We start from the raw sequence: 57,671 nt of genomic DNA, 5'->3' as shown, positions 1-57,671 counted from the left end.
ATAATTTATGCAGTGTTTTGACGGATGAGGATTGGTATGAGGCTGCACTTGAATCTCAGAAGAAGTGGGGAACACCTATTCATGTCCAGTTGGCAATCATGCATCAAGAGTCGAAGTTCATTCATAATAGCAAACCGCCTCGTAAGTGGTATTTGGGCTTTATTCCTGGGCCGAGACCTTCCACGGCTTATGGTTTTGCACAGGCTTTAGATACTACTTGGGATACTTACATTAAAGCGACCAGTAATTCAGGAGCTGACCGGGATGATTTTGATGATGCGATAGACTTCATTGGCTGGTACACGGCAACTAGTCATCGTAAGCTGGGTATTTCTAAATGGGATGCGAAGGAACAATATTTTGCTTACCATGAAGGGTGGGGCGGCTATCAACGTAAAACTTACCTAGCTAAGGGTTGGTTAAAAAAAGTTGCGGAAAAAGTCGGAAAGCGCTCGTTAACTTTTGCTAGCCAATATAAGCAATGTCGAAGAGAATTAGACAATAATCTTGGGTGGTTTTAGTAAGGTAGTTTAATTAATAATAATTGACGCATTTTTTTAGCTTATCGGTTAAAATGGCATCACTTTCCTTAGAACTTATTTAACATTATTTGAGGTTGGCTAATGTTAGGCAATACTACTTCCCTGAAAGACTTCGATCCTGAATTAATGGCTTCTATGGAAGCTGAGCAAAAGCGTCAAGAAGAGCATATTGAACTGATTGCATCTGAAAATTACACCAGTATGCGTGTTATGCAAGCTCAAGGATCAGTCCTGACTAACAAGTACGCTGAAGGTTATCCTGATAAGCGTTATTATGGCGGCTGTGAGTATGTTGATGTTGCTGAAAAGTTGGCCATTGAAAGACTCAAAGAATTGTTTGGCGCAGATTATGCAAACGTACAGCCTCACTCAGGTTCGCAAGCTAACAGTGCTGTCTACATGGCTTTATTGCAACCCGGTGATACCGTATTGGGAATGAGTTTGTCAGATGGTGGTCATTTAACGCATGGCTCTAAAGTAAACTTTTCTGGCAAGATTTATAATTCAGTTGAGTATGGTGTCGATGAGAATGGTTATATCGACATGGATAATGTTGAAGCTTTAGCGTTAGAGCATAAGCCTAAAATGATCATCGCAGGTTTCTCAGCTTATTCACGAGTAGTTGATTGGTCGAAGTTCAGAGAAATTGCGGATAAAATTGGCGCTTATCTATTTGTAGATATGGCGCATGTATCGGGTTTGATTGCCGCAGGTGAATACCCCAACCCGGTACCTTATGCTGATGTAGTAACTTCAACTACTCACAAAACTTTAGCAGGTCCTCGCGGCGGGATTATTCTAGCTAAATCTAACCCTGATTTAGAAAAGAAACTCAATTCAGCTGTATTTCCTGGTGGTCAAGGCGGCCCATTGATGCACATAATCGCAGCTAAAGCGGTAGCCTTTAAAGAAGCTTTAAGCGATGAGTTTAAGCAGATGCAAGTTCAGGTTAAGGCTAATGCTAAAGCGATGACCGAAGTCTTAATGGCTAGAGGCTATAAAATCGTGTCAGGCGGCACGGATAACCATTTATTCTTGATTGATTTAATTGATAAAGATATTACCGGTAAAGACGCTGAGGCAGCGTTGGGCGCAGCTAATATTACAGTGAATAAAAATACAGTACCGAATGAGCCTCGTTCACCGTTTGTAACCTCAGGTTTACGTATGGGTACACCAGCTATGACTACTCGAGGCTTTAAAGAAACTGAGTCAAAAGAGTTAGCTGGTTGGATATGCGACATTCTAGATGATATAGAAAACCAAGAAGTCATTAGTTCGGTGAAAGCAAAGGCGCTCGAATTAACGGCGCGTTTTCCAGTGTATAAGTAAGATAAGAAAACTTAGGAACCAGTATGCATTGTCCATTTTGTTCAAACACCGATACTAAGGTTATCGACTCGCGGTTAGTAGCTGACGGTTCTCAAGTTCGCCGTCGTCGTGAGTGTTTGTCTTGCCAGGAGCGTTATACGACGTTTGAGGCTGCGGAATTGGTTATGCCTAAAGTAGTAAAGTCTGATGGTACTCGTGAACCCTTTAATGAAGATAAGTTGCGTTCAGGTTTAACAAAAGCCGTAGAAAAGCGCCCTGTAAGTGTCGAGGCGTTAGAGGCGGCGGTAAGTAAGATTTTATCTTTTTTACGCGCAACCGGTGAACGCGAAGTTTCAGCCAAAGTAGTGGGTGAGCAAGTTATGGCTGCATTACGTGGTTTGGATAAAGTGGCTTATGTTCGTTTTGCCTCGGTCTATCGTGATTTCAAAGATGTGCAAGCTTTCCGCGAAGAAATTGATAAGTTAGAGAGCGACTAGTAAGTTTCGAAATGAATTTCTCTAAGCAAGACTCAATATATATGGCGCGAGCCATTGAGTTAGCCAAGAAAGGTTGGTTTACGACCAGAGCTAATCCGAGAGTGGGCTGTGTCATTGTAAAGAATGATCAGATTATTTCTGAAGGATGGCATGAAAAAGCAGGTTTAGATCATGCTGAAATCAATGCCATCAATAATGCATCGCAAGATTTAACAGGCGCTACCGTATACGTAACCTTAGAGCCTTGCTCACATTTTGGGAAAAAGCCTCCTTGCGCTTTGGCTTTGGCGAAAGCTGGGATTGTAAAAGTTATTTGCGCTATGCAAGACCCTAACCCACTTGTGGCAGGGAAGGGAATCGCACAATTGATCGAAGCTGGTATTCAGGTTGAAACTGGCTTGATGGAATTAGAAGCGACGCAACTGAACTCTGGATTTATAAATCGTATGACCTTGGGGCTGCCTAGAGTTGTTATAAAAAGTGCAATAAGCCTTGATGGGAAAATTGCGATGGCTTCCGGCGAGAGTCAATGGATTACAGGTGAGCAGGCGAGAGCCGATGTTCAACAGTTAAGAGCTGAGTCGTGCGCAATTATTACAGGTACTGGCACAGTTATAAATGATAATCCGTCTTTGAACGTGCGTGATACAAAGTTTTTGAATAAATCGTATTTTGAACAACCCCTCAGAGTAGTGATTGATTCACAAGGTTTGCTCGATGCGGATGCAAAAATTTTTCAGCAGCAGGGCGAAGTTTGGCTCGTAACGGGTAACTGGCAAAATAAAAACTATCCAGCGAACGTTAATCAAGAGATTGTTGATACTAATGAATTTGGGAACGTTGATTTATACCAATTGTTGCTGCAGTTAGCAGATAGAGGTATCAATCAAGTTTTGGTGGAAGCAGGTTCTGGCTTAGCAGCAGCATTTTTAGAGCGAGGATTGGCCGACGAATTGGTGGTTTATATGGCTCCAAAAATTTTGGGTTCTAGCGCTATGTCAGCTTATCAGTTGCCTTTCGATAAAATGTCCCAATCTATAGGTGTGGATTTAAAAGATGTTCGTCACTTTGGTGATGATCTAAAACTAAGTTATAGCGTAAAAAAATAATGTTTACAGGAATCATAGAAGCAACTGGAAAAATCACAGCTATTGAACCAAAAACATCTGGGTCAAATCAAGGCGATGCTATTTACCATTTCGATACAGGCAAGTTAGATTTGGCTGATGTGAAACTTGGCGACAGTATTGCCTGTAATGGTGTATGTTTGACCGTTATAGAAAAATTTGACGACGGATTTTCTGCGGACGTTTCAGTAGAGACGATTCGCGTCACACGCTTTGCTGATTATAAAGTAGGACAAGTGATTAATTTTGAGAAAGCTATGCTACCAACAACTCGTTTTGGCGGTCATATGGTTTCTGGTCATGTAGACGCGATAGGTGAAGTAATCAATGTTGAACCGGCGGCACGCTCTATTCAATATCAAATTAAAGCGCCGGAATCTGTGTTACGTTTCATTGCGATTAAAGGTTCGATTACAGTGGATGGTATTAGCTTGACCGTTAACAATCTTAAAGATGATTGTTTTTACTTAAACTTAGTTCCGCATACCTTACAAGAAACTGTCGCAGATTCTTATGAGGTTGGCACTAAAATAAATTTAGAAATTGACTTGGTTGCTCGTTATTTAGAGCGATTAATGATTAATTCGTAAGCCAAAGTAGGCATATTATGAAGCTTAATTCGATTGAAGAAATTATTGAAGATATCCGTAACGGAAAAATGGTCATCCTAATGGATGATGAAGATCGAGAAAATGAAGGCGATCTGGTAATGGCAGCTTCTCAAGTTAGGCCGGAAGATATTAACTTTATGGTGAGTCATGCCCGTGGCTTAGTCTGTATGCCTATGACCGAAGCGCGTTGCGAACAATTAAACTTACCGTTAATGTCCAATCAAAATGGCGCTAAGTTTAGCACTAATTTTACTGTTTCAATTGAAGCAGCTGAGGGAGTAACGACGGGTATCTCTGCGGCTGATAGAGCTAGAACCATTATTGCGGCAGTTAACCCAAAAGCTAAGCCCAATGATATTGTCCAACCTGGTCATATTTTCCCCATCATGGCGCAACCTGGTGGTGTGCTTAACCGAGCTGGGCATACTGAAGCTAGTTGCGATTTGGCTAGAATGGCAGGCTTTGAACCCGCTGCAGTTATCGTTGAAATCTTAAATGAAGATGGGACTATGGCTCGTCGTGCTGATTTAGAAATTTTTGCGCAAAAGCATGATTTAAAAATTGGTACCATCGCCGATTTAATTGAGTATCGTTCTACAAAAGAAAAGTCAGTTGAGAAAGTTTCAGAGTGTCATTGGCCAACTGAACATGGTGACTTTAGATTGCATACTTATAAAGATTCAATTGATGAACAAATTCATTTTGCGTTGGTTAAAGGCAATCCTAAGCAGCAAGATTCAGCTTTGGTTAGAGTTCACTTAGCTAATAACCTGGGTGATTTATTAGAAGCTCAGCGTGGCAAGAAATCTCATTGGACGCTGGCGAATGCTATTGAAAGAATTGCTGATGAAGGTGAGGGCGTTGTAGTCGTTTTAGCAAATAAAGAATCAAATGAAGAGTTACTAAATAAAATCAGAAAATTTGAACAGGAAGACAAGGGAGAGCCTTTGTCTCAAGAACAGCAGCGTCAGAAAAAACGCACCGTTGGTATAGGCTCGCAGATTTTAGCGGATCTTGGGGTCCATAAAATGCGTTTGTTAAGTTCTGGGTCCAAATATACTGGTTTAGCTGGTTATGGTTTAGAAATTGTGGAAAATATTTCGGAATAGAAACTAGGAATGCAAATAGAATGAGCAACTTTAAACTCGATTTTTCAGAAATCAACTATCAAGCTGGCCGCATTGCTATTGTGCACGCGCGCTTTAATGAGCCTTTGATTCATATGATGATTGAGGGTGCTCAGGCAAAACTTGCTGAGCTTTCAGTGCCTCAAGAGTCCATTGAACTGTTTAATGTGGCCGGCGCTTATGAACTTCCGCTAGCTGCACAGCAAGTAGCAAAGTCCGGTAAATTTGATGCAATAATTGCGATCGGTGTGGTGATTAAAGGTGATACGCCGCACTTCGACTTTGTTTCAACTGAATCGAGCGCTGGCTTGATGCGCGTTTCTTTAGATGAAGAGTTACCGATTATTTTTGGTATTCTAACAACAAATACCGAAGCACAGGCTGAAGAACGGGCTAATCCGCGTAAAATGAATAAAGGCGGCGAGGCAGCAGCTACAGCTATCGAAATGATTAATTTAAAACAATCTTTAAAAGGTTAAGGGCAAGAGGTTTTAGCATGAGTTTCAAACCATCAATGAGACGCAAAGCTCGTGAATATTCTGTACAGGCTATTTATCAATGGCAAATGTCTGGCAATCCTTTAAATGAGATTGAAGCACAATATTTAACCACTATGAACAGTAAGAAAGTAGATACTGAATACTTTCAAGAATTGTTTATGGGTGTCTTAACCGATTTAGAAAATATTGATAATAAGTTAGCGCCGGCATTAGAAAGAGATATTGAAGAAATAGATCCGATCGAAAGAGCTGTTATTAGATTATCAGCTTTTGAATTAATGAAGCGAATAGATATTCCTAAGAAAGTGGTCATCAATGAAGGTATTGAATTGGCCAAAACTTTTGGTGCAACTGATGGACACAAATTTGTAAATGGCGTTCTCGATAAAATAAGCAAAGTATTACGTCCACACGAATAAGCATTCTTTGATGGCTGAATTTAATATCATCCAGCAATATTTTAATTTTGAACAGAAAGCTTCTGAATCAATTGTTAAAGCTATTGGCGATGATTGTGCCATTTTAGAAATCCCTAAAAGTAAACAGCTAGTCACTAGTGTCGATACTCTTGTGGCTGGTGTTCACTTTTATGCAGATGTATCTCCGCGAGATTTAGCTTACAAAGCGTTAGCAGTTAACGTTAGTGATTTACTTGCTATGGGGGCCAATCCTCTAGCTTATACGCTGGCAATAACCTTACCTGAAAACGATAAGGCTTGGCTTGAAGCATTCTCCCAAAGTCTTAAAGATACTTCAGAGAAATTTTCTATAAACCTTATAGGTGGCGATACAACCCAAGGCCCATTAAGTATTTCTATTCAAGTCTTTGGTTTGGTAACAAAGCATAAAGCGGTGTTAAGATCCGGTGCTCAAGTTTATGATGATGTTTGGATTACTGGTACTTTAGGTAGCGCCAGGACTGCTTTAGATGTAAATCATAGGCAAGATCTAAATGAATTTGAATCATCTCTATGGAATAAACTAGTTAGACCAGAGATCCCTTATCACTTTGCTAAAAAGAAATTTTCGAAGTTTGCCAGTGCTGCTATTGATATTTCAGACGGCTTATATGCAGATTTGAGTCATATTCTGAATCAGAGTCAATTAGGGGCAGAAGTAATGATCGAAGCTCTGCCATTAGATGAAGCTTTGATTGAGGTTGCAGGTATCGAGCAAGCACGTCAATTTGCTTTGAATGGTGGTGATGACTATCAATTATGCTTTACTGCACATAAAGATTATCGCAATAAAATTCATAGGCACGCAGATAAAACTAACACTAGAGTAACGCGAATTGGCAAGATAACCGCAGAAAAGAACTCACTGAAAGTACTACTTAACAAAGATGATTACGAAATCAACCAAGCGAGTTGGCAACATTTCCTCACTACTAAATAATATATGTCTTTTAATAAAACCATTCTTACTGATCCTATACATTTTTTAGCCTTTGGTTTTGGCTCAGGGTTATTGCCCAAAGCTCCTGGAACTTGGGGAACCTTGATAGCTATTCCTATTTGGTTATTGTTATCGCAATTAAGCTTGGAGTATTACTTATTAGCGACAGCGCTACTTAGTGTTTTGGGAATATGGATTTGTGGAGCTAGCTCTGAAAAGCTAGGTGTCCACGATCATGGGGGTATAGTGTGGGATGAAATTTGTGGCTTTTTAGTTGCTATGATAGCCATTCCTGTTACTTGGTATTGGTTGTTGTTAGGTTTTATATTGTTTAGATTTTTTGACATTATGAAACCTTGGCCAATTAAAATTTTAGATAAAAAAGTAAAAGGCGGCTTTGGGATTATGATTGACGATATTATTGCTGGCGCTTTAGCTGCGGTGATATTGCAGTTAGCTTTATACTTTCTCAACTAATCAAAACAAGCTTAGTTTATTGAGTAACTTGTAAGATTTTTGCTTTAGTCAGTTCAATTCGTTCGAATAAATCTTTAGTATCACCATGCTCAATAAAGCGATCAGGTAAGCCTAAGTTTTTCACTCTAATTTGAATATTATTTTCTAGAATAAATTCATTCACCGCACTACCGGCGCCACCCATGATGGCATTCTCTTCTAGAGTAATAAATAAATCATGAGAGTCTGCTAACTCTTTTATCAAAGCTTCATCCAGCGGTTTTACAAAACGCATATCAGCAACGCTGGCATCGATTTCTTCCGCCGCTTCCATCGCTAGTGGCAACATAGATCCAAAAGAAAGGATCGCCACTTTTGCGCCGGTACGTTTCATCTCACCTTTGCCTAACGGGAAAGGGGTAAAAGTTTCTTGAGGTACAACACCGGTTCCTATTCCTCGAGGGTAACGAACAGCTGCAGGGCCTGCATACATATAGCCAGTATATAAGCATTGGCGGCATTCGTTTTCGTCGCTAGGCGCCATTATTACCATGTTCGGGATACAGCGTAAGAAGCTAATGTCGAAGGCCCCATTATGCGTCGCGCCATCACCGCCAACTAAACCTGCACGATCAATGGCGAATAGCACATCGAGATCTTGTAAGGCGACATCGTGTATTAATTGATCGTATCCACGTTGTAAAAATGTTGAGTAGATGGCACAAACGGGTTTTAACCCTTCGCACGCTAATCCAGCAGAAACGGTCACCGCATGTTGCTCAGCAATCCCCACATCAAAATATCGATTAGGGAACTCGCGTGAAAAACGGATCATATCTGAGCCTTCACGCATTGCTGGCGTAATACCTATTAAGCGTTCATCTTGCGCGGCCATATCACATAAGAAATCGCCAAAGATATTGGAATAGGTTTTTGGTTTTACCCCTTTAGGCAAGTCAGTGACTTTTGGATCAAAAATGGGCACGCCATGATAAGCAATAGGATCATTTTCTGCCGGCTCGTAGCCTTTGCCTTTTCGCGTAACAATGTGTAAAAACTGAGGGCCTTTAAGTGTTTTTATGGTTTCTAAGGTACTTAAGAGTGTAGGCAAGTCATGACCATCGATAGGACCAATATAATGAAAACCTAACTCTTCAAATAAGGTACCAGGCAGTAGCATACCGCGCATATGCTCTTCAGCACGTCCCACAAAGTCAGATAATGGCTTCATGCCATGCAACGCTTTTTTACCGGTTTCTCGGACACGTTGATAAAAACGCCCAGCCAATAATTTTGCTAAGTATTTATTTAAGGCCCCAACGTTTTCTGAAATAGACATTTCATTATCATTCAGAACCACCAACATGTTGGTGTCAGTGTCTGCAGCGTGATTCATGGCTTCAAATGCCATGCCGCCCGTTAAGGCTCCATCACCAATGACTGCAACACAATGACGTTCTTCGTCTTTTTGTTTAGCGGCCATGGCCATGCCTAGAGCTGCACTAATGGAGGTGCTGGAGTGGCCAACAGCAAAAGTATCGTATTCGGATTCAGTTCTTACAGGGAAAGGGTGTAAACCATCAGTTTGGCGGATGGTTGCTAATTGATCGCGACGTCCAGTAAGTACTTTGTGCGGATAAGCCTGATGGCCAACGTCCCAAACGATTCTGTCGTCCGGGGTATTAAAGATATAGTGTAAAGCGACAGTTAACTCTACCGTACCTAAACCGGCAGCGAAATGACCTCCGCAACCGCTGATAGTATCAATCAAGTATTGACGTAACTCGTCGGCTAAAAGCAATAACTGATCTTTCTCCAGTTCTCTAAGTTGAATTGGAGAGTCAATAGTTTGCAAAATTGGATAAGAGTTATCGCTCATAATCTAACTAATAATACCGTTTAGTGGCGGCGCTGGGTAATAAAGAGCGCTAGTTGCGCGAGGTTGGCGGTATTGTACGGCAACTTGTCCAAGGCTTGTAGCGCCAAGCTTAATAAATCTTGTAATTTTTGTTTAGAACCATCAATTCCAATTAATGCAGGATAAGTATTTTTATCTTTTTCTTGATCGGAGCCTTGCGGCTTGCCTAAAGTTTCTGTGTCAGACTCTATATCCAAGATATCGTCTTGCACTTGGAAAGCTAAGCCAATAGCGTCAGCATATTCTTCTAGCAGAACCTGCTCGAAAGGCTTGATTGAGCCAGCACAAAGAGCTCCAAGTAAGACGCTGGCCTTGATCAAGGCACCTGTTTTCATGCGATGCATATTCTCTAGTGTCGCCAAATCGATGGTTTTATTTGTGGATGCTAAATCAATCGCTTGACCGCCGCCCATACCCAGTGAACCACTTGCTTTAGCTAATAAAGATAGCATGCTTAGTTGTTGCGATTTGGCCGAGTTGGTAAATTTGGGGGCAGATAAAATTTCAAAGGCTAGAGTATGCAAAGCATCGCCCGCTAAAATAGCGGAGGCTTCGTCAAACTCTATATGACAAGTTGCTTTACCTCGCCTTAAATCATCATCATCCATCGCAGGCAAGTCATCATGTACCAATGAATAACAGTGAATAAGCTCTACAGCTAAAGCTGTTTGATCGAGATCTTCTAGTTTGGCATTAAAAGCTAAGCCGGTTAAGTAGACCAATAAAGGCCTAACTCGCTTACCACCGTTTAATGCTGAATAGCGCATGGCTAGGTGTAAGTTATGTGGCTCTATATTATCGCTTGGCAAAGAATCAGCAATAATGCTTTCAATCCTTGTTTGCCAATGGTTGATTTCCTCTGCAAAGCCATCGGTAGTCGGAATGGAAGTGTTCATAGACATGACTGGAGTGTTTACTACTTGCATTTATTCTTCGGCATCAAAAACTTCTTCTTTACCATTCATTAAAATAGTAACTTTTTGTTCTGCTTCGGCAAGGTGCTTTTGACATTGGCGTGATAGTTTCACGCCTTTTTCAAATATCTTTAAGGCTTCATCTAATGGCAAATCACCATCTTCTAACTGCTCAACAAGAGCTTCTAACTCTTCCAGTTGATTTTCAAAATTGTTTTTCTTTGCTGCTGCCAAAATAAGGTCTCAAAATTACTCTTAATGGTTATATTGTCGCTTATTCAAACCTAAAAAGGAAGAAATTGAGCATGCTTTGATAAATTTGCTAAAAGCATTCGCACTGACTTGTAAATACCGCTAAAATCCCCACTTATTCATACTAATGAGTGTGATTACTCCTTGAAGTGAGCAGCATGAGCGAAACCGTAAAATATACTGATTTTATTAGAAATATTATTGATAAAGACTTAGCCGAAGGAAAAAACGATGGCCGTGTCCATACCCGTTTTCCGCCTGAGCCAAATGGTTATTTACATGTGGGCCATGCTAAGTCGATTTGCCTAAATTTTGGTATAGCTGAAGCTTATCAAGAACATGGCGCAGTATGCAATTTGCGCTTTGATGATACCAATCCAGAAAAAGAATCAGAAGAATTCGCCAAAGCTATTCAAGAAGACGTGAAATGGTTGGGTTTTGAATGGCACCAAGATGTGCATAACGCATCGGATTATTTTGAAGACTTGTATGGCTTTGCTAAGCTACTCATTGAAAAAGGCTTGGCTTACATCGACGAGTCTTCGCCTGAAGCTATGAAAGAAGCTCGTGGTAACTTCCAAGTTGCAGGAACAGAAAGCCCTTATCGAAATAGACCCGTAGAAGAAAGTTTAGATTTGTTTGAGAGGATGCGCGCGGGGGAGTTCGAAGACGGTAAAATGGTGCTACGTGGTAAAATCGATATGGCTCATCCCAATATGTTGATGCGGGATCCGGTTTTGTATCGTATTAAACGTATGCATCATATTAAAACTGGCGATAAGTGGTGCATTTACCCAATGTACGATTTTACTCACTGTATTTCGGATGCTTTAGAGGAAATTACTCATTCACTCTGTACCCTTGAGTTTGAGGTTAATCGTCCTTTGTATGATTGGGTTTTAGATAACTTGGATATCCCTGCAAGGCCATATCAGTATGAATTTTCACGGCTAAACTTAGCTTACACCATTACTTCTAAGCGTAAATTGACCCAGTTGGTTGAGCAGAATTTAGTGGATGGCTGGGATGACCCTCGAATGCCAACTATTTCTGGTATGCGCCGTCGTGGTTATACTCCAATGTCCATTCGCAATTTCTGTAAAGCTGTTGGTATCTCAAAAGTAAATAGTGTTACCGACATGACTTTGCTGGAAGATAATGTTCGGCATGATTTGGATGCAACGGTCGAGCGTCGTATGGCAGTAATGGATCCTATCAAAGTAATCATTACTAATTATCCTGAAGATAAAGAAGAAATGCTAACAGGGAAAAATCATCCAAAAAATGATGAGATGGGAACCCGTACCTTAGCTTTTAGCCGCGAACTTTATATTGACCGTGCGGATTACCGCGAAGAAGCCAATAAAAAGTATAAGCGCATGGTTAAAGGTGGTGAAGTGCGCTTGCGAAATGCTTATGTGATTCGTGCCGACGAAGCAGTTTATGATGCAAATGGTGACATCACAGAACTACATTGTAGTTACGATCCTGACACTTTGGGTAAAAATCCAGAAGGACGCAAAGTGCGTGGTGTGATTCATTGGGTTTCAGCTAAGCACGCTAAACCAGCTTTAATTAGACAGTATGATCGTTTATTTAAAGTTGATAATCCGGGCGCTATGGATAACTTCTTAGAAGCTTTAAATGAAAATTCTTACAGCGAACAAACAGCAATGGTTGAAGCTAGTTTAGCGGATGCTAATCCAGAGGACAGGTTTCAGTTTGAAAGAGAGGGTTATTTCACGGCAGATCGTTTTGATCATGGTGAGAAACTCGTATTTAACCGTACCGTGACTCTACGAAACGCCTGGCAAGGTTAAAACAGCTTTAAGAATAGACGCCTTAACACCTAGAAAAAAGAAGCCAATCAATTGATTGGCTTTTTTAAATGTCTACTAAATAAGATATTATGACAAGATATCTACTAACTTAGTGAGCTAAAGTTGCAGAAAGTTCATTCTTTTTTTAATTATTTGCACTGATACGTTTGAAACTTAACATTTGTCAGCTACTCTAAGTCTATATCAGCAAAACAAGCTAAACATCGGACATTATTATGAAGTCGTTTCTAAAAGGGATCCTTTGGTTAATCACCAGTTTATTTATCATATTGGCAATATTAGTTGGCATCGCTTTTTATGTGTTTGATAGCGATAACTTGAAATCCCGTGCTATTAGCATGGTTAAAGAGCAAACGAGTGCAGACTTAACCATTGAAGAAGATCTATCCTTGAACTTCTTTCCTTGGTTAGAGGTTGAGACCGGAAAAATCAAATTATCAAATCCAGATGGATTCAACCGAGATAAAAATCTACTGTCTGTAAATGAATTAAAGGCCAGTATTAAATTAATGCCTTTATTAAAAGGGCAGATAGAAATAGGGGCGATTGAACTAACAGACTCTGAGCTAAATTTATTGAGAGACAAGCAGGGCCGCTCTAACCTTGATGTATTAATTACTAATAGTCAAAAGACTCAACCCTCTACGGAAAATAAAACTGTTGAGTCTGAAACAAGCTTAAGCGTGAGCCGTATCGGTTTAGATAGTTTTGTACTTAACCAATACAACCCGAATGGCAAGCTTACGCAAAGCTTCAGTTTGAATCAATTTGACCTCAATCAGTTTGCGTTTGATCAGTGGACTCCGATAAGTGCTAGTGGCGAATTTATCAGTGGTAGTGGTAAAACAGAAGCTAATTGGCAGCTGAACAGTGAAGTAAATGTGGCTACTGGCGGACAAGAAATTTCTCTGCGGCAGACTAGTGCTGTAATGGATAACATGGGCAATAAGTTGAACCGTTTAGAGCTTGCCGGTGATACCAAGGTTAGCCTAAACAATGAAAACAGTAAAATAAGTCATGAGGGTAGCCTACTGGCAGATGGCCAAAAATTTGTTATGGAGCTGAATGCGATTTTTAGTACCTTCAAAGATATCCAGCTGAACCTTAAGGCCGAAGATCTAAACCTAACTCCTTTGCTAGCTTCGGACAATAAAGGTGCAGGAGAAGGTTCTGCACCATTTGATGGCAAACCGATTGCCGACTTTTTAAAGCGTGCTCGAATCAAAGGGACTTTTGCTGCGGACACAATTACCTTTAATAAGACAAAACTCAGTAATGTACAAGCCAACCTTTCCAATAAAGGAACTACTTTATGGTTAAAACCTTTTAAAGCCAGCGCTTTTCAAGGAGGTATTAGCAGTGACGCAAGTATTAATTTTGCCAGCTCACCATTAGCATTAAGTATTTCACCTCGAATGCAAAAAATTCAAGTGGGTGATTTAATAAGTGAAATGTTTGAGCTGGAGAAATTAACGGGGTTGGGCGATTTGGATTTAGATCTATCGACTCGCGGAATCGAATTCAAACAAATGCTGAAAAACTTATCAGGTACTGGCGCTATTAATTTATCCGATGGTGCTTTGAGTGGTTGGGATTTGAATAAAATCATTGAGTCGGGTATCAATCTACAAACCCTTACCACTGCGAATTCTTTTAAAGGGAAAACTAGTTTTGCAGGTTTAAAAAGCGATTTGAAAGCCGATAAAGGCTTGATTCAACTTAATAATATCGCTTTAGTTACTCCATTATTTGATTTAGTGGGTGCTGCCAGCACTAATGCAAATAAAGAAAGCTTGGCTGGCAACTTTCAACTGGTATTAAAGGGTGCGCTTAAGGATCAGCTAGAGAAAAAATATCCACAATTAGCTGGGGTTGATTTGCCATTTGAGCTAAAAGGTACCTGGACAGAGCCTAGGCCTAGTATTGATTTTGAGAGTATGCTGAAAGCCAAGTATAAATCACAAATAGATAAAGAAATCGATGATAAAAAGAAAGAGCTTGAGGATGAGATCAAAAAGAAATTATTGGATAAATTGAAATTCGACTAAACCCTTTTTCATATCACTACATCTAATAAGAAACGAAACAAAAGTGAGAGATTTAAAATGAACAAATTAACTAAGTCAGTATTGGCGCTGGCGGCAACTACATTATCATTTGGTGTATTCGCCGATGTTGAGCGTGAGTTTTCAGAAACGTATAACTTTAGCAGTAATGGTACCGTTCGAGTGGAAAACATTAACGGTAACATTAAACTCGAAGGCTGGGATCGCGACCAAATCCAATTGGAATATACTGCCAGTGCAGATGACAAGGATGATTTAGAGCGTATAGAAGTTGAAATTGATGCTTCATCAAGTCATTTCTCGGTGGATGTAGAATTTAAGAAAAAATCGAGCTGGTTTGGCGGATGGAATGGTTCTTCAGGCGAAGTAGAGTTCCGTTTAAAAGTACCTCATGAAGTTGTTTTAAAGATGATAGATTCTGTTAACGGTAATGTAGCCATTAGCGATGTTTATGGCGACATTAAAGCAGAAACGGTCAATGGTAAGGTCAAAATTGAAAATGCTGGCTCAGACGTTTCTGTCGATACGGTCAATGGCGATGTTAAAATTGTCATGCAACAATTTAAAGGCGATCAACGTATTAAATCTGAGAGCGTTAACGGTGATATTGAAGTGTACTTGCCTGAAAATGAAGGTTTTAGGTTAGATGCTGAAACCTTAAATGGCGATTTATCCAATGACTTTGGTATTGAAGTTGAAGAAGGTAAGTATGTCGGAGCTGATATGGAAGGGCGCTATAAAAGCGGTAATGCTCGCTTATTGTTCGACACCGTTAATGGCGATATTGAAGTTAGAAAAGACTAACCAAACAAAATGAGCAAATAAAAAGGCTTCCAATTGGAAGCCTTTTTTACATCAGTTATTAAGTAGACTTTGTATTTCATTATTCGTCTAAATAGGTACGCAATTTTTCAGAGCGACTAGGGTGGCGCAGTTTGCGTAAGGCTTTTGCTTCAATCTGACGAATACGCTCACGAGTGACATCAAACTGCTTGCCTACTTCTTCTAAGGTATGGTCGGTGTTCATATCGATACCAAAACGCATGCGCAATACTTTTGCTTCACGAGCAGTTAGGCCACCTAAGATCTCGCCAGTGACTTCTCTCAAGCTTTCGCCTGTTGCGGCATCTACCGGAGAGTCGATAGTAGTATCTTCAATAAAGTCACCTAAATGCGAATCTTCATCATCACCGATAGGGGTTTCCATAGAAATAGGTTCTTTAGCAATTTTTAAGACTTTACGAATTTTATCTTCTGGCATTTCCATACGCTCTGCCAGCTCTTCAGGTTGTGCTTCACGGCCCATTTCTTGTAACATTTGACGCGAAATACGATTTAACTTATTGATAGTTTCAATCATATGCACTGGAATACGAATGGTACGCGCTTGGTCAGCGATGGAGCGAGTAATCGCCTGACGGATCCACCAAGTCGCATAAGTTGAGAACTTATAACCACGACGGTATTCGAACTTATCCACCGCTTTCATCAAACCAATATTACCTTCTTGGATTAAGTCTAAGAACTGTAAACCGCGGTTAGTGTATTTTTTTGCAATCGAAATCACTAATCTTAAGTTCGCCTCAACCATTTCTTTTTTAGCGCGACGAGCCTTAGCTTCGCCAATAGACATTTCACGATTGGCTTCTTTAATTTCAACTACGGTTAAATTACAGCTACTTTCAATCAGTTGTAATTTGCGTTGTGCTTTTTCAATATCTTCTTCGTACTCTTTTAATGCTTCAGAAAATTTTGACTTTTTGTTTAAGTGGCCTTGCAACCATTCAGGGTTAGTTTCAGCACCTGAGAAGGTTGTGATAAAGGTTTTACGCGGCATCTTCGAGCGATTGACCGCCATTTTCATAATGGCACGCTCTTGCTCACGAATACCTTCCATCTTTAAGCGAAGATTAATCACTAAGAAATCAAACATGCGCGGCGAGAGACGAATTTGCATAAATTGTTCATTCATAGCATCGATTTGTTTTATGCTAGATTTATGGCTACGACCATATTTAGCAACGGCTTTAGCAGTTTTATTATACTGCTTCTTTAATTCCTTAAAGCGTGCCGCAGCTTCTTCCGGATCTGGACCAGTATCTACTTCTGTTTCATCTTCATCATCGTCGTCATCGTCATCTGAATTCTCTGCTTCTGCTAGCTTCGCAGCTTCTGATTCTTCTTGAACGAACTCTTCTTCTTCACCATCACTAAAGCCAGTAATGATATCAGTCAATCGACCTTCTTCTGCTAAATAAGCATCGTATTCTTCAAGTAAAATACGAATGGTATCAGGGTATTTACCAATGGCAGTTAGAACTTGTTTCAAGCCTTCTTCAATACGCTTTGCGATATCGATTTCGCCTTCCCGCGTCAATAGCTCAACAGTCCCCATTTCACGCATATACATACGGACAGGATCGGTGGTGCGGCCAAATTCACTATCAACACTAGCTAGAGCTGCAGCAGCTTCTTCAGCGGCATCTTCATCGGTAACAGAATCGTCGTTTAATACTAATTCGTCAGCATCAGGTGTTGACTCAAAAACCTGTATCCCCATATCGTTGATCATACGGATGATACCTTCAATTTGCTCTGGATCGACAATGTCTGGCGGTAAGTGATCGTTTACTTCAGCATAAGTTAAATAACCTTGCTCTTTACCGCGAGCGATCAACAATTTAAGTTGCGATTGCTGTGATTGAGTCGAATTTTCTGCCATTGAGGTACCTACGATAATCCTAAAATTGTGGGATAATTATTGTTAAAAATAATTATAGCGCAAACCCCTAATTATACAGGTGTGCGTCGTTATTCTACAAGCGATAGTTTTCGCGCTAAACGCTAATTTTATTGTTTGGATAACAGCAATAATTGCTGATATTCAGCTTTTTCTGATGAACTTAGGCCTTGCTCCATCGACTTGTTTTGTAGTGTTGAGAGGCGATGATTTCTAGCTTCTTTAAGCAAGGTTTGTATACAATCTTGTAGTTCTTGGGCTTCATTACCGCGAATCTTTTCTTCACGTTCAGCAATTGCTAGTTGGCTCATACGTGCATATAAAGGCTTTTCTCGCCAATACTCGAGCAAAGCACCGCTACTTAAATTGGGATTTTTATGAATGATTTCAAGTATTTCGTGTAATATTTTTGGACCAGAACTATTCAAACTTAACAGCCAATCATAACCATTGATTGAAAGCCCTAGGGTTGGTTGTTGTAAGAGTAAAGTTATTGCTAATTGAACGCTCTTGTTTGATGCTTTATTTGGCTTATTAGCATCTTGGGGAATGCCAGAGTTGTGATTAGCTTGATAGGTAGGCTTTGTAGCGGTCTGTTTGCCAGTGATATTATTGGTTGAATTTGAAAGCAATGATTCAATTTTATCAATGGCTAAACCACTGGCCACAGCAATCGATTGGGTAAATAGCTCTCGATAGACTGGGTCAGTAATTTTTTCGATATAGGGTTTGGCTAAATGAACCAACTGGCCGCGCCCTGCGACAGAATCAAGATCCACTTGCGAGCTAAGATACTTGAGTAAAAAATCAAAAGTAGAGTGTGAGCGCTCTACTAATTGTTCAAATTTGTCTTTACCGACTTTTCTTACCATGGAATCGGGATCTTCGCCATCAGGTAAGAACATCAGTTTGATTTCACGCCCTTCCCGTAGTTGCGGTAAACCATGCTCTAAAGCTTTTAAGGCTGCGTTACGACCAGCTTTATCTCCGTCAAAACATAAGACTAGTTCACGACTGGTTCGAAACAGTTGTTGAATGTGAGTAGCAGTGGTGGCAGTTCCTAAAGTAGCGACTGCATTAGTGATTTCAAACTGTGCTAATGCAACCACATCCATATAGCCTTCAACAATTAAAATTCTGGCTAAATTCCTGTTTGCTTGACGAGCTTGATGTAACCCATAGAGCTCATTGGATTTATGAAAGATAGGTGTTTCAGGAGAGTTTAAATACTTGGGTTCACCATCGCCCATGACTCTGCCACCAAAGGCGATAACACGTCCGCGCTTGTCCTTAATTGGAAACATAATTCGGTCGCGAAATCGATCATAAACTCGACTGCTATCACCATCTTTTTGGATCAACATGCCACAATCAATAAGTTGTTGCTTGAGCTTTGGATTTTTAGCAAAACTACCGAATAATTTCTCTAAAGAGTCCCAAGCCTCAGGGACAAAGCCTAAACCAAAGTGTTTAGCAATCTCACCACTCAAACCCCTGTTTTTTAAGTAGTTTACAGCAGCTTTGCCATTCGCCGATCTTAGTTGTTGTTGATAAAAACTGGCTATTTTAGACATCAAGTCATATAGCGAATTGTCAATTTTTGGCCTGTTATCATTGCCTTCTTCGCGGGGTACTTCCAACCCTATACTTGAGGCTAATTCTTCTACTGCGTCGGGGAATTCTAAACGATCGTATTCCATCAAAAAGCTAATGGCGTTACCATTAATGCCACAGCCAAAGCAATGATAAAATTGCTTAGTTTGACTGACATTAAAGGAAGGGGTTTTTTCACCATGAAAAGGGCAGCATGCCTTATAATTTGCGCCGGCTTTTTTTAGCGGCACACGCGAATCAATCAAATCAATAATATCAATTCGATTAAGTAAGTCCTGAATAAAGTGCTGCGGGATTAACCCCATGAATAAAGCCTATTAGATGCTAACAACTTGCGAGTTGAAGTTATCATAGCAGAGTGTGCAATTAGAAAAAATGCTTATAAAGTTAAGCAGTTAATTATAGATATATTTTGTTGGAGAAGTCTTAAGAAAGACGAGCTTTGATTTTACCACTGACCGGGCCCATGTCGGCGCGACCTTGTAACTGTGGCTTAAGGATACCCATAACTTTACCCATATCGCGAATCGATTCTGCCCCAGATTTGGCTACAGCATCGTCAATCAATTGATCAATTTCGGTATCAGTTAATGGTTGAGGAAGAAAATCCTGAATTACAGCAATTTCTGCATGTTCCACATCCGCCAATTCTTGACGATCTGCTTCTTCATACATCTTTATTGACTCGCGACGCTGTTTCACCATTTTATCTAAAATGGCTAGAATCGCCGTATCATCTAGTTCAATGCGCTTATCAACTTCAATCTGCTTAATCGCAGCTAATGCCAAACGAATAGTGGTTAAACGCGCTTTATCTTTCGCACGCATAGCCTCTTTCATGGCATTGTTAATAGTCGCTTTTAAATCTGACACGGCAATTCCTGCTAACTAAGTGTTAAAGCTTAGTTATTAGTACAAGCGAATGCGACGAGCGTTTTCGCGAGCAACTTTTTTCGCAGCACGTTTAACCGCAGCAGCTTTTTCACGCTTACGAACAGATGTTGGCTTCTCGTAGTATTCACGCTTACGAACTTCCGCCAAAATACCTGCTTTTTCACATGAACGCTTGAAGCGACGCAACGCAACGTCAAATGGCTCGTTGTCTTTTACTCTTACGCTTGGCATTAAAAATCACCTAACCTTAAAATGTTTAAAATAAATATTAATTAAATCAATATGTTAACTCTTGAGCCTTAGTGGCTGCAGGGACTAAAATAGTACTCCTGACAACAAGAGGGCGGGAATTTTAGCTATTTTTCGATCAAAAAGCAAAGGATCTGGCATTTAAAGTTCCTGAATTTGCCATTAATTTCATATAATCCTAAATACTCGCTATATATCGCATTCTCCATTAAAATCCATACCAGTTTGGTATTAATGGCAACCTTATGAAAATCCTTGGAATTGAAACCTCTTGCGATGAAACTGGAATCGCTATTTATGATAGTGAAAAAGGTATCATTGCCGATGCTTTATATTCTCAAGTTGAATTACATGAAGAATATGGAGGCGTCGTTCCAGAGCTCGCCTCGCGCGATCATGTGCGTAAAGCCATACCCTTGATTAAGCAAGTTTTAACCGAAGCAAACTGTAGCAAAAAGGATATCGATGCGATTGCCTATACCAAAGGCCCAGGTTTAATAGGCGCTTTATTTGTTGGCGTTGGTGTTGGCCGAAGTCTTGCTTATGCCTGGGATATTCCAGCTATTGGTGTTCACCACATGGAAGGGCACTTGTTAGCGCCTTTGTTGGAAGACGATAAGCCAGAATACCCATTCGTCGCTTTGTTAGTTTCGGGAGGCCATACTTTATTAGTGGATGTAAAAAACTTAGGGGAATACACCATTCTTGGTGAATCGATCGACGATGCCGCAGGTGAGGCTTTTGATAAAACCGCAAAAATTATGGGTTTGGGTTATCCAGGTGGGCCCGCCATCGCAAATTTAGCTTTAAAAGGCCGTCCAGGAATTTATAAACTTCCGCGTCCTATGACCGATAGACCAGGACTTGAATTTAGCTTTTCAGGTTTAAAAACCGCGGTTGCTAATCTTTATATGAAATCCGACAAGTCAGAACAAGCGCTAGCCGATATTGCCTATGCGTTCCAAGAAGCTGTAGTCGATACTATTTTTATAAAATGTCGTCGCTCTTTAGTACAAACAGGGCATAAGCGACTGGTAGTTGCGGGCGGCGTTAGCGCTAATATTTCTTTGCGGGAAAAGCTTAGTGAACTGCTCGAATCTAAAGGCGGTAAAGCTTATTACCCAAGGCCAAAATTTTGCACGGATAATGGCGCTATGATTGCTTACGCTGGCTTTGCTCGCTATCAGGCAGTGTTAGAAGGGACTGGTGAGTTTGAAGAATCAGTCATCCGGGCGAAACCTAGATGGCCGATAGAAGAGCTATAAACTCAAGATTTAAAAGTAAGGTATTAGCTTTTTTCCTTTAGCGTAAATTTTAAGATTAAATATCCTGTAATTCCAGATAATAGCGATCCGATAATAATCCCTAATCGTTCATCAAATAGCAGGTTGACGCCCGTTTCCTCAAAAGCAAGCGAGCCAATAAATAAACTCATGGTAAAGCCAATACCGCAAAGCGCTGAAGTTCCTAATAGATGCGGAATTTGAATGCTATCGGGTAATCTAATGAGTTTAACTTTTATGGCTAACCAACAAAGTCCGAAGATGCCAACGATTTTGCCAACAAAAAGTCCTAGAATAATTCCTACCGGCACGCTGTGAGTAATTTGCTCTAAACCAACTCCTTTGAGATTTATCCCGGCATTGGCAAAAGCAAAGATCGGTAGAATGGCAAAAGCGACAATATGATGCAGATCTTTTTCTAAGCTTTTTAATGGCGAAACCGAAGGGTTTTTGTTGTTTCTAATGGGGATGAATATAGCGACTAACACGCCTGCCAAAGTGGCATGGACTCCAGATTTTAACGTGGCAACCCAGATCATTAAACCAATTAAAATATAAGGGCTCTTTTCCACCACATTAAAACGATTCATCAAAGCCAGCACAGGTAAACATGCTGCTACAAATATTAAAGCGGTGATAGATATTTTAGAGGTATAGAAAATAGCGATAATGATAATGGCGCCGATATCGTCAAAAATTGCCAATGAAGTTAAAAATATTTTTAGCGTTACCGGTACTCTAGAGCCAAGTAAGGATAAAACACCCAAAGCAAACGCTATATCAGTCGCAGCAGGAATTGCCCAACCTTTAATGGCAACCGGGTCATCATAATTAAAGTAGGCATAAATTAAAGCGGGTACCAACATGCCGCCAATAGCACCAACAGCCGGAAGCATGATGTTTTCTTTATTGGATAACTCTCCTTCAATCAATTCGCGCTTAAGCTCTAAACCGACCATAAAGAAAAATATGGCCATCAAGCCATCATTGATCCATAACAATAAAGGTTTAGCAATTTCCAGCGCTCCAACGCGAATTTCAACTGGCGTTGAGAGTAATAATTCGTAGTAGATGTTTAAAGGGGTGTTGGCAAAAATAATTGCTAAGATTGCTGCAATGATTAATAAGATACCACCGGCAGATTCTAGTTTCAGGAACTGGGTGATATAAGATTGTTGATTAGTCATAAATTTATTATTGAGTTTCCTAATCTAATTATAGTTTTAAAAAGTGAAAGCTGGGTGAATAAAAAATAGGTGGATCATTCTTGCCCTAAGTTTAAAGCTTGCACAATGACCACGATCAACAAAGGAATAAACATTAAGATAGCTAAATTTAATGGCGTTCCATCGTTTAATAATCCTAAAAGTACTCCTGCAAATGCGCCGCTTCCAAAGCGCAAAGTGCCTATAACGGCGGTAGCCGTGCCTGTTTGTTGCGGGAATTGCATGAGTATTAGAGCGTCAGAATTAACAGCAATCAGAGCTATTCCAAAAATAATAGGAAATAAGACAACAGCCGAGTAATACAGGCTGAGTTCCAGTTTGGTTATCAATAAAAAAGCCCCAGCGCTGATAACCGCAATCGTCATGCCGATTTTAAGCATGAATTGACTTCCTTTTTTGACCACCAGCCGAGTGTTAGTGATGTTTGCTAGCATTAAAGCTAAAACATTCACTCCGAACAAGATACTAAAATGGCCTTCGCTGACTTTGAAGTATTCGATATAGACAAAGGCTATTGAGGTGATGTAACAAAAAAAAGCAAATGAACAAAGCATCGAACTGATGATATTGACCAATGATTTTTTATGACTAAAAACTAAATGGTAATTACTAAAGAACTCATGCAGCCAGTTACGATCTCTTTTTAAAGGAATGCTGACTGGAAGTTTCCAGATCACAAGTATTAGGATTAGTAGAGCGTAAGCCGCCAAGCTATAAAAAATGGTGGGCCAAACGGAAACTTCTAAGATTAAACTGCCAATGGCGGGAGCTACTAATGGCGCCACCATCATGATCATGCTGACGTAAGATAGGCCTTTAGAAGTATGTTCACCATAGAGATCACGAATAATTCCGGCAACGACTACCGTTGCACCGCTACCAAAAACGGCCTGGACAAATCTTAAACTTAGAAAGCTATGTTCTTGCTCGGTGCTAGCTAACAGTATTGAACAAATAATAAACCCGATTAGTCCAGAGATGACTACTTTTCTTCGACCTATGCGATCCGACATGGGGCCAAACACTAACATTCCCAAAGCGTAGCCAGCTAGGTAAAGGCTTAGTGAAATTTGGATAGCATTATTGGAACTATTAAGATCTTTGGCTATGACTGGCATAGCGGGTAAATACATATCAATCGCTAATGGAGTAATGGCCACCATCGATGCTAATAGCGGCAATAACTTCAGCGGATTAAGAGAGCGACTGTTATTGGTCATTAATTGGGGCTTTATCGGTTAGTTTTTTTTCAGTACCTTGCCACAGGTTTTTGATATTGCTTCGGTGTCGCCATATCAGTATTAATGACATAGCAAACAAAGGGAAGAAGTATTTTTTATCGATATAAAAGCCAAAGGCGGATACCGCGATGCTAGTGACCAGAGATGCCAAAGACGAATAGCGGGTGAAAAAAGCGGTTATTGCCCAAGTGATAAAACCGTAGAGTAGTAATATAGGAGATAAGGCGACCAGCACTCCAAAGTAAGTGGCCATGCCTTTGCCACCTTTGAAGTTGAAATACAATGGATACAGGTGGCCAATAAAAGCCATAAAACCCACCCAGCCGAGATCACGGGTATGTAACTCTAAAGCGTAGCCAATGAGGATAGGGATAATGGCCTTTATGATGTCGCCGAGCAAAGTCAAAGTTGCGGCTTTTTTTCCACCGAGGCGCAAGACATTGGTGGCGCCTGGGTTATGAGAGCCCACTTCGCGCGGATCGGGTAATTTCATCATGCGACAAACTATAACAGCGCTAGAAATTGAGCCTGTTAAATATGCTAATAACCAAAGTGAAATAACTGGGATATCCACCAAGAGCTGTCTGCCGCCGAAAGGATAAATATTTGAAATCTCTTTATAACAAATTCACCAGGATTTGCTATCCTATTCAGCAAGTTTTAGGAAAATAACGAGAAATAAGTGGATATTACTTTTATAGAAGATTTAAAAGTCGATACGGTAATTGGAATTTATGATTGGGAGCGTCAAATCCGTCAAACCATTAGCATCGATTTGGAAATGGGTTGTGACATCTCACAAGCAGCTATCGAAGATACGATTGATCATTGTCTTGATTACAAGTCGGTGGCGAAAAGAGTTATTGGCTTTGTTGAAGCTGCTGAGTACCAAACCGTCGAGACGTTAGCAGAAAAAATTGCAGCGATTATACGCGATGAATTCCAGGTGCCGTGGCTACGATTGAAATTAAGCAAACCTGGGGCGGTTCGTGGTTCAAAAAATGTTGGCGTTTTAATTGAACGCGGACAAAAAACCGCTTAAGTCGAGCGTTAGTTTCAATGGCAACTATCTATATTAGTATTGGCTCAAATCAGGATGCTGAAAATCAGATCCGATATGGCATTAAAAGGCTGCAAGAAAAATTTTCCAAGTTACAGCTATCCAGCGTCTATGAATCAGAAGCGGTGGGTTTTGACGGTGATAACTTTCTAAATTTAGTGGCAAAAGCAAATACCCAGCTAACGATATCTCAAGTGGATCAAGCTTTCAAAAGAATTGAAGCCTCGGCTGGTCGTCGACGAGACGTGCCTAAGTTTAGCGATAGAACTTTGGATATTGATCTGCTGCTATACGATGACTTAGTGTGTGAGAAACCAGTTCAATTACCAAGGTTTGAAGTGAACAAGCATGCATTTGTTCTATTGCCTTTAGCTGAAATAGCTCCAGAGTTGAGACATCCGGTAAGCCAAAAAAACTATTTAGAACTTTGGCAAGCATTTGATAAAAAAGAACAACAAAAGTTATGGCCGATCGAGTTTGATTGGCAATCATTGATTTAATAAGGGGAGTATTCAGTGACTGTAGCACTAGTGACTGGCGGCGCCATTAGAGTAGGGCGAGCAATTGCATTGAAATTAGCTAAAGAAGGCTATGATATAGCGTTACACTATAATGGCTCTGAGGCCGCCGCTAAAAGCGCCCAGTTAGAGATTGAAGCGCTTGGTGGTAATTCGTTGTTAATTCAGTCGGATTTACAGCAGCTTGCGAATCCCAAAGAGATCATAAATTTGGCTAGTGAGTTGGGTGAGTTACAAGTGTTGGTCAATAGCGCTGCCATTTTTCCTGAAAATGATAGCATTGAGCAGCCATTAAATGGTTTTAACCGAGTAATGGATATCAATTTAAAAGCTCCTCTTCTCTTAGCGCAAGCTTTTGCTCAATCAAAACCCAGCAACGGCCACATCATTAATATTTTAGATAATCGTATTAAAAACCCTGCTGGCGATCATTTAGTGTATCGATTATCCAAAGCAGCTTTATGGCATTTAACCGAGTGCTTAGCCAAAGAGCTGGCTCCGAAGATCCAAGTCAATGGTTTGGGGCTTGGCGCAATTATGGCCCCGCCGGGAGCATCAGAAGATCATTTTATGCGGATGGCAAACCAGATCCCTTTGAACAGAACTGGCTCGCCGGAAGCCATTGCTGATGCGGTAGCTTTTTTAGTAGCACAAAGCTTTATTACTGGCGCTATTATTCCTGTGGATGGTGGTGAGTTTCTTTAATGCTTGAAACGAAAATCTTGCCAACTTTTTGTCAGTCCCTAGAGAATTATCAAAGCTATATTCAGCAAGAGCTAGCTCGACAACAATTACCGCAAGCAGTGCCATTAGCGATAAAGACTAGTTTTGAATTGGCAAAAACGATTGCCAGTAAAATCATCAAGTCGGGCTCAATTGATTTTCAAGATTTTATGCAGATGGCGTTATATCAAACCGGGTTGGGCTACTATGCTTCAGGTAACCAGAAATTTGGCTCCGGCGGTGATTTTGTCACAGCTCCAGAAATCTCTGCATTATTTGCTCAATCCTTTGCTCAAGAATTCATGCAAGTTTTTCAGCAAACTCAATCAAACATTTTAGAATTGGGCGCGGGTAGCGGTATTTTTTGTGTGGATTGTTTGCGGCAACTTGAAAAGGAAAATCAATTACCGCAAAACTATTATATTCTCGAAGTTTCTGCGGAATTAAGAGCTAGACAAGTTGCGCTTATTCAAGAAAAGTTGCCGCATTTAATTGATAGAGTCACTTGGCTCGAAACATTACCTAGAAATTTTGAGGGAGTGATTTTTGCAAACGAAGTTGCAGATGCCATTCCTGTTGATTTAATGATTAATAATGGCTCAGATAAGAACTCTAGTGTAGAAAAAGCGCAAGTAACGGTAACTGACGATGGCTTTGCTTTTGAATGGCAGGATGATACATACTCATTACCGAAGGTTTGTGAGCACGGACATAAATTTGAGCATCGAGGACAGCTTTCAGGCTGGATTAAATCGTTAGTAGAAGCTTGTCAGCGAGCGGTTATCTTTATTGTGGATTATGGTCATTCTGAAGATGAGTTATTCAATAGCTCACGTGCTGGCGGTACATTGCAGCAATATTATCGCCATCATAAAACCGATAATCCATTGCATTTGCTGGGTTTGCAAGACATTACTAGCTCGGTTAATTTTACTCAAGCAGCCTTGGCCGCCGATGGAGTAAAAGCTAACCTGCTGGGCTATAGCACCCAATCGATGTATTTATTAGCGGCTGGAATTGAGGGTTTAGCACAACAAATGATGGAGTCAGAAGTTACTTCTGATACAATGGCGAGCTTAAAAATAGGGCAGCAACTAAAGCAATTGTTACTGCCGGAAGAAATGGGCGAAACTTGCAAAGTCTTAGCCTTCTCAAAAGCGATTGATGCCGATCTTGATATTGACTTGAAAGGTTTTTCTCTAGACAACCAATTATACCGATTATGAAAAAACTTAGCTGGATATTATTAATCCTTTGTATCACGCTTACCCCTGATACAGCCTTTGCAGCAAAAGATGACTTGCCTTGGTGGGGGATCTTGTTATTGGTTTCATCGATATCTACAGCTATTTCTGTAGTGCTAGTTTGGCGTAATAAAAAGCTAGAGACTTTCACTGAAAAAGCTATGGGTTTTGGTGCTTGGTTTTGGTTTATTATCTTTTTGCAAGTTATGGTCTATGGCTTTTACATTGGGATAGAAAAGTATCTAAATTAATACTAACAACAATCGAGAATATGTATGGATTGGCTGCAAGCAATATTTTTAGCATTAGTTCAAGGCTTAACTGAATTTTTACCAGTTTCAAGTTCAGCCCATTTAATTTTGACCTCGAAAATTTTGGGTTGGCAAGATCAAGGATTGGCCTTCGATGTGGCAGTGCACGTGGGTACTTTGACTGCGGTATTGGTTTACTTTAGGAAAGAAGTGGCCGCCATGATTAGTGCATGGTTTGGTTCAACCTTTAAAGGCAACCATACGCCTAACTCGCGTTTAGCTTGGGCAGTAATTCTAGGCACTATACCCGTAGGCTTATTTGGTTTGTTTTTAGAAGCTTTTGATATAGTGGACAATTATTTACGCGCGATACCAGTAATTGCTACCACCACAATAGTCTTTGGTTTGCTATTAGCGGTTGCAGACAAAAGATATAAAAGTGCTAAAGCAGAAGAGTTAAAAGATGAATACCAATTGTCATGGAAAGACGTTTTTGTGATTGGTGGTGCGCAAGCTTTAGCGCTTATCCCTGGTACTTCACGCTCTGGTGTCACCATGACCGCTGCAGCTTTATTAGGTTTTACAAGAACTGCCGCAGCTCGCTATTCTTTTCTTTTATCCATTCCCGCCATTGTTTTACCTGGTGGTTTAAAAGGCTATCAATTGGTAAGCGAAGGTGCTCACTTTGATTGGAGCTTTTTAATTTTAGGCGTTGTGGTTTCAGCAGTAAGCGCTTTTGCCTGTATCCACTTATTCTTAAAGTGGCTTGAGCGAATTGGCTTTATGCCATTTGTTTGGTATCGAATAGCCTTAGGAATAGGTTTGTTTGGGTTGTTTTTCTTGTCTTAGGGCTCTTAATATTAGTGTTCACTACAAGCATCTGTTGAAAGCCAAACAATTGCATTAAATTGAGTATTAGCCGCACTTTTATTGACAGTGAATTTCTCAAAGCTCACAGATAATATTTGCTCGTTTCGCGCGCTAAGAGCTGAGTTTAATTTGCTGACTAAAGACGTAGATAATAGAGCTTTATTAAATGCTTGGTGGAGAGCTATTACTTTGGGGTTATGCATATTACCTGTAGAATCTAATGCTTCTGAATACAGCTTTGAATGATTTTTTAATAAAAAGGCATGCAGTTCACTTTGTAGTTCAATATCTTTATCTAATTGATAGCCTATGCGAAAGTGTTTTAAGCAAACTTTAGGAGAAATTGATATTAAAGCATCTTTTATGTTCATCGAGGAAGTTTGATTGGATTCGATGATTACTGCATACTCATTATTATGAGTATGAACATACCAACCTCTTTCTAAAGCATTTAAATTATTAGACACCATAAGAGTTAATAATGCGATGCAAAACTTCATACGTCAAAAGCCTGGAAGTTCAATTTTATGCTTTTAATTTGAGTAACTCTCTCTTTATCAATCTCTTCCCCAAGTTGCTTGCCAATATAGCCTTTATCGATTAACGCTTGAGTGTTTAGACTTTTAGTGACTTGATAACACTGCCTTAAAAATTCTCCTTGCGGGTAAGGCTTTTCTTCGTTGTTTAGACGACCATTAAAATCAGCTTCACAGCTGGTAATAAATTGTTTTAAGAAATCAGGATTGCGGTAAGCCTTCAGTCCTTTTAAGACTTTCAAAACGGTATTTGGTCGCAGTTCAAACATCTTATGACAATGCAGGTGATAGCGAGAAACTTGCGCCGCGAGCTTTTGATACTCTTTCGGTATTTTTAACCGTTTACAGACGTTTTCAATCACTGGCACCCCAGAAGCTTCATGACCTTTATGGTGCGGCCACTCTTCAGGTGGAGTTTCACCTTTTCCTAAGTCATGAAATAGGGCGGCAAAACGAACCACTGGATCTTGAGTTTTTTTCGCGGCTTGCTCAAGCACCATCATAGTGTGGATCCCTGTATCAATTTCGGGGTGCCACTTTTCAGGGTTGGGAATCCCCCATAATTTATCCAATTCTGGTATTAACACTTTTAAAGCACCGCACTCGCGTAACACTTCAAAGTAAATCCAAGGTGAATCAGTTTCTAAGGCTCTTTGAGTTTCTTGCCATACTCTTTCTGGCGTTAGTTCAGATACTTCTGATTCTGCCAGTCGTGTCATGAGCTCTAATGTTTCAGTAGCAACATTAAAGCCGAGATGATAAAAGCGGGCGGCAAAGCGGGCCACTCTTAATACACGTAAAGGATCTTCAGCAAAGGCCGGGGAGACATGCCTAAGTGTTTTAGACTGAATATCTTGTTGACCATTAAAAGGATCAATTAAAGTACCATCATCAGATCTGGCAATGGCGTTAATGGTTAAATCACGTCGAATAAGATCTTGCTCGATGGTAATTTCTGGCGAAAAATCGACGCTAAAGCCTTTATAGCCCTTGCCAGACTTCCTTTCAGTTCTGGCTAACGCATATTCTTCGCCAGTTTTTGGATGAAGAAAAACAGGGAAATCTTTACCGACTTCTTTAAAACCTTTGGCAAGCATTTCCTTTGGACTGGAACCGACTACTAGATAATCTTTATCTTTGACTGCTATGCCTAATAGCTCATCTCGAACAGCTCCGCCAACTAAGTAAAATTCCACAGTTACATCATCTTATCTAAGCAGCGCATGATATTGGTGGTGGTGACCATACATTTATAACTTTTAGCATCGTTACCGTTACTAGTTAAACATTTCTCTACGGTGAGCTCGGTGGCCATTTGACTATCTAACTCTTCCAATAAGGCTTGGGTCATTGGATTATTACCAGCAGTTGCGAGTAGCTCTTGTTTCAGTTGTGGAATGGCGTTACGGGTATTAGCTACAGAACGCTTACAGTCAGCTTCAGAAAGTCCATTTTTAGAGCGCTGCTTCGTGCTGATTCGACTATTAGACGTAGCTTGAGTAGTTGATTCATTTGTTGAGGAAATCTTGCTACCTGAATCATTTGAACGTGGTTTGCCAACAATCGTATTAAGCTCTTCAATGGTTTTAGATTCTGTTTTTACGGACTCATCTCTTGGTGGTTTATCTGAAAAGTGTATTTTACCATTCTTATCTTTCCACTTATAAATTTTACCGGCTTCGAGAGAAGTTGATAAAAAGCTGATACTAAGAATCGATAAAATCAACCAAAAGTGTTTCATGCTAGGCAGAGCTCCATGTGTTAGGGTTTTAATCTAGAGTTAAACTCTATATAGTCTTGCTTTGTATAGGTATATTATCAAAGCATCTTGAATAAACAAAACAACAATTGATGATCAAGATATGAGGTTGCATGTATAACGATTTTTTTGGGTTAAAAGAGAACCCGTTCACTATTTCTCCTGATCCGCGCTATCTTTTTATGAGCGAGAGGCATCGTGATGCCTTAGCGCATTTGCTCTATGGGATTGGCAAAGGCGGTGGCTTTGTTTTGCTTACAGGAGAAGTGGGAACCGGAAAAACGACGGTTTGCCGCTGCTTATTAGAGCAACTTCCAGATGATGTTCGTCTTGCTTATATCTTAAATCCAAAGCTGAATGCCATAGAACTGATGGCAACCATGTGCGATGAGCTGGGTATTCTATATGACAAAAATGAAGATAGTCTTAAAGTTTTCACGGATTTATTGACTAACTATTTAATTAAGTCGGAAGCCAAAGGCTTAAATACGGTATTAATGATCGATGAAGCACAAAACTTAAGCGTTGATGTGCTAGAGCAGATTCGTTTATTAACTAACTTGGAAACGAATAAGAAAAAATTCTTACAAATCATTTTAATTGGTCAGCCAGAGCTGCAAGAGTTGTTAGCGAAAAAAGAGTTACGTCAGCTAGCACAAAGAATTACTGCGCGTTATCACTTGCGACCTTTATCCTTAACTGAAACTAAAGCTTATTTAGAGCATCGCTTGCGAATTGCTGGAGTAAATCGCCCAGTGTTCACGAAAAAATCTGTACAAGCGATTCATAGAAATAGTCAAGGTGTACCGCGTTTAATTAATGTCATTAGTGATAGAGCTATGCTCGGCGCTTTTTCAGAAAGCCAACATCAGGTGAGCGACAAAATTGTTCAGAAAGCTGCACAAGAAGTTTTAGGTCAAAAAATTAAAAGTGCCAGCATAAGTTCAACTAAATCTTTTAGTGGCCTAGCTCCCAAGTGGTCTCCATTACGCTGGCTGGCCTTAGCTTCTGTTATAGCGTTAGCCTGGTTTAGCTTTAGTTACTATCAAACTAATCAAGAGAAAGAAAAAGCAGAGTTATTGGCGCAACAAGCTGCTGAAAAGCAACAGCTGCAACAGCAGCTTGCGGAAAAAGAGCAAGCATTGCAGGCGCAGCTTACCAAGTCTGCCCCCGAAAAATTAGCCAATGACTTTTGGAACCAACAAAGCTGGGATAGAACAGGATCATTAGCGACGCAAAATTTATTGGCATTATGGGGAATCGAATATATCCCTTTTCAATCCGGTGAGGCATGTGAGTTTGTAAAAAACTATACTCTTGAGTGTGATCAAGGATTTACTGGATGGGATTTTTTAGAAAAATTAAACCGACCTGTCAATTTAAAGTTCCAATCTGGAAACACAGGAACCTACTGGGGGGTTTTAACAGCGCTCAATAAAACAGATGCTCAATTACAATTTGGTACTAATCAGGTGACTATTGATAGGGCTAAGCTGAACCCAATTTGGACCGGTGAATATCAATTGTTTTGGAAAAAACCTAAGGGTATGAATGATGCTATTGCGCTTGGTGCGCGAGGATCTTCGCTAAATTGGCTGCTAGACTCTATTAAGAAAATTGAAGGCTCTTCACCTTTAACACGAAGTTATAATGCCAAGGTACAAGACTGGGTTGAGCAGTTCCAAAAGCAAAGCGGATTAGTTAGTGATGGTGTTGTCGGTAAACATACTGTCATGATGATTAATAATTTAACCGTTGATAATATTCCTATGCTTCAGTTGCCAGTTGATGAGTTAGGAGGGCGCTAATGTCTTATTTATTAGAAGCCCTAAAGAAAAAAGAATCTGAAAATGATAGCTCGATTCCTGATTTACAAAGTCAGCATTATCATGCAGATTTTGAACAAGATAGTTTTAATTATTGGAAATTAGCAGTAGTAATTTTGAGTGTTATTGTGTTGGCCATTATTGGCTATTTTATATATAACGCTACACAACAAGACTCTAATGCAATTGAAAATATTGCTCAGATACCGACCAGTTCAAGGCAACCCACACTGGCTAATCAAGAGCTGCCTAATTCTCAAATTAATAGTAATAAAACGACGATAGAAGTTGCTAATACTTCTGCCGTAAGCTCGAGCAATGGATTAACGGTAGAAACTAAACCAATACAGCTTAAAAAACCAGTGGTTACAAAAATAGAAAAACGTACTGTGAAGAATTCGAAAACAGAAGTTATTAATCAACGGAGCAAGGTAACTGATACCGCTAAAAATACGACAGCAAAGTCAAGACCAGTGATTGACCCATTAACTATAGAAAAACAGAACTATTCTAACTTGCCAGCATTGCGTTATAGTTCTCATGTCTATGCAGATAAGCCTGATGATAGATTTGTCATGTTAAACGGTAAAGCATTAGGGATAGGAGAGAAACTATCGAATGGAGTGAGGGTGATTGATATCTTAGAAGACAGTTTGCTAATAGCGTATCAGGGAAAGCAATATGAGATCGCTTCCCTGGCCGATGTGAATCAGAAATAATCTAAACTCTAATAAACCCAACGCGAATTTTTACGTACTGGCGCGTGAAGCCATAATGCAAGATACATATTAGCACTATATTTATCATCATACTCGTCTAAAACACCTTGCTCGATGAATTTGCGATGTAAGTCATCGATTACCTGAGGCACCTTCATATTGACATAATATCCAATGTTTTTATGGAATAGTTTTGCCATACCTTCTACTAGGTTTTTTCTATTTGGAAATGCTACCTGATGGATTTGACCATTTGAGCTGATAGTAATCATATCATCATCAATAGGGCGTACTGCATGTTGGCGAATACCTTCATTGATGTATTCAGCGTATTCAAAATTTGCTTTCACCGCCATCATCAAATCACGGTCACGCTTATCAATATAGGTTTTATCATTTTTTATGATAGGTGCATCGGGGGCGGTTACAAACTTGTCCATATCTGCAAAATTAATAACTTCATGACCGCCTAAAAACTGTTTAAACTTGATAAATTGGGTATTGTTCGAATTGGGCATGCATTTCCAGTAGGGGACATATTCATATTTGCCCAAGGTTTCTATTAAACCCATTTCAACCAATAACCGGATTGCTTTATGACGCGCATCGACTAATGAGCTAGAAGCAGCATAGCCAATACTATTGCCATCAATACTTAAACCGTAACTTCGATCTTTACCTTGCTGATGAAGCTTAATGGTATTAGTGGAGCTGCTATGATTAACAATGTCGCCTACAAAACCATGACTAGTATAAAAGTCCATAGTCATGCGGGCCGTGTTTTTGTCATCAAAACGACTAAAATCTATTTCAGTCTCCCCAGAGCCACCGCCAACTTCAAAAGAACCATCACGAGTTCTTCGTTGGTTTTTAATAAAGCGATCATACTCAGTTAATGCTCCATAAATCTGAATAGTATCTGCGCGATAATGACTCATGGCAAAATTATCAAAGTAAGGTGTTTTTTTACCCGGAGTTGCGCCGTATTGATAAGAGGTTACAATTTCTTCGTCTTTAGGGATATGCACTAAGCGAACAGGACCACCAATTTTAGAGGCAATACTTAACGCCATATCAGTAAAATTATTAGGGATTTCACTATTCGGGTATTGTACTGTTGAAATGGCTGTTTGGTCTTTGACTGATACCACAGCGATACGAAGAGGTTCAACACGACCATTACCTGATGCAAAGCGATACTCACTTAACATGTCGCCAAAACATCCTATGTAATCTGTCATCACTGTGCGAGTTGGACGTGGAAAGTCCAATGTTTCTGTGAAGTCTACCGAGCTTTTCTGTACTGCACAGCCACTAAAAAAGATGCTTGTTGCAGTAATTAATAATCCTTTTTTAAACATATTATCCATAATTGTTCACTAACCAGTTAAAATATAAAACTAACGCTTTATTGCGATCGGGTTACCTGAACCATCATTGATGATGGTTAACTCATCTGCGTCTACACCCGGAAGAATAAACACACTGCCACTAGCATTCGTGACCACGTAATCGTCTAGTTCGCCAAGCACATCCTTACCTTCGCGCATAGCTTTTTTTACTTGCCCGACTATATCTGCTCGAATATATTGCCAGTTCACAAGATCCGCGCCATAGCGATTATAAAAATTAACCGATGATTGGCTCAAGCCTTTTGCTTTGTAGCGGCTGGACTCTGCAAAAACAGACGATGGCGATAATAAAAATGCATGAAAAACAATCAGCAAGCCCATCGACCTCAACGTCAACTTGACGGTTCTTCTTCCATAAAGAGAAAAGTTATTGTGAATAGTCATATAAACCTCCTGATGTTTTTCATGCCTGGTAGTGACCAGTTATTGCCCTCAGAGTTAGAGGGCAACTAATTTTTAAAAAAGCGGATTCTTAGTAACCGTAACCTGAGTTAAGAACTACAGAGCCTGCTGAAGCTGCGCCAATTGCCATGGCGTCACGGCTTTTATTTTTCACCACAGTCTTTTTACGACAAGGGCATCCATTAACGATAACAGAACCTGCATGTGCTCTTTGACCTGACATATAAAGTAAAGAACCGTTAGCGCCATCCCATCCAACAGAGGCGCTTGCAGCTAAAACTTCGCCACCCGCAGCCACAGAATTTTTGGCATCATTGTTAATAATTAACTTGCCTCGGTGTCCTGCATCTGCAGTGAAACTTGCAACACTTAAAACTGATAAAGCAACTAAACTTGTAAATAATTTCATGAGAACTCTCCGTATTCTATTGATTAATATTGATAGCCAGAATTTAAAACTACTGAGCCAGCTGAAGCTGCACCAATAGCCATTGCATTGCGACTTTTGTTTTTAACAACTGTTTTCTTACGACAAGGACAACCGTTAACGATCACCGAACCAGCGTGAGCACGTTTGCCAGAAAAATACAGCAAAGAACCACTGCCACTTAGGCCATCGGTTTGACCTTGTTCTGCAATTAAATCGCCGCCAGCAGCGATTGCATCTTTTGAATCGTTATCGATGATAAGCTTTCCACGTTGACCAGCGTCTGCGGTAAAGCTAAGTGTAGAAAATACTGCGATTGCAGTTAAACTTGTTAAAAGTTTCATATTACCCTCCAAATGGGATGATTTAATTTCCTTATGTTTGCTAACAAGAAAACACCTTGCTGAGTCAAACGTTTCATCTTGAATTGCTGTTTCCAAAATTGAAATCAGCGTCCTTTTCACCACCAGGTATGATTCAGTTTTTCCTTAAAGCCAAATCACGGAAGAGACAATAACAATAAAGAAAATAAAAAAACACAGTCAAAAAAAATTACAAATGAGATAATGTCGACTTAAGGGTAGCAATATCAAGCATTTAAGAATTGTGGGGGAGAGACATGTCAAATTGTATCAATGAAAATTAAGATAAGTTGGAAGGAAAAAGAGGGTTTTTACACTTTCACACTGACAATAATGGTCATTTGGTCAGCTTTATTTACAATCTTGATTGTGAGATAGATCTCAGATAGGTGAACATTTGAATTAATTTAGAGAGGAAAAAGAGCCATCTCTAACTAAATCTCGCGGTAAATTGTTTTTAATTCGGTTTGAAACTTTCTTTCCCAAACCAATTGGTTGCTGATTAAACGTCACTAGGACCTCGGCTTGATAATTATCCAGTGAAGCATCAGGATAAATATCTCTGCCTAAGAAAAAATCGCAAGTTTCTTGTGCGTTTAATTCAAATTGGGCAGTTTTAAACTGATCCCCAAAAGCTATTGCAGCTTGGTGCTCTAGACGGTAGCCCTTTTTGTGCGACTCGGCTAACTTAACGCCCATTCGATCCATTTTTATCCTGCCAATTAAATCTTGAATGCCGCTTGGGAAATACCAGATCTCATTATTGCGTTGCCATATGCTGTTTGCTATATCAGAAATATTCCAACCAAAGTGCTCGCAATAGCTTTTAAAATTAGTCAGCTCTTTAACTGAAATTGGAGCGAATGGAAACTTTCGTTTTGAGACACTTTCTTTGTCTAATGGCTCAGTCATTACTTTGGTAAAGCACGCAACGAAAAAGCCTTCACTATCAAAAATATGAGGGAAAATATGCAGGTAGCCTTCCTTAGTGGTAGCTTTGCTGGCACCCGCAAAAAGGTTTTCTAAGTTAAATACTGTAACTTGTTCTGGAAACTGCTCGAGCAAATGTTGGCAAACTTTTTGGTTTTCTTCTTGCGATAAAGTACAGGTGGAATAGACTAAGGTGCCACCAGGTTTGAGAGCTTTAAAAGCCGAGCAGATCAATTCCCTTTGTATCTTAGACATAGCTAAAACAGAGTCTAGTGACCAAGCTTCAAGCGCATCAGGGTCTTTACGCACGGTGCCTTCTCCGCCACAAGGAGCATCCAGTAAGATCGCATCAAACTGCTCAGGGGTTTTATCGCCAAACACTCGACCGTCAGCGTGAGTAAGACAAACATTGGAAACGCCACAACGCTGCACATTGGAAAATAAACCCTTTAAACGTGACGAAGATAATTCATTGGCGATGATTAAACCTTTGTTATCCATCATGGCCGCTATTTGTGTGGTTTTAGAGCCAGGAGCAGCAGCCATATCTAAAACTTTTTGCGGATTAGGGTTGGCTGCAAATAAGGCTGTAACAGGAAGCATTGAGCTGGCTTCTTGGATATAAATTTGTCCTTGTTGATGACCAATGTAATTGCCTAACCCTGCTGGCAGTGCTTTGTGATCTTCGTCGATCCAATAACCATCTTTTGCCCACGGTACGGAATTAAGTTGATAACCTTGGTTTTGCCAATCTTGTGTTATTGATGAGGTTTCAAAATGAAGACTATTGACTCGAAAACTACGACGCAAAGGCTTTTTACAGTAACTAAGAAAAGATTCCAATTCATCAGGAGCTAATCCCTGTTGCGAAATGTGTTGAATAAAGTTCTCGGAAATCTTAGTCATAATTAAAAGTATTAGTCTTTGGATGATTCTATAAAAAAGGCGCTAGTGTTACCACTAACGCCAGTATAGATTGTTTCTTAGTTAATGGCTTTAATTCGTGTTATTCGTCATCGCCTAAAGATAACAAGGTTGCATTGCCACCAATGGCGGCAGTATTGTTGGTACGAGTATGTTCGGTCGCAAAACGATGCAAGTAGTGCGGACCACCAGCTTTAGGGCCAGTACCAGACAAGCCTTGACCACCAAATGGTTGTACACCAACCGTTGCACCAATCATGTTGCGATTAATATAAACGTTACCAACACGCACTCGCTTATCGATATAGGTGGCAGTTTTTTCATTACGCGAATGGATACCCAATGTTAAGCCATAACCGTAGTCGTTGATTTCAGCAATTACTTTATCAAGCTCTTTGGCTTTATAAGTCACAAGGTGCAATACTGGTCCGAACCACTCTTGAGTCAAATCATTGATAGAGTCAATTTTAAAAGCGCTTGGCGCAATAAAGTGACCGTCGGCTAAACCCTCTGGCATTGGGGTTTCAGCAATTAACTTACCAGCAGCTTTTAATTCATCCACATGGCTCATTAACTCTTCTTGTGCCGCTTGGTCAATGACTGGGCCTAAGTCGGTTTTTAGTAAGGTTGGATCACCGATTTTTAATTCCTGCATTGCACCTGATAAGACTTCAATAATTCTTGGCGCTATTTCTTCTTGTACATAAAGAAGTCTCAGTGCCGAGCAACGTTGACCAGCACTGGTAAAGGCAGACTGAACTACATCTGCAATTACTTGCTCCGGTAAAGCCGAACTATCGACAATCATGGCATTCTGACCGCCTGTTTCTGCGATTAATGGCGCAATAACACTATCTCGTGCTGCTAAAGTTCTATTAATAACGTGAGCAGTATCAGTTGAACCGGTAAAAGCCACACCTGCAATTCTTGGATCTGATAATACGGTTTTGCCGAAAGTTGAACCGCGACAAGGTACAAAGTGTAATACATTTTTTGGAATGCCAGCTTCGTGCATCAACTCAATGGCGCGGTGCGCCACTATGGTGGTTTGATCAGCAGGTTTTGCTAACACCGTATTGCCGGCTACTAGAGCAGCCACCACTTGGCCAGTGAATATAGCTAGCGGGAAGTTCCAAGGACTAATACAAGCAAAAACACCGCGACCTTGTAAATACAGATCGTTTGACTCACCTGTAGGTCCTGGCAAAGAGGTTTCTTGGCCAAAGTCTTGGCGCGCTCGATTCGCATAGTAACGACAAAAATCGACGGCTTCACGAACTTCATCAATACCATCTTGCATAGTTTTACCGCCGTCACGACTACAAAGCGCTATCAACTCGTGTTTGTTTTGCTCGAACAAATCAGCAATGGTATCAAGAATATCTGCACGTTTTTCAGCTGGCGTCATATCCCAAGCGATAAAGTTTTCTTTCGCAATGGTTAAAGCCTTTAATGCTTGCTCAGCATCACAACCATGCTTGGTGCCAATCAAGTGAGATTGGTCATAAGGGCAAAAAACTTTTTCTTCGCCGCTACTAATAGCTTTTCCACCAATTAACGGCTTAGCATGCCATTGCTTATCGAGGTGGGAGGCAACTTTAGCCATAAAGGGTTCAATTTCGCTATTAATGTGTAAGTTGGTTCCAGCAGAATTAGTGCGGGCTCTTTGACCTTCTTTGGCATAAATTTCTGGAGGCAATGGAATACGGCTATTATGCAAAGTTGGATAGGCTTTTAAGATAACTGAAGGGTGCTCTACTAAATCTATAATAGGAGTGTTTTTATCCACCAGCTGATGAACAAATGAAGTGTTAGCACCATTTTCTAATAAGCGACGAACCAAGTAAGGAAGTAGGTCTTTATGATTGCCGACAGGTGCATAAATTCTACAACGAAGGCCCTTATACTTTTCTAAAATTAGATCGTATAAAACTTCGCCCATGCCGTGTAGGCGTTGGAACTCAAAGTCGCGTCGGTCACCAGCCATATCCATAATACTAAATACAGTCTGGGCATTGTGCGTTGCAAACTGAGGATAAAAGCTAGACTCAGCGCTTAAAATAAACTTAGCGCAAGCCAGATAAGAAACATCCGTTGCCGCTTTACGTGTGTACACGGGATAGTTGCTAAAGCCGCCTTGTTGCGACCATTTCACTTCAGAATCCCAATAAGCGCCTTTTACTAGGCGGAGCGGGATACGACGACTGTGCTTTTGGGATAAAGCATCAAGCCAACCTAAAACTGGTAAAGCGCGCTTTGAATACGCCTGTACCACCATGCCAAAACCATCCCAGCCTCGGCAGATATCAGAATCAAAAACGGCTTCAAAAATTTCTAAAGATAGTTCTAAACGATCGGCTTCTTCAGCATCAATGGTAATTGCCACATCTAAATCACGAGCTAACTTAGCTAGAGTTTTTACAGTGGAAACCATTTCAGTAAGTACACGGTCTTTTTGCGCGACTTCATAGCGTGGGTGTAACGCAGAGAGCTTAATAGAAATACTTGGAGCTAATTCACCATCTTGTGTTTTTGCAGCGCCAATCTCGCTAATGGCCTTTGAATAAGCTTCAAAATATTTACGCGCGTCTTCGGCTGTGAACGCTGCTTCCCCTAACATATCAAAAGAGTGTGTGTAGCCTTTGGCCACACTTTTACTGCCGCGCTTCATCGCTTCTTCAATTGTACGCCCCAATACAAACTGACGCCCCATGATTTTCATGGCTTGATTCATTGCATTGCGAATAACTGGTTCACCGAATTTTGCAACCAAACCACCAAGCATGGTGTCGGGTTTGCCATCACCATCCTGATCTACATCAACAATTTTACCGGTGAGCATCAAGCCCCATGTAGAAGCGTTTACCAGCATCGATTCGCTTTCGCCAGAATGTTTTTTCCAATCGGCTTCGCTCAGTTTGTCGCGAATTAAAGAGTTGGCGACTTTTGAATCTGGGATGCGTAATAATGCTTCCGCCAAACACATCAGAATAACGCCTTCTTTGGTGCTTAAGCTGTATTGTTGTAAAAAAGCTTCAACCCCTTCTTTAGAGCGACCACTGGCACGAATTTCTTCAACCAGTTTTGAAGCCTTGGCAGTAATCTGATTGACGGTGTTTTGATCCGGGGTAGCTAATTCTAGTAGTTCTTCTAGATAGCTCGATTCATCAACCTGATAATTTTCAGTGATGATACTGTTCCATTGCTCCAAGCTTAGAGCTTCTTGATTAAGAATTTGACTCGCTTTAAACATAAATAAAACTCTTTAGTAAATACGTATTAACGCCAGCCAGAACTTTGGCGACGGCTATAAATAGTTCGGGTAATTAACCAGGCAATCAACATGCTGATGAATACGGTTAAGGCTCCGGCATAAAAAACATCTTTGCGAAAACGTGATTTTTGTAAGTCAGCTTTTTGTGACAGCTGATCTACATGGTTTTCAAGTTCCGACACTTTTAGTTGTAACTCTTCGTTTTGTTTGGTGATGGCATTTTTATTGTTTAAATCTTGCGTTAAGCGCACCACTTGGCTTTGTAACTTAGAGGTTTCGGTTTGCAAACTTTGGTATTGAGCAAGCACGGTGGTTTTATTGCTGACGTATTCTGTTTTTATCCAACCGGTAGTTTTGCCGTCGACCGTTCTCACTTCCGTCGTGTCGTTGTCAGCATCTTGCTGTAACACCGTAATAGGAGTACCAGCGCGTAAGCTGCCAATCACTCGATAGCGATTAGTTGGGCCGCTACGCATGGTAACGCCGATTTCATCTGATACAAAAGTGCCTGTAGTTTCGTCAGCCGCCGCAAGGGTAATATTGCTACTCAATAAAAGCGAACCGATGAAGATAAAAAATAGTAAAAAACGAGGCATATAGAAGTACCTTGTTGAGATAACTCAAATATAAATAAGGGCTAGATTATAGTGCAGCTCGGAAGTGGGGGGAAGAGGTGATCAGACTAGACTGACCACCTTTTGAACTAGTTGACGAATAATTATTCGTTTAACTCTTACCTTAACTAAATATTGCTTTGAATAGGTAGAAGAAAATAATCGACAAGAAGGCGCCCGCTGGAAGCGTTACGACCCAAGATACGAAGATATTTCTTACCACATTAAGATTAAGAGCTGCGATACCGCGAGCAATACCAACACCTAATACCGCACCCACAAGAGTTTGGGTGGTAGAGATAGGTAAGCCAGCGCCAGAGGCAATAATTACTGTCGAAGCGGCAGCTAACTCTGCAGCGAAACCACGGCTTGGTGTTAAGTGAGTGATTTTAGTACCAATAGTTTTCATCACTCGGCTACCCAATACAATCAAACCGATAACGATACCGATAGCACCGATTAATAGTACATAATTGGGTACACCGGACTTGGCGGTAATAGCACCTTCGTTTTGAATAATGCTGACAACTGCTGCCAAAGGTCCAATGGCGTTCGCAACATCATTCGAACCGTGAGCAAATGCCATACCACAAGCAGTAACGATCATTAATACGGCAAATACTTTTTCTACTGAAGCAAAGTTGTAATCTTTATCTCCAGAGACATCGAGTTTAATCCTGCTGATGACTGCGGCGCCAATGATGGCAATGATCATACCGACCAATACTGCGTAACCATAGGTTTCAGCCATAGACAGTTTGATGCCTTCGTCTTTGAATAAGTGCTTTAAGCCTTTCATAATCGTTACTAACGAAATAACAAAGCCAGCTAAGAACATATAAAAAGGCACATAGCGCTTAGCATTTTTGAAAGGGTCGTCGGTATTTAAAATCAGCTTTTGAACGCTCAGAACTAATAAGAAAGAAATGACACCAGCTAGCATTGGTGTGACCACCCAAGAACCAACGATAGAGCCCACTTTGCCCCAGCTTACCGCATCAACGCTAACGCCAACTGCGGCGAAACCAACGATGGCACCAACAATTGAGTGAGTGGTTGATACTGGCCAGCCCATACGAGAAGCGATTAATAACCAAATACCAGCAGCTAATAGTGCCGCCATCATACCGTACACCATCAGTTCTGGGGTTCCGGCGAAAAAGTCCGGGTCAATAATACCTTTACGAACGGTTTTGGTGACTTCGCCACCGGCTAAATAAGCACCGGCAAATTCGAAGATAGCAGCAACAATAATTGCCTGCTTTAAAGTTAACGCTTTAGCACCAACAGAAGTTCCCATGGCATTGGCAACGTCATTTGCACCAATACCGAAAGCCATTAAAAAGCCGAAAGCTACGGCAATCCATATAATGGTATCTGCATTTTGAATTAAAAAATCCATGATCTTCTCCTAGCGAGCAATGGTCATTTCAAGGCGAGAACCAACTTGCTGTGCGCAGTCAGCTAGGTCACCAATTTTTTGGACGACTTTGTACATAAACATAACTTTTACCGGAGGCAAGTCATCTTCTTGTTCAAAAATTAAATTAAGAACGGCTCTTTGTAAGTCATCAGTATCATTTTCAATTTGGTCGAGTTTTTCGATCATTTCTGAGACTAGAGTTGCTTCGCGTCCACCAAAACCAGTGGCTAATAGCTCATCTAATTCACTAATAGCTTTAAAGGCTTGTTTAGAGGCGGCGATACAACGATCAACTAGGTCTAATAAAGGCTTATGAACATTTTCAGGAAACTGCATTTTTCTAGCGAAAGCGAGGCCTGATATATCCCTAGCAATATTAGCGATCTTGTCTTGCTTGCTCAGTAATGCTAACAAGTCGGTACGAGCTACTGGCAAAAACAAGCCTTTTGGTAAGTGTGTTCTGAGCTGGTGCTTTAGCTCATCGGCTTCATTTTCAAGCTTACGAATGGCTTCTCTGGTGACTTCCGCTGCTTGCCAATCTTGTTTGAGCAATGCAGTGAAAAATTCGTTGAGTAAGGAAGCACTTTCATGAACTTTAGCCATATGATCCTGCATAGGAGCAATAGGCGAGGAAGCAAATAAATCTAAAATAGAATTAGCCATAATATCCCCAAGGTATAAAAGTAAACAAGTCAACCAATTAAGGTTGTAAATTAAAGCGCATATTCTATCGAGCCAGTGATATTTAAGCTACTGTTTTTGGGGCTAATTAAATTGGTAACTTATTGATTTGCAGGGTAAACTGCTGAAAAGACCGTGTTTGATATCAGTTTCAGGTAATCAATGTCAGTAGAATTAGAAATGAAGCTTGCGGCTAAATCTGAGCAACTAAGCGTTATAAAACAATGGTTTAGTGATGAGCTTGGGAAAACCGTTGAATGGCAGCAAAGTGATTTAATAAATACTTATTATGATACTGAAAGCCATAAGCTTAGAGAATTAAAAATAGGGTTAAGAGTTCGTCGCGCTGGCGAAACATATATTCAATCAGTTAAGTCTGAAGGTCGAGTAGTCGGGGGACTTTATCAGCGGAATGAGTCTGAAACTGAGATCTCCAATGCTAATCTTGATCTCAGTAAAGTTGAAGATCCCTATTTGCAGATACTGCTTGAAGAAGCGCAAGATGAAGATGGTAATTTAAGACCTTTGTTTAGAACCGACTTTAGCCGTCAGTTTGCACTGATTGAATTAGCAGACTCTCAAATAGAAATTGCTTTAGATTCAGGTGAAATCAGCCACAAATCGGAATCAAATACTATTTGTGAGGTTGAGTTAGAGCTTAAGTCTGGTCAGGCGAAAGATTTATTTGAACTAAGTAAAAAGCTCATTGAAAGTTTTGAATTGGTTTTGTCTGCTGAAAGTAAAGCTGAACGCGGCTATCGCTTAAGCTCAGAAAAAACGCCTTTCTTAAACCGATTGGATGTAGTGCCTTTAACGGCAAAGTCTCCAGCTGAAGGTGCTTTTGAAACTATTGCCCACTACGGTTTCGCCCATTGGCAACACTACATCAAAATGATTAAACGCGAATCGAATATCGAGTATTTTTTACAGCTCAATCGCGCTCTCATGTATATGCAGCATATGTATTCCGTGTTTGCGCCGTTGATACCTAGACATTCTTTGGCGGAGGTTAGGGCTGATTGGCGAGAAGTTACTCAGAATTTCAGTAAAGTTCAGTCTATAGCGTTGCGCTTAAATTGGTTGGCAAATGCTAAAACCTATGGCTTTGTTTATGACTCGCTAGAATCAAAAGAGCAAGAGCTGCAAGAGCACTTTGATAGAGAATCTAACGAGTTTAGGAATTACTTGGCTACTTCAAGTTACAATTTAAAACTATTACATTTTAGCCGCTGGTTATATTTAAAAGAATGGCGCGAAGAGATTAAAGAGCCGCTTAAAAATAAGCTTGAAAGAGAAATCTTTCCATTTGCGATTAAGCAGTTACAACATCAAATGCTGGATATCACCCGTCATTTAAAACCAAAAGAAGAGTTAGTTGACGAAGATTATGTTAACTATTTGCCAAAGCTTTATCGAACATTGGATATTGGTTTATTTTTTGGTAGTTTGTTTGACAGTAAAAAACGTGTCAAATTTCGCCAGAATTGGGTAGATTTAGTGGCAAATATCGAGCTGTTTAAACAGTTGGACTTTGTCAGAGAAACCCTTGCCAGTATTGAGCAGCAGGATGAAGTTTTAGAAAGTACTGAACACGAAATCTTGCAAACCTTAAAAACACTAAGGGTGGAAGCATTTGAGCAAAACCCGTATTGGAATTAAATAAATAGTAGGGTAGTAAAATACTAGATTCGCTCAAACGTCATAAAACAGCACTTCTGGAGTCGGCTCGTTGTAATATGAGCAGAGAGCAATACAGTTTCTCTGAGATTTTACAGGTGCAAGTTGTTTATTTGTTTATTCTAGCTGGAATGAGCTTGTCGATAACATTTTCCATCATCTACTATTATCTAGAAATGTACGCCACCATGCTGAGCCTGATAGTAAGTCTGTTTTCCGGTCTTGTATGTTTATGGTGGTTGAAGAATAAACGCCGCAGTGAAATCCCAGCCCATATCGCATTATTCTTTTTCTTATTTATTATCATTATCGCCAACATTGAATATGGCGGGTTCGATAATCGTAATGATGCCTGGTTTATGGTGGTGGTTTTAATCAGCGGACTGTTACTAACTAAGCACTATGTTTGGTTTTATGCTTTTGTGGCACTCTCGGTCAGCATTACTTTTTATCTCTTAAAAATGAATGGTATGGAGTTTCCAAAAACTCTAAGCTCAGAAAAAGTAGATTTATTAAATTTAACGAATCGATTAGGATCAATTTTTACTACAGTGTTTTTAATTATTCTTTTTCGTTATGAACGTAGCCAAAGAGAGCAAGATGTTATAGAGAATGAGGCGCAATTATTTCAGCTGGCTAATTATGATACTTTGACGTCCTTAAGTAACCGAGGCTTTTTCGCACAAAATTTTGATGCCAGAATTAATGATGAAGATACTGAAGAACAAGCATTACTATTTATTGATTTGGACTCATTTAAATTAATTAATGATAGCTTTGGTCATAACGTTGGTGATGAATTATTAAAGGTGGTTGCAGCTAGGTTTAAAACCCAACTAACCAGTCAAGATGTTATATGCAGGCATGGTGGTGATGAATTTTTAATCATGCCGAAGAGTAATTACAATAAATCTGATATAGAAAATATCTGTATTAATTTAATAAGTGTTTTAAAACAACCCTTTACTATCAATGATGATCAGTTGCATATTGGTTGTAGTATAGGGGTTGCTCACTACCCTGATCATGGTAACAACTATAATGAGTTATTAAGAGCTGCAGATATTGCGATGTATCGCTCTAAGTCGCAGGGTAAGGACCAATTTCAAATCTACAACCAAGGGCTGGCTCAAGAAATTCAAAATAAAAATCAACTGGCAATTGATCTGCGTCGAGCGATCGATACAGATGAACTTTACCTGGTCTATCAGCCAAAAGTCTGCCTTTCACATAAGACCATTGTAGGGTACGAAGCATTAGTGCGTTGGACCAATTCGAAAGGTCAATCTATAGAGCCTAGTGTTATTATTGCCATCGCTGAAGAGTTTTCTTTAGTCCATAAATTTGGTGAGTGGTTGTTTACTTCTATTGCTAAGCAGATTGCAGAATGGAAAAGAAACGACTTTTTACTAAAGCCAGTTGCAATTAATATATCACCGCATCAATTATTAAGAGCAGACTTTGTTACTGAGTTGGTAAGAATCACTAATTATTATAATGTGCCATCAGATTTAATTGATCTTGAGCTTACCGAAAGTGTTTTTATCGAGTCTGCTTCTGCAACATTGAAAAAATTAAATCGCCTCAGTGATTTAGGTTTTAGTTTAGTGATTGACGATTACGGAACCGGTTATGCTTCTTTAGGTTATCTAAAGCGTTTTCCAGTGACCGGAATGAAAATAGATAAAAGCTTTATCGATGATATCTTAGACAGTGAGCAAGACCAAAAAATTGTAGGCTCTACCATTGCTTTAGCTCATAAGCTAGGTTTAGAGATAATAGCTGAAGGTGTAGAAAACGACGAGCAACTCAAACTGCTACGAAAATTGGGCTGTGATGTCATTCAAGGCTATTACTTTTCTAAACCATTGTTAGCTTCTGAGGTATTTGCTAACTCGTCAGAAGAAAGCTAAAAGCACAGGGATATGGCTAAAGTTTAATGTTTTGAGCCATGAATTTTATTGGCAACATCTTGACTGTAGTTTTCTAAAATTCTGGGCAGCGGACAATCTAGAAACTCGCAGATCGCGCGAAATAACTCAATCTCTTCAACTTGTGCGATACCGTCGGCTTGGATTGCTTCTTCAAAAGCATTGAGTAGCGCTTTCTTTAATAACGGCGTTAATTTATTAAGGACTAAAAGCGATTTATGGAAGGATTCTGCTTCAAAATTATTTGGCAGCAACTCCATTTTTTTATCAGAAAAACTGACGATCAGTGTGTTAAATAATTGTTGCTTTTCGGCTTCACTATTTTGACTAGCATGGACAACCGCAGACAATATCAACTGAATTTCAGTTTGTGCTTTGCTAAAGCGCTTTATATAAATTTTGCTGCTAGCATTTGCAGGGGTCAGGCTTTTTCGAACCAGTGAATACAAAATATATTCGAACTGACTAACCTGTTTATCCATATGGATTAATTCTTTTAGTAAAGATAAAAAGTTTTTACGCTCTGTTTTTGAAAGCCGACGAATACTGGGTATTGCCATATCGAGTATCGCTAGGCGCAAATAGCGCTTATTAGAAGTCATATGGCTTGCGAGCTTTAACACTTCTTCTTTGCTGGATTCACCATATTTTTCAGCAATCAAGTTTAAGACTGATTCCTCGACTTGACCATTGTCGCTGACTAATAAAGCAAACACCAGATACATGGCATGGCTTGATGCGTGATGGTTATGCGCCGCTGTTCGCAATACTTCAGGCATCGCTAATAGCAATGCGTTTGCGGCATGTAAATGTAAGGTGGTAGGACTGCCAACTGTTTCTATTAAGCCGCCCATGCCCGCTAATACCCCTTCGCCACCAAAGGCCTCAAAACCTTTTTTCTGTTTAGCTTTTTCCCTGCGAGCTTGTTCATCAGCACTTCTTTCTGCTTTACGTTTAGCTTTATTTAATTGCTGATGTTGGAAGTCTTGCCAATCGGGCATGATGGCATCCAAGCGTTTATCGATGGGAGGATGCGTGGCTAAACTGGAAAAATTAAGCTTTATCGGCTCGGCGATACACATATGACTGGTTTCTTCGGCGTAGCGACTTTCAAGTAATGATGATTGCTGAGCAATTTTTATAAAGGCCCCGGCTAAACCTTGATTATCACGGGCATATTGTACCGCTGAAGCATCCGCTAAAAATTCACGCTGACGCGAAACTGCCGCTTTAATCATACGACCAAAAAACAAACCAATAGATCCTATGATATACATAGAAATACCCACGATCATAACGACCGCTATTAAATTCCCGCTATCCTTACTGTTTGAGCGACTGCCAGAATAACGTAAGCTACGCATAACGTAATAGCCGGCTTGACCTAAAATTAAAATCCCAGCAAGTACGCTGATTAAACGGACATTAATTTTCATATCCCCGTTAAAGATATGGCTAAATTCATGTGCCACAACACCTTGTAACTCTTGTCTTGATAGTTGCTCTAGAGCTCCGCGAGTAACTACCATGATGGTATCTGACGATTCTTGTCCTGCGACAAAGGCATTAATCGCTTCCTCTTCATCCATAACGTAAAGAGTAGGAACCGGCATACCAGAAGCGATGGACATTTCTTCAACAACATTAATAAGGCGGCGTTCTAACCGATCGTTGGAGTCGGGTAATACTTCCCTTGCTCCGACCATTCTTGCTAAAGATTTACCTCCCCCTCGAAGTTGGAACCAACGGAATAAACTGCCAAGTCCAATTAATCCGAGCGCAGCGCCAGAGGTAAAGAAAAAACCGGGTTGTTGAGGCCATTGGGAAAGTGATAAGGCTTCGTTACCACCCTGCGAAGCACTAAAACCACTTAATGCAAAGTAGGCGATAAGATTTAAAGCCGTCACGATTAAGATTACAGCTAAGACAAAATAAAAAATAAGCAGCTTGGTTTTTTTCCGAGCTGCTTCTTGGTGTTCAAAAAAGTCCATCTAAAATTACGTGAGTTGATTAATTATCGAATGAAACTTTAACCACTTTTTTAGCTTCCTCATCTTCTACTTCATACATTTCAGCTTTGGCATGACCGCCGAAGAAGTTAACGACAAGATTGTTAGGGAATTGTTCTTGGTAGACGTTATATTGCATCACCGCATCATTGTAGGCTTGGCGCGCAAAGGAAATTTTATTTTCCGTAGTCGCTAGCTCTTCCATTAGTTGTTCCATAGTCTGATTCGCTTTTAAATCAGGGTAGGCTTCCGCTAAAGCAAAAAGACGGCCAAGTGCGCCAGTCAGTTGCCCCTCGGCGGCCATTACATTTTTAATAGCATCGGGATCAGATGGATTGCTGGCAGCTGCTTGCCCTGCTGAAACTGCACTATTTCTAGCATTAATGACAGCTTCCAAGGTATCTTTTTCATGCGCCATATAGCCCTTGGCGGTTTCAACCAGATTTGGAATTAAGTCATAACGACGCTGCAATTGCACATCGATTTGCGCCCATGCATTAGCCACTCGTTCCTTTAAAGCAATTAATTTGTTGTATATAGCAACAAAGAAGAGGGCTATTGCGATTAGAATGCCCAGAAATACTAAAAATCCCATATTGATACTCCTTTTTTAGATAAATTATCCTATCAATGAATTAGTACTTGATTCAAATGTTAATTGTAAATATGTGTAATTCAATATTATCTCTTTTCATTATTTGGTCTTAGTTAAAGCTGTGTCATAATCAATAAAAAGTATGTAAGAAGGGTAGGTCTTTCTTTGCACAATCACCTAGTTCAAACTTTGCCGAGTGAGTTTAAAAGATTAGCCGAAGATCGCTATGCTCAATGGCACAGTAAGTTAGACAATAGCTCACAAACGGATAATCCAGAACAAGCTCTGAGTGATTTGCTTTGGAGTAAAGATTTACTGTTTGCTAGTGATTATGCTTTTGAGTGGGCACTTAAAGAGCCTGACTGGCTTATAAAGATAGATGCTGTTCTTAAAAAAGATTTTTCAGAGTTAACTCAAATCATTGAATCGATCTCTGCAAGCCCCATGCAAGACTTCAGTGAGTTTGAAGTAAAAAAGTGGCTGAGAAAACAACGCCACTTCTATTCGATCTGCTTTATAGCGTTACAAATTACTAAAACATTGTCGATACGAAACATTACCGCCTTACAGTCCTTATTGGCAAGACAGTTAATTAGTAGTGCCTATCGCTGGGTTAAACATAGCTTAAGTCAACAATATGGAGTAGCCAGCTCAGCTAATTATCCTCACCAAGATTTAGTGATTATGTTGATGGGTAAACTAGGCGGAGGCGAGCTCAATTTTTCTTCGGATATTGATTTGATTTTTTGCTATCCAGAAGAGGGCGAAACCTTATCATCAGCCACTGATGATAAGGTTAGACAAACCACTCGCGCCATCGATAATCAAAAGTATTTTAGACGATTGGCGCAAAAGCTGATTGCCTTACTCCATGAAAATACTGCAGACGGCTTTGTCTATCGTGTGGATATGCGCTTAAGACCCTACGGAGAAAGTGGCGCACTAACACTAAATTTTGATGCGATGGCCGACTATTATCTTGAGCAGGGACGCGAATGGGAACGTTTTGCCATGATTAAAGCTGATTATTTTTGTCTGGATATTGTGGCGAAAAAACACATCCAAGGCATTATTCAGCCTTTTAGTTTTAGGCGTTATATCGACTTTAGTGTTTTGGATTCTATTCGTCAGTTGAAGCAAAAAATAACGACAGAGCTGCAGTATCGTAATTTAGATCAAAATATCAAGCTTGGTCATGGTGGCATTCGAGAATTAGAGTTTATTGTGCAAAGTTTACAGCTTATTAGTGGCGGTCGACATCCCGAGTTGCAGCTTAAAAACTGGTGGCATAGCCTTGAAGTGTTAACCCAAAAAAGTTTGATATCTAATGAAGCCTCAAAACAATTATCGAAGGCCTATGAGTTTTTAAGAGAAGTAGAAAATATTTTACAGTTTAGGAAGGATAAACAAATACAAGACTTGCCTAGTGAGATAAAAGAGCAGCAACAGTTAGCACTGCTGATGGACTTCCCAGATTGGCAAAGCTTCCATACCGAAATAAACGTCCATAGAGATAAAGTGGCAGAGTTTTTTCAGCAAATGTTCCACGATGGAAACAATGCTGACCAACAAGACGACGAAGCAGAGCGCCTGAGTAAATACCTAAGCTTATCTAGCAGTCAGGAATTCATTTTTAATATGCCGACTGATTTTGATCAAGCGCTGCTTGAGCGGGCCATTAAATTTAAAAGAGACTTCGTTAATGATAAGTTGGGTCAGCGGGGGCAGAAAAAACTAAACCAGTTATTACCGTACCTGGTGTTGTATACGCAAAAAGGTTCAAACCCTAATGTCACTTTGGAACGCGGACTATCGCTGATACAGGCGATCGGAAAAAGAACCGCTTACTTTGAATTGCTAGCTGAAAATTTGCCGCTACTTGAGCATCTGATGATTTTAGTCAGCCGCTCTAACTGGTTAGTAGAACAGCTCAAACAATCTCCTTCATTGCTGGATGAGTTATTATTTCCGGCAAACTTCGGAAAAATTCTATCCATAGAGGATTTGGCTGACTTACTCAGGCAGAGTCTGCTGAGAGTCGAGCAAGATAATATTGAAGAAAGGCTATTAGCAATTGGCCGATTTAAAGTGGCTAGTCAGTTTAAAGTTGCCGCTGGCTTTTTAAATCACCGCTTCAATATATTAGATGTGACTCGACAATTAACGGACATCGCCGAGTTAGTATTAGATGCACTATTGGAATTGTGTTGGTATGAAATGGCGCAAAAGCATGGTGTGCCGGAAAATGCAAAAGTGGATAAAGTCAGTAACTTTCTGATTTTAGGTTATGGCAAACTAGGTAGCCATGAACTTGGTTTTGGCTCAGATCTGGATTTGGTTTTTTTATATCAATCCCATTCCGATGCGATTACTAATGGCAAAAAACCGATAGAAATTTCTCAGTTTTATACTCGCTTAACTCAGCGTTTAGTGCATTATTTAAATACACGTACTGCCGAAGGGAGCTTGTATGAAGTGGATACCAGGCTAAGGCCATCGGGGCGTTCAGGCTTACTGGTGAGTGAGTTTGAGGCTTTTGTCAGTTATCAAAAAGAACAAGCTTGGACTTGGGAAAAGCAAGCCTTAACACGTGCACGCTCGGTAGCTGGGGATAAGGCATTTGCCGAGAGATATAAAGCAGTAAGGCTAGATTTGTTGGCAACCGATGAAAAGTTAAAGCAAGACGTTGTTGAAATGCGCCAAAAGATGCGGACCAATCTTGATCGTAGCTCTGAACAGCTCTGGGATATAAAACAAGGTCATGGCGGCCTTGTCGATATTGAGTTCTTAGTTCAGTATTGGGTATTAAAGCAAAGCAAAAATATCACTGAGCTACCGAATATTTATAGTAATGCTTTTTGGCTTAAGTGGTTACAACAGCAGCAATGCCTTGAACAAGAAACTGCTCTACAATTGAGTCAGATTTATGAGCAATATCAGACTCTAATTAATCAGAAACGATTAGACACAGAGCCGGGTTTGATTCAATCTAAAACAGTTGAAATTTCGATTCGATGGGTCACTGAATTGTGGACTTCGACATTTACTTCGCAATAGGTACAATAGCTTTATCATTAAGAGGATAATCTATGTCAAAGTCCGTTAAAACTATAAGCCAAAAAGACTTACCGTTGAGTTGCCCAATGCCGGATGACCCGCTTTGGGATCAGCACCCTAGAGTTTATATTCCCCTAGATGATGAGGGCAAAGGGGCTTGTCCTTATTGTGGCAATCAATTTCAATTAGCTGACCCCGCAAAGGATTAACCATGGTTGAGAAGCCTATGTCAGAAACAGCCAGTTTAGAATCAAATGTCACTCCACAATGGCGGGTACTAAAGTTTGGTGGTTCGAGTGTATCGAGTATTGATGATTGGAAAAATATTCAGTCGATAGTCTCAACCCATCTTGATCAAGGCTTTAAGGTTGCCGTCATTCATTCAGCATTTAAAGATGTCACGAACCAACTAGAGCAACTTGCTCAGCATGCGGCTGCGGGACAAGAAAGCGAACTTTTACAATCGGTTATAGCGCGACATAAGCAGTTGGCGACAGAACTTTCAATTTCATCTGAGCTTCTTAAGCCTTGGTTTGAAAGTTTGCAAAATACAGTCGCTAACATCAAAGAAAAACAAACAGTTTCGCCTTGTGATAGAGCTGAGCTGGTAGCTCATGGTGAGTTATTATCATCGACTCTTGGTGAAGCTTATCTTGCTGAAAATCTTAACGTGAAAACTCAGTGGGTCGATGCGAGAGAGCATTTGACGGCAGTAGATGATGAGCCCAAAAATGTGAATGAATATTTTTTAAATGCGGTTTGCCGCCCTCGAGCCAACCACCAGCTAAGCCAACAATGGGCAGAACAAACGGATGTGATTTTAAGCCAAGGTTTTATCGCCAGTAATGCCAATGGGCAGACGGTATTATTAGGGCGCGAAGGCTCTGATACTTCTGCTGCTTATTTTTCGAGTTTGTTATCTGCGCAACTACTGCAAATCTGGACTGATGTTGATGGCATCTATTCTTGTGATCCGCGCAAAGTTAAAGCCGCGTTTAAACTCAAACAGCTCAGTTATAACGAGGCGTTCGATTTAGCTCAATCAGGTGCTAAAGTCTTGCACCCGCGTTGCTTAAGCGCTGTTGCCCCGCAGCGAATCCCAATAGAAGTTCGCAGCACCAAAAAACCTAAAGAAGAGGGCACTTTAGTTAATGACAGTTATGATGAGTCCAAGTGGGTAAAAGCCTTAGCCATTAGGCAGAATATTCCTGTGATTACTCTGCTCTTAGGAAGAAGAGGGCAACAGCCAGATACTCTGCAGAAAGTCTTTGCCATCATTAATGAGTTTGGCCTAACGAGTGAACTTTTAGCTTCGACTAAAGAATCGTTAGTGTTAGAAATCGATCATAGTAATAGCGTTTATACCGCAGAAATTCTGGATGAACTATCCGGTAAGCTAGCGGAGGTTTGCTTAAGTGTTTTATTGTCCCATAGCGCTATTATTACTTTAGTAGGCTGCCAAGCTAGTCAAGCCTTATGGCATCTGTTACAAATTGAAGAAGGGCACTTACCGGATCAGTGGCTATTACTAAGCCATACTTCTAGTGACCACCATTTATCTTTTTTAGTCAATGATGAGCAGGCAGAAACGATTTTAGAAGTATTGCATCAGGATCTGATCAAGGGTTAGGAGTTGAATGGCCAGCACAGCGGCGGCTTGTAAACCGTCGCACCTGATGCTCCTTGTTATGGGTTTTAATGACTCCCACACAATATGATGCTTTCATCATATATTTCCCATTTGTTGTTCTTTTTTTCTATATAAATTTGCGAGGAGTAACAAGCTCTATCAAAATGCTTATTTTTACTCTTTGAGCTTTTACAATATGCAAATTTGCCCTCTTCATTCTTATACCATAAATCATCGTAGCTGGAGGATGGTTTAAAATTTTCTTGCCCTACATCACGCTTTATTTCTTCCGTCAATTCACGCCTGTCAGAAATATAAGTCCAACTCTCCGAGGATTGCAAAGAACATCTATAAGAAACATCTGTTGTGGTTGAACAAGCAAATAGATTTAGAGTGATGATGATTAATATTATTCTACGCATAACGCCTTTGGCACAGGCGCTGCACTAGCGGCGTCCAGCCCGCAGGGCGAGTGTGCCCAAACTGGTTAAATGTATTAGCTGGGTATTTAATCATGACGGAACCCATTCCTTTAAATCGTAATTATAAGCCCAGAAATCTGCCTCAAATTCATCTAGCTCTGAAAGTAACTCTATTCTGAGTGCGGGCTTTCTGGTCATGTTTTCTGTTGCAATAGATTTTGCTTTAGCCACAGACTCACATTTTTTGCGCTCCGTACCAATATAAAGTATGCAATAACCTTCTTTCATAGCGTACATCTAACATAAGAATACCGGTATTCGATTGTAAGTTTTTGATTTGCTTATTAAAAAAATCAAAGTATTGAAAATGTCGCCAATACCATAGTAAAGGCGCTCATAAAGTGCATTATTGCTCGGGATACCGATCTTTTGGGTACTTTATGGCGAATGGCTTACAAGAGTTTCCAGTATGAATTTTTATTTGAATTTAAGAATAGTAGATGCTTTATATGAAGTCAAAGGCACTGATAGGCTTTGCCATAGAAGCTATAAAAATCGAGTCGTTCGGTTCTGTTGGGGTTGGTTCTGGTGATGAGGAGCGCGTTGGCGCCGAGTGCTAAGGCGTTATTGCGGATGTCATTGCGGGCGCCGGCAATTAACTCTTCGTCGGTTGTGAATAAGCCTGTGACGATATTACCTTGAGTACCGTAAACTTCGCCAAGAAACTTGCAGTTGCTAGGTTCATTATTGAGAAGCGTGATTTTGGCGGCCTCTACTTGAATTGATTTGCCAACGCAGGCAGATAGAATAAAAGCGGTAAACAGAGTAAGTAGAGTTTTTGTTTGCATAGTCGAGTGCTTGAATTAGTTCTATTCCCACTTCCGTGGGAATTACGGTTTTTATTTAATAAAAGTCTATTCCTTAATAATAAGGATTTTCTCCAGCCGCATGCTCGGTGACGTCTTGAACGCCGGACACTTCTGGAACTTTTTCGACTAAGGTTTTTTCAATACCTTCTTTTAAAGTCACATCCACCATGCCACAGCCTTGGCAACCACCGCCGAATTGAAGCACGGCTATACCATTGTCAGTCAGTTCCATCAAACTGACTTGGCCGCCATGATTGGCTAACTCAGGATTGATTTCTGACTCTAAAATGTATTTGATTCGATCTTCGGCTGGCGCATCGTCATCCACTTTACGTGCTTTAGCATTGGGCGCTTTTAAAGTTAATTGGCCGCCGGTTTGTTCTTTTTGGTAATCAATTTGTGCATCTTCCAAATAAGGCGCGCTATCAGCGTCAACAAAAGCAGAGAAACCTTCAAACTTCAGTTCAGTGTCATTTTCTTCGACCGCATCTGGCGGACAGTAAGACACGCCACACTCAGCATGGGAAGTACCAGGGTTAACTACAAAAACACGAATGCCCGTATCGACTTCTTCTTGTCCTGCAAGTAAACGGCGAAAATGTTCTTGTGCGCCTTCTGAGATGTTAATCATTTATAAAACTCATTGTTACAATATGCTTTGATTATACTCTATCTTTGGGCTTGCGGTGAAGTTTGCAAGCGTTAGAATGAGTTAATCGCCAATAATATGATAAATATATGAAAACCATAAAGAAACTAGGGTTATTATTCCTATCGCTAACGGTCTCCAGCGCTGTGGCTGCGAAAGATAAATTTGAGTATTTTTTTGACGAAACTATCCAATTCGACTCCAGTATCCACAAGCCCAGCGATACTTTGGGCTATGCCATTGCTGATTGGCACATTCGTCCAGACCAAAGCCTAGCGTTCTTTAAGGCATTAGATAAAAGTTCAGATAAAGTTAAGGTGACCCAAACCGGGCTTTCCCATGAGCAGCGTCCTTTAATCGCAGCATTTATTTCTTCACCTGAGAATCTTGCTAAATTAGGTACCATTAGCGCCGATCGGAAAAACTTAAATTTCCAAAACACACCCAATGTTGTCTATTTAGGTTATTCGGTGCATGGTAATGAAGCCAGTGGCGCTAACGCAGCGCCCTTAGTGGCTTATCGTTTGGCGGCTTCGCAAGAAAGATGGGTTCAAGAGTTATTGGCTAACAATATTGTGATTATCGATCCTATGTTAAACCCTGATGGACTGGATCGTTTTGCGAATTGGGTGAATCGCTACAAAGGTGCGCAACTGGTATCGGATTCAGACTCCATTGAACATAACGAAGCTTGGCCTGCAGGCAGAACCAATCATTATTGGTTTGATTTAAATCGCGACTGGTTATTACTGCAACATCCTGAAAGTCGTGCTCGGGTCGAGTTGTTTTATAACTGGCGACCGACTATTGTGGGCGATTTCCATGAGATGGGCACCAACAGCACCTATTTCTTCCAGCCAGGAGTACCGTCAAGGCAAAACCCTTTAACTTCAGATTTAAACTTTGAATTAACCAATGAAATAGCAAAATATCATGCCAAGGCTTTAGATAAGCTGAGTGTGCCTTATTACAGCAAAGAAAGTTTTGATGATTTTTATTATGGCAAAGGATCAACATTCCCAGATATTAATGGCGGTATTGGGATCTTATTTGAGCAAGCTAGCTCTCGA

General features: G+C 40.3%; 56 protein-coding genes (2 of these 56 cut by a window edge). 28 read left to right on the top strand and 28 right to left on the bottom strand.

Features of this window, described 5'->3' with window-relative positions; translation table 11 throughout:
• The 10 genes from GJS41_RS11040 to GJS41_RS10995 all read left to right on the top strand — a co-directional run.
• Nucleotides 1-521, top strand: the 3' portion of a protein-coding gene (locus GJS41_RS11040) for a hypothetical protein (RefSeq protein WP_154247409.1). It extends 64 nt beyond the left edge of the window; the window shows 521 of its 585 coding nt (coding positions 65-585); its start codon lies off the left edge, out of view; the stop codon is at nt 519-521.
• A gap of 102 nt (nt 522-623) precedes the next feature.
• Complete coding sequence (gene glyA / locus GJS41_RS11035) at nt 624-1,874, top strand: serine hydroxymethyltransferase (protein ID WP_154247408.1); 1,251 nt, start codon at nt 624-626, stop codon at nt 1,872-1,874.
• Nucleotides 1,875-1,897: 23 nt separating this feature from the next.
• Entirely contained in the window at nt 1,898-2,350 is a 453-nt protein-coding gene (gene nrdR / locus GJS41_RS11030) for a transcriptional regulator NrdR (RefSeq protein ID WP_154247407.1), read from the top strand.
• Nucleotides 2,351-2,361: 11 nt separating this feature from the next.
• Nucleotides 2,362-3,459 (top strand): bifunctional diaminohydroxyphosphoribosylaminopyrimidine deaminase/5-amino-6-(5-phosphoribosylamino)uracil reductase RibD, encoded by a 1,098-nt coding sequence (ribD, locus tag GJS41_RS11025; RefSeq protein ID WP_154247406.1) that lies wholly within the window; start codon nt 2,362-2,364, stop codon nt 3,457-3,459.
• Nucleotides 3,459-4,067 (top strand): riboflavin synthase, encoded by a 609-nt coding sequence (locus GJS41_RS11020; RefSeq protein ID WP_154247405.1) that lies wholly within the window; start codon nt 3,459-3,461, stop codon nt 4,065-4,067. The genes ribD and GJS41_RS11020 overlap by 1 nt, the downstream gene beginning before the upstream one ends.
• 17 nt (nt 4,068-4,084) lie before the next feature.
• Entirely contained in the window at nt 4,085-5,197 is a 1,113-nt protein-coding gene (gene ribBA, locus GJS41_RS11015; protein WP_154247404.1) for a bifunctional 3,4-dihydroxy-2-butanone-4-phosphate synthase/GTP cyclohydrolase II, read from the top strand.
• A 20-nt stretch (nt 5,198-5,217) separates the two neighbouring features.
• A complete protein-coding gene (ribH, locus tag GJS41_RS11010; protein WP_154247403.1) occupies nt 5,218-5,694 on the top strand; it encodes a 6,7-dimethyl-8-ribityllumazine synthase in 477 nt (158 codons plus the stop codon).
• A gap of 17 nt (nt 5,695-5,711) precedes the next feature.
• Nucleotides 5,712-6,134, top strand: a complete 423-nt coding sequence (gene nusB / locus GJS41_RS11005) for a transcription antitermination factor NusB (RefSeq protein ID WP_154247402.1) — start codon at nt 5,712-5,714, stop codon at nt 6,132-6,134.
• Between the two features lie 10 nt (nt 6,135-6,144).
• Complete coding sequence (gene thiL, locus GJS41_RS11000; protein WP_154247401.1) at nt 6,145-7,113, top strand: thiamine-phosphate kinase; 969 nt, start codon at nt 6,145-6,147, stop codon at nt 7,111-7,113.
• A 3-nt stretch (nt 7,114-7,116) separates the two neighbouring features.
• A complete protein-coding gene (locus GJS41_RS10995) occupies nt 7,117-7,590 on the top strand; it encodes a phosphatidylglycerophosphatase A (protein WP_154247400.1) in 474 nt (157 codons plus the stop codon).
• Nucleotides 7,591-7,606: 16 nt separating this feature from the next.
• Here the strand turns inward: GJS41_RS10995 and dxs are convergent, their stop codons facing one another.
• From dxs to GJS41_RS10980, 3 genes are read right to left on the bottom strand one after another with little or no spacing between them, the layout of a single operon-like run.
• On the bottom strand, nt 7,607-9,448 hold the full coding sequence (dxs, locus tag GJS41_RS10990; protein ID WP_154247399.1) for a 1-deoxy-D-xylulose-5-phosphate synthase: 1,842 nt from the start codon (nt 9,446-9,448) through the stop codon (nt 7,607-7,609).
• 20 nt (nt 9,449-9,468) lie between these two features.
• Entirely contained in the window at nt 9,469-10,389 is a 921-nt protein-coding gene (ispA, locus tag GJS41_RS10985; protein WP_195758386.1) for a (2E,6E)-farnesyl diphosphate synthase, read from the bottom strand.
• Nucleotides 10,390-10,413: 24 nt separating this feature from the next.
• Nucleotides 10,414-10,635, bottom strand: coding sequence for an exodeoxyribonuclease VII small subunit (locus GJS41_RS10980; RefSeq protein ID WP_154247398.1), 222 nt, complete (start codon nt 10,633-10,635; stop codon nt 10,414-10,416).
• Nucleotides 10,636-10,811: 176 nt separating this feature from the next.
• Here GJS41_RS10980 and GJS41_RS10975 point away from each other — a divergent pair, with 176 nt between their 5' ends.
• The 3 genes from GJS41_RS10975 to GJS41_RS10965 all read left to right on the top strand — a co-directional run bounded on the left by GJS41_RS10975 (nt 10,812) and on the right by GJS41_RS10965 (nt 15,364).
• Nucleotides 10,812-12,473, top strand: a complete 1,662-nt coding sequence (locus GJS41_RS10975; protein ID WP_154247397.1) for a glutamine--tRNA ligase/YqeY domain fusion protein — start codon at nt 10,812-10,814, stop codon at nt 12,471-12,473.
• A 236-nt stretch (nt 12,474-12,709) separates the two neighbouring features.
• Entirely contained in the window at nt 12,710-14,542 is a 1,833-nt protein-coding gene (locus tag GJS41_RS10970) for an AsmA family protein (protein WP_154247396.1), read from the top strand.
• Between the two features lie 57 nt (nt 14,543-14,599).
• Nucleotides 14,600-15,364, top strand: a complete 765-nt coding sequence (locus tag GJS41_RS10965; RefSeq protein ID WP_154247395.1) for a DUF4097 family beta strand repeat-containing protein — start codon at nt 14,600-14,602, stop codon at nt 15,362-15,364.
• A 79-nt stretch (nt 15,365-15,443) separates the two neighbouring features.
• Here the strand turns inward: GJS41_RS10965 and rpoD are convergent, their stop codons facing one another.
• The 4 genes from rpoD to rpsU all read right to left on the bottom strand — a co-directional run bounded on the left by rpoD (nt 15,444) and on the right by rpsU (nt 20,039).
• Nucleotides 15,444-17,282 (bottom strand): RNA polymerase sigma factor RpoD, encoded by a 1,839-nt coding sequence (gene rpoD, locus GJS41_RS10960; RefSeq protein WP_154247394.1) that lies wholly within the window; start codon nt 17,280-17,282, stop codon nt 15,444-15,446.
• 128 nt (nt 17,283-17,410) lie between these two features.
• Nucleotides 17,411-19,219: a DNA primase gene (gene dnaG, locus GJS41_RS10955; RefSeq protein WP_154247393.1), complete on the bottom strand. Its 1,809-nt coding sequence runs from the start codon at nt 19,217-19,219 to the stop codon at nt 17,411-17,413.
• 121 nt (nt 19,220-19,340) lie between these two features.
• Nucleotides 19,341-19,787, bottom strand: coding sequence for a GatB/YqeY domain-containing protein (locus tag GJS41_RS10950; protein ID WP_370515704.1), 447 nt, complete (start codon nt 19,785-19,787; stop codon nt 19,341-19,343).
• A gap of 36 nt (nt 19,788-19,823) precedes the next feature.
• Nucleotides 19,824-20,039, bottom strand: a complete 216-nt coding sequence (gene rpsU, locus GJS41_RS10945; RefSeq protein WP_110199417.1) for a 30S ribosomal protein S21 — start codon at nt 20,037-20,039, stop codon at nt 19,824-19,826.
• A 263-nt stretch (nt 20,040-20,302) separates the two neighbouring features.
• On the opposite strand from rpsU, the gene tsaD reads away from it, so the two are divergent.
• Complete coding sequence (tsaD, locus tag GJS41_RS10940) at nt 20,303-21,322, top strand: tRNA (adenosine(37)-N6)-threonylcarbamoyltransferase complex transferase subunit TsaD (protein WP_154247392.1); 1,020 nt, start codon at nt 20,303-20,305, stop codon at nt 21,320-21,322.
• 23 nt (nt 21,323-21,345) lie between these two features.
• Here tsaD and nhaA read toward each other — a convergent pair whose 3' ends face one another.
• The 3 genes from nhaA to plsY form a co-directional block, all read right to left on the bottom strand.
• Nucleotides 21,346-22,527, bottom strand: coding sequence for a Na+/H+ antiporter NhaA (nhaA, locus tag GJS41_RS10935; protein ID WP_154247391.1), 1,182 nt, complete (start codon nt 22,525-22,527; stop codon nt 21,346-21,348).
• Between the two features lie 74 nt (nt 22,528-22,601).
• Nucleotides 22,602-23,786: a multidrug effflux MFS transporter gene (locus GJS41_RS10930; protein WP_154247390.1), complete on the bottom strand. Its 1,185-nt coding sequence runs from the start codon at nt 23,784-23,786 to the stop codon at nt 22,602-22,604.
• The gene (plsY, locus tag GJS41_RS10925; RefSeq protein WP_370515703.1) at nt 23,776-24,381 is read right to left on the bottom strand and encodes a glycerol-3-phosphate 1-O-acyltransferase PlsY; all 606 of its coding nucleotides are present in this window, start codon (nt 24,379-24,381) and stop codon (nt 23,776-23,778) included. Before plsY ends, GJS41_RS10930 begins: the two co-directional genes overlap by 11 nt.
• A 108-nt stretch (nt 24,382-24,489) precedes the next feature.
• Between plsY and folB the strand changes: the two genes are divergently transcribed.
• From folB to GJS41_RS10895, 6 genes are read left to right on the top strand one after another with little or no spacing between them, the layout of a single operon-like run.
• Nucleotides 24,490-24,849, top strand: coding sequence for a dihydroneopterin aldolase (gene folB / locus GJS41_RS10920; protein ID WP_370515702.1), 360 nt, complete (start codon nt 24,490-24,492; stop codon nt 24,847-24,849).
• A gap of 17 nt (nt 24,850-24,866) precedes the next feature.
• Complete coding sequence (gene folK / locus GJS41_RS10915) at nt 24,867-25,367, top strand: 2-amino-4-hydroxy-6-hydroxymethyldihydropteridine diphosphokinase (protein WP_154247388.1); 501 nt, start codon at nt 24,867-24,869, stop codon at nt 25,365-25,367.
• Between the two features lie 15 nt (nt 25,368-25,382).
• Nucleotides 25,383-26,090 carry an SDR family oxidoreductase gene (locus GJS41_RS10910; RefSeq protein WP_370515701.1) on the top strand — a complete coding sequence of 236 codons (708 nt, stop codon included), beginning with the start codon at nt 25,383-25,385 and terminating at the stop codon, nt 26,088-26,090.
• The gene (locus GJS41_RS10905; protein WP_154247387.1) at nt 26,090-27,334 is read left to right on the top strand and encodes a class I SAM-dependent methyltransferase; all 1,245 of its coding nucleotides are present in this window, start codon (nt 26,090-26,092) and stop codon (nt 27,332-27,334) included. The genes GJS41_RS10910 and GJS41_RS10905 overlap by 1 nt, the downstream gene beginning before the upstream one ends.
• The gene (locus GJS41_RS10900; protein ID WP_154247386.1) at nt 27,331-27,603 is read left to right on the top strand and encodes a hypothetical protein; all 273 of its coding nucleotides are present in this window, start codon (nt 27,331-27,333) and stop codon (nt 27,601-27,603) included. The genes GJS41_RS10905 and GJS41_RS10900 overlap by 4 nt, the downstream gene beginning before the upstream one ends.
• Before the next feature lie 24 nt (nt 27,604-27,627).
• On the top strand, nt 27,628-28,452 hold the full coding sequence (locus GJS41_RS10895) for an undecaprenyl-diphosphate phosphatase (RefSeq protein ID WP_154247385.1): 825 nt from the start codon (nt 27,628-27,630) through the stop codon (nt 28,450-28,452).
• Nucleotides 28,453-28,463: 11 nt separating this feature from the next.
• Here the strand turns inward: GJS41_RS10895 and GJS41_RS10890 are convergent, their stop codons facing one another.
• From GJS41_RS10890 to GJS41_RS10880, 3 genes are read right to left on the bottom strand one after another with little or no spacing between them, the layout of a single operon-like run.
• Nucleotides 28,464-28,973, bottom strand: a complete 510-nt coding sequence (locus tag GJS41_RS10890) for a hypothetical protein (RefSeq protein ID WP_154247384.1) — start codon at nt 28,971-28,973, stop codon at nt 28,464-28,466.
• Nucleotides 28,970-30,205, bottom strand: coding sequence for a multifunctional CCA addition/repair protein (locus GJS41_RS10885; protein WP_370515700.1), 1,236 nt, complete (start codon nt 30,203-30,205; stop codon nt 28,970-28,972). Before GJS41_RS10885 ends, GJS41_RS10890 begins: the two co-directional genes overlap by 4 nt.
• Nucleotides 30,206-30,207: 2 nt before the next feature.
• The gene (locus tag GJS41_RS10880) at nt 30,208-30,750 is read right to left on the bottom strand and encodes a DUF4124 domain-containing protein (protein WP_154247383.1); all 543 of its coding nucleotides are present in this window, start codon (nt 30,748-30,750) and stop codon (nt 30,208-30,210) included.
• Between the two features lie 131 nt (nt 30,751-30,881).
• Between GJS41_RS10880 and GJS41_RS10875 the strand changes: the two genes are divergently transcribed.
• Both GJS41_RS10875 and GJS41_RS10870 read left to right on the top strand, forming a co-directional pair.
• Entirely contained in the window at nt 30,882-32,576 is a 1,695-nt protein-coding gene (locus GJS41_RS10875) for an AAA family ATPase (protein ID WP_154247382.1), read from the top strand.
• Nucleotides 32,576-33,313: a general secretion pathway protein GspB gene (locus GJS41_RS10870; protein ID WP_154247381.1), complete on the top strand. Its 738-nt coding sequence runs from the start codon at nt 32,576-32,578 to the stop codon at nt 33,311-33,313. Before GJS41_RS10875 ends, GJS41_RS10870 begins: the two co-directional genes overlap by 1 nt.
• Nucleotides 33,314-33,321: 8 nt before the next feature.
• Here the strand turns inward: GJS41_RS10870 and GJS41_RS10865 are convergent, their stop codons facing one another.
• From GJS41_RS10865 to GJS41_RS10825, 9 genes are all read right to left on the bottom strand, one after another.
• Nucleotides 33,322-34,683, bottom strand: a complete 1,362-nt coding sequence (locus GJS41_RS10865) for a hypothetical protein (protein ID WP_154247380.1) — start codon at nt 34,681-34,683, stop codon at nt 33,322-33,324.
• 30 nt (nt 34,684-34,713) lie between these two features.
• Nucleotides 34,714-35,046 carry a hypothetical protein gene (locus GJS41_RS10860; RefSeq protein ID WP_154247379.1) on the bottom strand — a complete coding sequence of 111 codons (333 nt, stop codon included), beginning with the start codon at nt 35,044-35,046 and terminating at the stop codon, nt 34,714-34,716.
• 151 nt (nt 35,047-35,197) lie between these two features.
• Nucleotides 35,198-35,536, bottom strand: coding sequence for a hypothetical protein (locus GJS41_RS10855; protein ID WP_154247378.1), 339 nt, complete (start codon nt 35,534-35,536; stop codon nt 35,198-35,200).
• 23 nt (nt 35,537-35,559) lie between these two features.
• On the bottom strand, nt 35,560-35,898 hold the full coding sequence (locus tag GJS41_RS10850; RefSeq protein ID WP_154247377.1) for a hypothetical protein: 339 nt from the start codon (nt 35,896-35,898) through the stop codon (nt 35,560-35,562).
• 420 nt (nt 35,899-36,318) lie between these two features.
• Nucleotides 36,319-37,752: a 16S rRNA (cytosine(1407)-C(5))-methyltransferase RsmF gene (rsmF, locus tag GJS41_RS10845; RefSeq protein ID WP_154247376.1), complete on the bottom strand. Its 1,434-nt coding sequence runs from the start codon at nt 37,750-37,752 to the stop codon at nt 36,319-36,321.
• 100 nt (nt 37,753-37,852) lie between these two features.
• A complete protein-coding gene (gene putA, locus GJS41_RS10840; protein ID WP_154247375.1) occupies nt 37,853-41,023 on the bottom strand; it encodes a bifunctional proline dehydrogenase/L-glutamate gamma-semialdehyde dehydrogenase PutA in 3,171 nt (1,056 codons plus the stop codon).
• A gap of 26 nt (nt 41,024-41,049) precedes the next feature.
• Nucleotides 41,050-41,640 (bottom strand): TIGR04211 family SH3 domain-containing protein, encoded by a 591-nt coding sequence (locus GJS41_RS10835; RefSeq protein WP_154247374.1) that lies wholly within the window; start codon nt 41,638-41,640, stop codon nt 41,050-41,052.
• A 142-nt stretch (nt 41,641-41,782) separates the two neighbouring features.
• Nucleotides 41,783-43,060, bottom strand: coding sequence for an inorganic phosphate transporter (locus tag GJS41_RS10830; RefSeq protein WP_154247373.1), 1,278 nt, complete (start codon nt 43,058-43,060; stop codon nt 41,783-41,785).
• Between the two features lie 9 nt (nt 43,061-43,069).
• Nucleotides 43,070-43,744: a TIGR00153 family protein gene (locus GJS41_RS10825; protein WP_154247372.1), complete on the bottom strand. Its 675-nt coding sequence runs from the start codon at nt 43,742-43,744 to the stop codon at nt 43,070-43,072.
• A 180-nt stretch (nt 43,745-43,924) separates the two neighbouring features.
• Between GJS41_RS10825 and GJS41_RS10820 the strand changes: the two genes are divergently transcribed.
• Both GJS41_RS10820 and GJS41_RS10815 read left to right on the top strand, forming a co-directional pair.
• Nucleotides 43,925-45,421 (top strand): CYTH and CHAD domain-containing protein, encoded by a 1,497-nt coding sequence (locus GJS41_RS10820; RefSeq protein ID WP_154247371.1) that lies wholly within the window; start codon nt 43,925-43,927, stop codon nt 45,419-45,421.
• A 77-nt stretch (nt 45,422-45,498) separates the two neighbouring features.
• Nucleotides 45,499-47,352, top strand: coding sequence for a bifunctional diguanylate cyclase/phosphodiesterase (locus tag GJS41_RS10815; RefSeq protein WP_154247370.1), 1,854 nt, complete (start codon nt 45,499-45,501; stop codon nt 47,350-47,352).
• Between the two features lie 23 nt (nt 47,353-47,375).
• On the opposite strand, the gene GJS41_RS10810 is transcribed toward GJS41_RS10815, so the two are convergent.
• Together GJS41_RS10810 and GJS41_RS10805 are read right to left on the bottom strand one after the other, a co-directional pair.
• A complete protein-coding gene (locus tag GJS41_RS10810) occupies nt 47,376-49,361 on the bottom strand; it encodes a M48 family metallopeptidase (protein WP_154247369.1) in 1,986 nt (661 codons plus the stop codon).
• 19 nt (nt 49,362-49,380) lie between these two features.
• Nucleotides 49,381-49,974 carry a LemA family protein gene (locus tag GJS41_RS10805; protein WP_154247368.1) on the bottom strand — a complete coding sequence of 198 codons (594 nt, stop codon included), beginning with the start codon at nt 49,972-49,974 and terminating at the stop codon, nt 49,381-49,383.
• Between the two features lie 165 nt (nt 49,975-50,139).
• Here GJS41_RS10805 and glnE point away from each other — a divergent pair, with 165 nt between their 5' ends.
• The 3 genes from glnE to GJS41_RS10790 are packed head-to-tail and all read left to right on the top strand — an operon-like array spanning nt 50,140 to nt 54,661.
• Nucleotides 50,140-53,031, top strand: a complete 2,892-nt coding sequence (gene glnE / locus GJS41_RS10800; RefSeq protein WP_154247367.1) for a bifunctional [glutamate--ammonia ligase]-adenylyl-L-tyrosine phosphorylase/[glutamate--ammonia-ligase] adenylyltransferase — start codon at nt 50,140-50,142, stop codon at nt 53,029-53,031.
• Between the two features lie 32 nt (nt 53,032-53,063).
• The gene (locus GJS41_RS10795) at nt 53,064-53,240 is read left to right on the top strand and encodes a zinc-finger domain-containing protein (RefSeq protein ID WP_154247366.1); all 177 of its coding nucleotides are present in this window, start codon (nt 53,064-53,066) and stop codon (nt 53,238-53,240) included.
• Nucleotides 53,241-53,242: 2 nt separating this feature from the next.
• Nucleotides 53,243-54,661, top strand: a complete 1,419-nt coding sequence (locus GJS41_RS10790) for an aspartate kinase (RefSeq protein WP_227551344.1) — start codon at nt 53,243-53,245, stop codon at nt 54,659-54,661.
• 65 nt (nt 54,662-54,726) lie between these two features.
• Here the strand turns inward: GJS41_RS10790 and GJS41_RS10785 are convergent, their stop codons facing one another.
• From GJS41_RS10785 to nfuA, 4 genes are all read right to left on the bottom strand, one after another.
• Complete coding sequence (locus GJS41_RS10785) at nt 54,727-55,083, bottom strand: hypothetical protein (protein ID WP_154247365.1); 357 nt, start codon at nt 55,081-55,083, stop codon at nt 54,727-54,729.
• Nucleotides 55,084-55,173: 90 nt separating this feature from the next.
• Nucleotides 55,174-55,371, bottom strand: coding sequence for a hypothetical protein (locus GJS41_RS10780; RefSeq protein WP_154247364.1), 198 nt, complete (start codon nt 55,369-55,371; stop codon nt 55,174-55,176).
• A gap of 227 nt (nt 55,372-55,598) precedes the next feature.
• Nucleotides 55,599-55,931 carry a DUF4156 domain-containing protein gene (locus GJS41_RS10775; RefSeq protein WP_154247363.1) on the bottom strand — a complete coding sequence of 111 codons (333 nt, stop codon included), beginning with the start codon at nt 55,929-55,931 and terminating at the stop codon, nt 55,599-55,601.
• A 73-nt stretch (nt 55,932-56,004) separates the two neighbouring features.
• The gene (nfuA, locus tag GJS41_RS10770; protein WP_154247362.1) at nt 56,005-56,583 is read right to left on the bottom strand and encodes a Fe-S biogenesis protein NfuA; all 579 of its coding nucleotides are present in this window, start codon (nt 56,581-56,583) and stop codon (nt 56,005-56,007) included.
• Between the two features lie 107 nt (nt 56,584-56,690).
• Between nfuA and GJS41_RS10765 the strand changes: the two genes are divergently transcribed.
• Nucleotides 56,691-57,671 carry the beginning of a M14 family metallopeptidase gene (locus GJS41_RS10765; protein ID WP_154247361.1) on the top strand. Its footprint extends 1,539 nt past the window's final position, so only the first 981 of its 2,520 coding nucleotides appear in the window; it begins with the start codon at nt 56,691-56,693; its stop codon lies off the right edge, out of view.

It is taken from the genome of Kangiella sp. HZ709 (assembly GCF_009674675.1).
Classification (GTDB): domain Bacteria; phylum Pseudomonadota; class Gammaproteobacteria; order Enterobacterales; family Kangiellaceae; genus Kangiella.
Note: the sequence above shows the minus strand (reverse complement) of the source record. Positions and strands in the feature narration are given on the sequence as shown.

What these genes read in the sequence shown, in the direction of transcription:
- GJS41_RS10805 (WP_154247368.1), bottom strand. Translation starts at nt 49,974, where the DNA reads ATGGGATTTTTAGTATTTCTGGGCATTCTAATCGCAATAGCCCTCTTC.
- GJS41_RS10810 (WP_154247369.1), bottom strand. Translation starts at nt 49,361, where the DNA reads ATGGACTTTTTTGAACACCAAGAAGCAGCTCGGAAAAAAACCAAGCTG.
- nhaA (WP_154247391.1), bottom strand. Translation starts at nt 22,527, where the DNA reads ATGACTAATCAACAATCTTATATCACCCAGTTCCTGAAACTAGAATCT.
- nusB (WP_154247402.1), top strand. Translation starts at nt 5,712, where the DNA reads ATGAGTTTCAAACCATCAATGAGACGCAAAGCTCGTGAATATTCTGTA.
- GJS41_RS10790 (WP_227551344.1), top strand. Translation starts at nt 53,243, where the DNA reads ATGGTTGAGAAGCCTATGTCAGAAACAGCCAGTTTAGAATCAAATGTC.
- putA (WP_154247375.1), bottom strand. Translation starts at nt 41,023, where the DNA reads ATGTTTAAAGCGAGTCAAATTCTTAATCAAGAAGCTCTAAGCTTGGAG.
- GJS41_RS11020 (WP_154247405.1), top strand. Translation starts at nt 3,459, where the DNA reads ATGTTTACAGGAATCATAGAAGCAACTGGAAAAATCACAGCTATTGAA.
- GJS41_RS10860 (WP_154247379.1), bottom strand. Translation starts at nt 35,046, where the DNA reads ATGGGCTTGCTGATTGTTTTTCATGCATTTTTATTATCGCCATCGTCT.
- GJS41_RS10865 (WP_154247380.1), bottom strand. Translation starts at nt 34,683, where the DNA reads ATGGATAATATGTTTAAAAAAGGATTATTAATTACTGCAACAAGCATC.
- GJS41_RS10875 (WP_154247382.1), top strand. Translation starts at nt 30,882, where the DNA reads ATGTATAACGATTTTTTTGGGTTAAAAGAGAACCCGTTCACTATTTCT.
- GJS41_RS10795 (WP_154247366.1), top strand. Translation starts at nt 53,064, where the DNA reads ATGTCAAAGTCCGTTAAAACTATAAGCCAAAAAGACTTACCGTTGAGT.
- GJS41_RS10970 (WP_154247396.1), top strand. Translation starts at nt 12,710, where the DNA reads ATGAAGTCGTTTCTAAAAGGGATCCTTTGGTTAATCACCAGTTTATTT.
- ribBA (WP_154247404.1), top strand. Translation starts at nt 4,085, where the DNA reads ATGAAGCTTAATTCGATTGAAGAAATTATTGAAGATATCCGTAACGGA.
- rpoD (WP_154247394.1), bottom strand. Translation starts at nt 17,282, where the DNA reads ATGGCAGAAAATTCGACTCAATCACAGCAATCGCAACTTAAATTGTTG.
- thiL (WP_154247401.1), top strand. Translation starts at nt 6,145, where the DNA reads ATGGCTGAATTTAATATCATCCAGCAATATTTTAATTTTGAACAGAAA.
- GJS41_RS10775 (WP_154247363.1), bottom strand. Translation starts at nt 55,931, where the DNA reads ATGCAAACAAAAACTCTACTTACTCTGTTTACCGCTTTTATTCTATCT.
- folK (WP_154247388.1), top strand. Translation starts at nt 24,867, where the DNA reads ATGGCAACTATCTATATTAGTATTGGCTCAAATCAGGATGCTGAAAAT.
- GJS41_RS10835 (WP_154247374.1), bottom strand. Translation starts at nt 41,640, where the DNA reads ATGCCTCGTTTTTTACTATTTTTTATCTTCATCGGTTCGCTTTTATTG.
- GJS41_RS10905 (WP_154247387.1), top strand. Translation starts at nt 26,090, where the DNA reads ATGCTTGAAACGAAAATCTTGCCAACTTTTTGTCAGTCCCTAGAGAAT.
- nfuA (WP_154247362.1), bottom strand. Translation starts at nt 56,583, where the DNA reads ATGATTAACATCTCAGAAGGCGCACAAGAACATTTTCGCCGTTTACTT.
- GJS41_RS10830 (WP_154247373.1), bottom strand. Translation starts at nt 43,060, where the DNA reads ATGGATTTTTTAATTCAAAATGCAGATACCATTATATGGATTGCCGTA.
- ispA (WP_195758386.1), bottom strand. Translation starts at nt 10,389, where the DNA reads ATGTCTATGAACACTTCCATTCCGACTACCGATGGCTTTGCAGAGGAA.
- GJS41_RS10815 (WP_154247370.1), top strand. Translation starts at nt 45,499, where the DNA reads ATGAGCAGAGAGCAATACAGTTTCTCTGAGATTTTACAGGTGCAAGTT.
- GJS41_RS10850 (WP_154247377.1), bottom strand. Translation starts at nt 35,898, where the DNA reads ATGAAACTTTTAACAAGTTTAACTGCAATCGCAGTATTTTCTACACTT.
- GJS41_RS10780 (WP_154247364.1), bottom strand. Translation starts at nt 55,371, where the DNA reads ATGAAAGAAGGTTATTGCATACTTTATATTGGTACGGAGCGCAAAAAA.
- dnaG (WP_154247393.1), bottom strand. Translation starts at nt 19,219, where the DNA reads ATGGGGTTAATCCCGCAGCACTTTATTCAGGACTTACTTAATCGAATT.
- GJS41_RS10825 (WP_154247372.1), bottom strand. Translation starts at nt 43,744, where the DNA reads ATGGCTAATTCTATTTTAGATTTATTTGCTTCCTCGCCTATTGCTCCT.
- GJS41_RS10785 (WP_154247365.1), bottom strand. Translation starts at nt 55,083, where the DNA reads ATGCGTAGAATAATATTAATCATCATCACTCTAAATCTATTTGCTTGT.
- GJS41_RS10975 (WP_154247397.1), top strand. Translation starts at nt 10,812, where the DNA reads ATGAGCGAAACCGTAAAATATACTGATTTTATTAGAAATATTATTGAT.
- ribH (WP_154247403.1), top strand. Translation starts at nt 5,218, where the DNA reads ATGAGCAACTTTAAACTCGATTTTTCAGAAATCAACTATCAAGCTGGC.
- tsaD (WP_154247392.1), top strand. Translation starts at nt 20,303, where the DNA reads ATGAAAATCCTTGGAATTGAAACCTCTTGCGATGAAACTGGAATCGCT.
- nrdR (WP_154247407.1), top strand. Translation starts at nt 1,898, where the DNA reads ATGCATTGTCCATTTTGTTCAAACACCGATACTAAGGTTATCGACTCG.
- glyA (WP_154247408.1), top strand. Translation starts at nt 624, where the DNA reads ATGTTAGGCAATACTACTTCCCTGAAAGACTTCGATCCTGAATTAATG.
- rsmF (WP_154247376.1), bottom strand. Translation starts at nt 37,752, where the DNA reads ATGACTAAGATTTCCGAGAACTTTATTCAACACATTTCGCAACAGGGA.
- GJS41_RS10900 (WP_154247386.1), top strand. Translation starts at nt 27,331, where the DNA reads ATGAAAAAACTTAGCTGGATATTATTAATCCTTTGTATCACGCTTACC.
- rpsU (WP_110199417.1), bottom strand. Translation starts at nt 20,039, where the DNA reads ATGCCAAGCGTAAGAGTAAAAGACAACGAGCCATTTGACGTTGCGTTG.
- dxs (WP_154247399.1), bottom strand. Translation starts at nt 9,448, where the DNA reads ATGAGCGATAACTCTTATCCAATTTTGCAAACTATTGACTCTCCAATT.
- GJS41_RS10870 (WP_154247381.1), top strand. Translation starts at nt 32,576, where the DNA reads ATGTCTTATTTATTAGAAGCCCTAAAGAAAAAAGAATCTGAAAATGAT.
- GJS41_RS10965 (WP_154247395.1), top strand. Translation starts at nt 14,600, where the DNA reads ATGAACAAATTAACTAAGTCAGTATTGGCGCTGGCGGCAACTACATTA.
- GJS41_RS10895 (WP_154247385.1), top strand. Translation starts at nt 27,628, where the DNA reads ATGGATTGGCTGCAAGCAATATTTTTAGCATTAGTTCAAGGCTTAACT.
- GJS41_RS10930 (WP_154247390.1), bottom strand. Translation starts at nt 23,786, where the DNA reads ATGACCAATAACAGTCGCTCTCTTAATCCGCTGAAGTTATTGCCGCTA.
- GJS41_RS10995 (WP_154247400.1), top strand. Translation starts at nt 7,117, where the DNA reads ATGTCTTTTAATAAAACCATTCTTACTGATCCTATACATTTTTTAGCC.
- GJS41_RS10855 (WP_154247378.1), bottom strand. Translation starts at nt 35,536, where the DNA reads ATGAAATTATTTACAAGTTTAGTTGCTTTATCAGTTTTAAGTGTTGCA.
- GJS41_RS10820 (WP_154247371.1), top strand. Translation starts at nt 43,925, where the DNA reads ATGTCAGTAGAATTAGAAATGAAGCTTGCGGCTAAATCTGAGCAACTA.
- ribD (WP_154247406.1), top strand. Translation starts at nt 2,362, where the DNA reads ATGAATTTCTCTAAGCAAGACTCAATATATATGGCGCGAGCCATTGAG.
- GJS41_RS10890 (WP_154247384.1), bottom strand. Translation starts at nt 28,973, where the DNA reads ATGAAGTTTTGCATCGCATTATTAACTCTTATGGTGTCTAATAATTTA.
- GJS41_RS10880 (WP_154247383.1), bottom strand. Translation starts at nt 30,750, where the DNA reads ATGAAACACTTTTGGTTGATTTTATCGATTCTTAGTATCAGCTTTTTA.